42 protein-coding genes (2 of these 42 running past the window's edge) are annotated in these 57,671 nt (G+C 66.8%); 12 read left to right on the forward strand and 30 right to left on the reverse strand.

What is annotated here, in order from left to right; genetic code table 11:
- From gspD to AB6730_RS11880, 14 genes are all read right to left on the reverse strand, one after another.
- Positions 1–984, reverse strand: the beginning of a protein-coding gene (gene gspD / locus AB6730_RS11815; protein ID WP_371023805.1) for a type II secretion system secretin GspD. The gene continues 1,212 nt to the left of window position 1, outside the view; 984 of the gene's 2,196 nt are visible here — the first part of the coding sequence; the start codon lies at positions 982–984; its stop codon lies off the left edge, out of view.
- Between the two features lie 40 nt (positions 985–1,024).
- The gene (locus AB6730_RS11820) at positions 1,025–1,813 is read right to left on the reverse strand and encodes a hypothetical protein (protein WP_371023806.1); all 789 of its coding nucleotides are present in this window, start codon (positions 1,811–1,813) and stop codon (positions 1,025–1,027) included.
- The gene (gspM, locus tag AB6730_RS11825; protein ID WP_371023807.1) at positions 1,810–2,412 is read right to left on the reverse strand and encodes a type II secretion system protein GspM; all 603 of its coding nucleotides are present in this window, start codon (positions 2,410–2,412) and stop codon (positions 1,810–1,812) included. Before gspM ends, AB6730_RS11820 begins: the two co-directional genes overlap by 4 nt.
- Entirely contained in the window at positions 2,393–3,667 is a 1,275-nt protein-coding gene (locus AB6730_RS11830; protein WP_371023808.1) for a PilN domain-containing protein, read from the reverse strand. The genes gspM and AB6730_RS11830 overlap by 20 nt, the downstream gene beginning before the upstream one ends.
- Positions 3,667–4,521, reverse strand: coding sequence for a general secretion pathway protein GspK (locus tag AB6730_RS11835; protein ID WP_371023809.1), 855 nt, complete (start codon positions 4,519–4,521; stop codon positions 3,667–3,669). The genes AB6730_RS11830 and AB6730_RS11835 overlap by 1 nt, the downstream gene beginning before the upstream one ends.
- Positions 4,518–5,183 carry a prepilin-type N-terminal cleavage/methylation domain-containing protein gene (locus AB6730_RS11840; protein ID WP_371023810.1) on the reverse strand — a complete coding sequence of 222 codons (666 nt, stop codon included), beginning with the start codon at positions 5,181–5,183 and terminating at the stop codon, positions 4,518–4,520. Before AB6730_RS11840 ends, AB6730_RS11835 begins: the two co-directional genes overlap by 4 nt.
- Positions 5,180–5,599, reverse strand: coding sequence for a prepilin-type N-terminal cleavage/methylation domain-containing protein (locus AB6730_RS11845; RefSeq protein WP_371023811.1), 420 nt, complete (start codon positions 5,597–5,599; stop codon positions 5,180–5,182). Before AB6730_RS11845 ends, AB6730_RS11840 begins: the two co-directional genes overlap by 4 nt.
- A complete protein-coding gene (locus tag AB6730_RS11850) occupies positions 5,596–6,036 on the reverse strand; it encodes a GspH/FimT family pseudopilin (RefSeq protein WP_371023812.1) in 441 nt (146 codons plus the stop codon). Before AB6730_RS11850 ends, AB6730_RS11845 begins: the two co-directional genes overlap by 4 nt.
- A gap of 27 nt (positions 6,037–6,063) precedes the next feature.
- Positions 6,064–6,489 carry a type II secretion system major pseudopilin GspG gene (gene gspG, locus AB6730_RS11855; RefSeq protein WP_306851228.1) on the reverse strand — a complete coding sequence of 142 codons (426 nt, stop codon included), beginning with the start codon at positions 6,487–6,489 and terminating at the stop codon, positions 6,064–6,066.
- A 25-nt stretch (positions 6,490–6,514) separates the two neighbouring features.
- Complete coding sequence (gene gspF, locus AB6730_RS11860; RefSeq protein ID WP_371023813.1) at positions 6,515–7,732, reverse strand: type II secretion system inner membrane protein GspF; 1,218 nt, start codon at positions 7,730–7,732, stop codon at positions 6,515–6,517.
- A gap of 8 nt (positions 7,733–7,740) precedes the next feature.
- Positions 7,741–9,456, reverse strand: coding sequence for a type II secretion system ATPase GspE (gene gspE / locus AB6730_RS11865; protein ID WP_371023870.1), 1,716 nt, complete (start codon positions 9,454–9,456; stop codon positions 7,741–7,743).
- Between the two features lie 207 nt (positions 9,457–9,663).
- Entirely contained in the window at positions 9,664–16,527 is a 6,864-nt protein-coding gene (locus AB6730_RS11870) for an ESPR-type extended signal peptide-containing protein (protein ID WP_371023814.1), read from the reverse strand.
- Positions 16,528–16,747: 220 nt separating this feature from the next.
- The gene (locus AB6730_RS11875; RefSeq protein ID WP_371023815.1) at positions 16,748–18,727 is read right to left on the reverse strand and encodes a PA domain-containing protein; all 1,980 of its coding nucleotides are present in this window, start codon (positions 18,725–18,727) and stop codon (positions 16,748–16,750) included.
- Positions 18,724–19,167, reverse strand: a complete 444-nt coding sequence (locus AB6730_RS11880; protein WP_371023816.1) for a post-PEP-CTERM-1 domain-containing protein — start codon at positions 19,165–19,167, stop codon at positions 18,724–18,726. Before AB6730_RS11880 ends, AB6730_RS11875 begins: the two co-directional genes overlap by 4 nt.
- 526 nt (positions 19,168–19,693) lie before the next feature.
- Here AB6730_RS11880 and AB6730_RS11885 point away from each other — a divergent pair.
- Positions 19,694–20,515: a TatD family hydrolase gene (locus tag AB6730_RS11885; RefSeq protein ID WP_371023871.1), complete on the forward strand. Its 822-nt coding sequence runs from the start codon at positions 19,694–19,696 to the stop codon at positions 20,513–20,515.
- Between the two features lie 187 nt (positions 20,516–20,702).
- Here AB6730_RS11885 and AB6730_RS11890 read toward each other — a convergent pair whose 3' ends face one another.
- Positions 20,703–22,361 (reverse strand): Na+/H+ antiporter, encoded by a 1,659-nt coding sequence (locus AB6730_RS11890; protein ID WP_371023817.1) that lies wholly within the window; start codon positions 22,359–22,361, stop codon positions 20,703–20,705.
- A gap of 456 nt (positions 22,362–22,817) precedes the next feature.
- Here AB6730_RS11890 and AB6730_RS11895 point away from each other — a divergent pair, with 456 nt between their 5' ends.
- Both AB6730_RS11895 and AB6730_RS11900 read left to right on the forward strand, forming a co-directional pair.
- A complete protein-coding gene (locus AB6730_RS11895) occupies positions 22,818–25,868 on the forward strand; it encodes a carboxypeptidase regulatory-like domain-containing protein (protein ID WP_371023818.1) in 3,051 nt (1,016 codons plus the stop codon).
- 474 nt (positions 25,869–26,342) lie between these two features.
- Entirely contained in the window at positions 26,343–29,465 is a 3,123-nt protein-coding gene (locus AB6730_RS11900; protein ID WP_371023819.1) for a carboxypeptidase regulatory-like domain-containing protein, read from the forward strand.
- 274 nt (positions 29,466–29,739) lie between these two features.
- Here AB6730_RS11900 and AB6730_RS11905 read toward each other — a convergent pair whose 3' ends face one another.
- Positions 29,740–30,624, reverse strand: a complete 885-nt coding sequence (locus AB6730_RS11905; protein WP_371023820.1) for an EamA family transporter — start codon at positions 30,622–30,624, stop codon at positions 29,740–29,742.
- Positions 30,621–31,409 carry an AMP nucleosidase gene (locus tag AB6730_RS11910; RefSeq protein WP_371023821.1) on the reverse strand — a complete coding sequence of 263 codons (789 nt, stop codon included), beginning with the start codon at positions 31,407–31,409 and terminating at the stop codon, positions 30,621–30,623. The genes AB6730_RS11905 and AB6730_RS11910 overlap by 4 nt, the downstream gene beginning before the upstream one ends.
- A gap of 195 nt (positions 31,410–31,604) precedes the next feature.
- On the opposite strand from AB6730_RS11910, the gene AB6730_RS11915 reads away from it, so the two are divergent.
- Together AB6730_RS11915 and AB6730_RS11920 are read left to right on the forward strand one after the other, a co-directional pair.
- The gene (locus tag AB6730_RS11915) at positions 31,605–32,549 is read left to right on the forward strand and encodes a DegV family protein (RefSeq protein WP_371023822.1); all 945 of its coding nucleotides are present in this window, start codon (positions 31,605–31,607) and stop codon (positions 32,547–32,549) included.
- Between the two features lie 2 nt (positions 32,550–32,551).
- Positions 32,552–33,196 (forward strand): DUF4124 domain-containing protein, encoded by a 645-nt coding sequence (locus tag AB6730_RS11920; RefSeq protein ID WP_371023823.1) that lies wholly within the window; start codon positions 32,552–32,554, stop codon positions 33,194–33,196.
- A gap of 279 nt (positions 33,197–33,475) precedes the next feature.
- Here the strand turns inward: AB6730_RS11920 and AB6730_RS11925 are convergent, their stop codons facing one another.
- Both AB6730_RS11925 and AB6730_RS11930 read right to left on the reverse strand, forming a co-directional pair.
- A complete protein-coding gene (locus tag AB6730_RS11925) occupies positions 33,476–34,861 on the reverse strand; it encodes an Hsp70 family protein (protein WP_371023824.1) in 1,386 nt (461 codons plus the stop codon).
- An 81-nt stretch (positions 34,862–34,942) separates the two neighbouring features.
- Positions 34,943–35,725, reverse strand: coding sequence for an SDR family oxidoreductase (locus tag AB6730_RS11930; RefSeq protein WP_371023825.1), 783 nt, complete (start codon positions 35,723–35,725; stop codon positions 34,943–34,945).
- A 69-nt stretch (positions 35,726–35,794) separates the two neighbouring features.
- Here AB6730_RS11930 and AB6730_RS11935 point away from each other — a divergent pair, with 69 nt between their 5' ends.
- Together AB6730_RS11935 and AB6730_RS11940 are read left to right on the forward strand one after the other, a co-directional pair.
- Positions 35,795–36,595, forward strand: coding sequence for an ABC transporter ATP-binding protein (locus tag AB6730_RS11935; protein ID WP_371023826.1), 801 nt, complete (start codon positions 35,795–35,797; stop codon positions 36,593–36,595).
- Positions 36,596–36,640: 45 nt separating this feature from the next.
- Complete coding sequence (locus AB6730_RS11940; RefSeq protein WP_371023827.1) at positions 36,641–36,853, forward strand: hypothetical protein; 213 nt, start codon at positions 36,641–36,643, stop codon at positions 36,851–36,853.
- A gap of 61 nt (positions 36,854–36,914) precedes the next feature.
- Here AB6730_RS11940 and sppA read toward each other — a convergent pair whose 3' ends face one another.
- Both sppA and AB6730_RS11950 read right to left on the reverse strand, forming a co-directional pair.
- Entirely contained in the window at positions 36,915–38,834 is a 1,920-nt protein-coding gene (gene sppA / locus AB6730_RS11945) for a signal peptide peptidase SppA (RefSeq protein WP_371023828.1), read from the reverse strand.
- Between the two features lie 53 nt (positions 38,835–38,887).
- On the reverse strand, positions 38,888–40,276 hold the full coding sequence (locus AB6730_RS11950; protein ID WP_371023829.1) for an MATE family efflux transporter: 1,389 nt from the start codon (positions 40,274–40,276) through the stop codon (positions 38,888–38,890).
- A gap of 87 nt (positions 40,277–40,363) precedes the next feature.
- Here AB6730_RS11950 and AB6730_RS11955 point away from each other — a divergent pair, with 87 nt between their 5' ends.
- The 3 genes from AB6730_RS11955 to tal all read left to right on the forward strand — a co-directional run bounded on the left by AB6730_RS11955 (position 40,364) and on the right by tal (position 45,176).
- Positions 40,364–41,527 carry a DUF3667 domain-containing protein gene (locus AB6730_RS11955; RefSeq protein ID WP_371023830.1) on the forward strand — a complete coding sequence of 388 codons (1,164 nt, stop codon included), beginning with the start codon at positions 40,364–40,366 and terminating at the stop codon, positions 41,525–41,527.
- A 371-nt stretch (positions 41,528–41,898) separates the two neighbouring features.
- Positions 41,899–44,073 carry a primosomal protein N' gene (locus AB6730_RS11960; RefSeq protein WP_371023831.1) on the forward strand — a complete coding sequence of 725 codons (2,175 nt, stop codon included), beginning with the start codon at positions 41,899–41,901 and terminating at the stop codon, positions 44,071–44,073.
- A 149-nt stretch (positions 44,074–44,222) separates the two neighbouring features.
- On the forward strand, positions 44,223–45,176 hold the full coding sequence (gene tal, locus AB6730_RS11965; RefSeq protein WP_371023832.1) for a transaldolase: 954 nt from the start codon (positions 44,223–44,225) through the stop codon (positions 45,174–45,176).
- A gap of 283 nt (positions 45,177–45,459) precedes the next feature.
- On the opposite strand, the gene AB6730_RS11970 is transcribed toward tal, so the two are convergent.
- The 6 genes from AB6730_RS11970 to rpoH form a co-directional block, all read right to left on the reverse strand.
- Positions 45,460–46,944: an efflux transporter outer membrane subunit gene (locus tag AB6730_RS11970; protein ID WP_371023872.1), complete on the reverse strand. Its 1,485-nt coding sequence runs from the start codon at positions 46,942–46,944 to the stop codon at positions 45,460–45,462.
- Positions 46,945–46,990: 46 nt separating this feature from the next.
- A complete protein-coding gene (locus tag AB6730_RS11975; RefSeq protein WP_371023833.1) occupies positions 46,991–48,190 on the reverse strand; it encodes an efflux RND transporter periplasmic adaptor subunit in 1,200 nt (399 codons plus the stop codon).
- The gene (locus AB6730_RS11980; RefSeq protein WP_371023834.1) at positions 48,180–51,383 is read right to left on the reverse strand and encodes an efflux RND transporter permease subunit; all 3,204 of its coding nucleotides are present in this window, start codon (positions 51,381–51,383) and stop codon (positions 48,180–48,182) included. Before AB6730_RS11980 ends, AB6730_RS11975 begins: the two co-directional genes overlap by 11 nt.
- 80 nt (positions 51,384–51,463) lie before the next feature.
- Positions 51,464–52,834, reverse strand: coding sequence for an ATP-binding protein (locus AB6730_RS11985; protein ID WP_371023835.1), 1,371 nt, complete (start codon positions 52,832–52,834; stop codon positions 51,464–51,466).
- The gene (locus tag AB6730_RS11990) at positions 52,812–53,492 is read right to left on the reverse strand and encodes a response regulator transcription factor (RefSeq protein WP_371023836.1); all 681 of its coding nucleotides are present in this window, start codon (positions 53,490–53,492) and stop codon (positions 52,812–52,814) included. The genes AB6730_RS11985 and AB6730_RS11990 overlap by 23 nt, the downstream gene beginning before the upstream one ends.
- Positions 53,493–53,574: 82 nt before the next feature.
- Positions 53,575–54,435, reverse strand: a complete 861-nt coding sequence (rpoH, locus tag AB6730_RS11995; RefSeq protein ID WP_371023837.1) for an RNA polymerase sigma factor RpoH — start codon at positions 54,433–54,435, stop codon at positions 53,575–53,577.
- A gap of 450 nt (positions 54,436–54,885) precedes the next feature.
- On the opposite strand from rpoH, the gene AB6730_RS12000 reads away from it, so the two are divergent.
- On the forward strand, positions 54,886–55,458 hold the full coding sequence (locus AB6730_RS12000) for an antitoxin Xre/MbcA/ParS toxin-binding domain-containing protein (protein WP_371023838.1): 573 nt from the start codon (positions 54,886–54,888) through the stop codon (positions 55,456–55,458).
- A complete protein-coding gene (locus AB6730_RS12005) occupies positions 55,455–55,946 on the forward strand; it encodes an RES family NAD+ phosphorylase (RefSeq protein ID WP_371023839.1) in 492 nt (163 codons plus the stop codon). Before AB6730_RS12000 ends, AB6730_RS12005 begins: the two co-directional genes overlap by 4 nt.
- Positions 55,947–55,955: 9 nt before the next feature.
- On the opposite strand, the gene ung is transcribed toward AB6730_RS12005, so the two are convergent.
- The 3 genes in view from ung to ftsX are tightly spaced (at most 60 nt apart) and all read right to left on the reverse strand, a layout consistent with a single transcriptional unit that may run on beyond the window.
- Entirely contained in the window at positions 55,956–56,657 is a 702-nt protein-coding gene (ung, locus tag AB6730_RS12010) for a uracil-DNA glycosylase (RefSeq protein ID WP_371023840.1), read from the reverse strand.
- Positions 56,654–57,448 carry a response regulator gene (locus AB6730_RS12015; protein ID WP_371023873.1) on the reverse strand — a complete coding sequence of 265 codons (795 nt, stop codon included), beginning with the start codon at positions 57,446–57,448 and terminating at the stop codon, positions 56,654–56,656. Before AB6730_RS12015 ends, ung begins: the two co-directional genes overlap by 4 nt.
- A gap of 60 nt (positions 57,449–57,508) precedes the next feature.
- Positions 57,509–57,671: the final stretch of a permease-like cell division protein FtsX gene (ftsX, locus tag AB6730_RS12020; protein ID WP_371023841.1), read on the reverse strand. 818 nt of this gene lie beyond the right edge of the window; the window shows 163 of its 981 coding nt (coding positions 819–981); its start codon lies beyond the right edge, outside the window — the gene reads right to left on this strand; it ends in the stop codon at positions 57,509–57,511.

Raw genomic sequence — 57,671 nt, forward strand, 5'->3', positions numbered from 1 at the left:
ACCGCCACGATCGATGCGGGCGATCCATTCGCCCACCTGGTCGAGGTGCGCCGCTTGCGTGGCGATCACGACGAGCGCATTGGTTCGCTCGATGGGCATGAACCGGATCAACCCGGCCACGGGCGCACCGCTTTTTTCGCCGAACACCGAATCGAGCGCCGGCAGCAGTTCGCCCACCGACGCGTGTTCCAGGCCGAACACGCCGACCGACATGCCGGCGACCCAGTCGACGTCGAAGGTGTCGATCGTTTCGCCGTAGTTGGCCAGTTCGTCGCGGGTGCCGGCGACGACGAGTACATTGCGTGCGGCGTCGGCGAGGAGGATGGCGTCTGCGGTCGCAAACGGCGCGAGCAGCTTGGCCATGGCCGGGGCCGCCACATGGTGAAGGGGAAAGAGTCGCGCGCTCAGGCCAGCTCCCGGCTTGGCCGCCTTGAGGCTCGGCACCAGGCGCCCGGCTACCGCCTGGTGCGCTGGCAGGACACTGTAGCGACCATGCTCACGCACCAGTGCGTTACCCGTCCACGCAAGCAAGGTTTCCAGGATAGGCAATGCATCGTCCCGCGCGACGGGGCGCGAGGTGGAGAAGGAAATGGTTCCCTGCACACCAGGAGCCAACGAATAATTCTCGGCGAGCAAGTCGCCGAGTATGGCCTTCACCACCGCTTCGACGGGCTGGTCCTCGAAATTCAGCGTTACCGCGCCCTTGCCACTCACCACAGGATGGGGCGCATCGGCTGCGCGGGGGCGAATGAAGCGACCGGTTCCATGTTCGATTTCACGGGCGGCGGACGTCTTCCTCGTGCGGGGAAGATCGGATACCTCGCCACCCTCCGGAGCCAGTGGAAGAGATGAAGGAACAGGCCGGTCCACTCCTTCCAGCGCGGCCCGTTCGATGGTTCCGGAACCTTGTCGGGGTTTATGCGGGGCGCAAGCCGCCGTCAGCAAGGCCGAAAGCACGGCCAAGCCGATAATGCTGCGTTTCATGGTGTTGCTCCTCCTTCCCTGGGGGCGCGTCGAGCGCCCGCTACTGCGAATCCACTGATTGCTGGCGTTGTTGCTGCTGTTCCATGCGACGTTTCTGCACCGCTTGCTTCAAGGCCTCGATACGCGCCCGCTGGAGGGCGTCGTCGTCTTGCCGGGGGGGCGTCTCGCGAGCCGACGACGATGCCGCCGGACGGGGAAGCGCGGGGCCGGTCATGCCCTGTGAAGGCAGTTGCTCCACGTGAACGCCGTTACCCGATGGCGCGGGCTGTGCACGAGGTGGTTGTGGTGGCTGGCCCGGCTGACCGGGGGGCATGCCGGGAGGCCGTTGACCGTTCTTCGTGAGAGGTTCCGGAGCGGCTACTTTCAGCGTCAGCTCGCGGTGTTCACCACCGTTGTCGAACACCGCGCTGCGCGGCGTGAGCGATGCGAGTGTCCAGTGGCCATCGGCGAGCGCGGTGCCTTCCTTCACTCGCACGGTGGAGTCCTTGCCACGATCGCGAAGCAAGGCCATGCGCAGTTCGGGCGTCATGATGATGCCGGTCAACTCGAGATCGCCGATGTTGCTCGATGAATCGTCGGTATCGGCCACGGCGACCGGCTTGCGATCCGCCATGAACAAAGGCCGCTGCCAGACTTCGGAGAACCGTGCGAGCGGTGTCGGCGCAGGCATCTCCACCGGACGCGCGGCTGGCAGTGGTTCGGCGGCTACCGGATCGTCCCAATGGACTCCCCGCCCAACACCGAATACAAGGGAAGCGAACACCGCGGCGAGCACCACCGTGGCGGTGGTGAGGACAGGCGTCAGCCTGCGTTGTCCTGCGGCGTTCACGATGCCGCCTTCGCCGCGCGCGCGGCATGGATGTAACCGGACACGGTGAACTGCACTTCCATCGGCGCGGCCGCGCCGGAGCGCGCAGCCACCGGGTTGCGGTAGATGCTGAAGTCCTCGATGAAAAGATACGGTGTCTCTTCCTCGATGTCGTGCAAGACCGCCGTCATCGGTTGCACCTGGCAACGAAGGCTGATGTTCACCGTCACCTTCCGGTAGGGATCGCCGGCCTTCTCCTGACTGGGCACGGGCATCTTCTGGACGACATCGCACGCGCCGTCCTCACGATGCGCGGCGGCGACATCGACGATGCGTTGCATCAGGCCGGCGGCGGCGGCGTTGGTATCGTCACCGGGCAGGAAGGCATCGCTATGGGTCTGTCCCTGCTCCAGCGATGCCAGCCGTTTTTCGAGTTGGGGCCGTTCCGCGATAGCCGCCGCGTAGCGGCGCTGGGTATCGCGCAGGTCGTCCATTTCATCGGCCACGGTCAACTGCGGCGCGACGAACCACCAGTGCACGAAGGCGAAATAGCCGATCGCCACAGCCACCACGAGCAACAGGATGGCGGCGATGCGGGACTCAGCGGGCTTCATGCGCATCGGCGGTCTCCTTGCCCTGGACAGGTGCCGGTTTCGCCGGCGTCGTGGATGCGTTCGCGGGCTTGGGGGCCGACGCGCTGGCGGCCGGTACGGCCGCGGCGGTCTTGGCCGGCGCGACCCTGGCCGGCGCGGCGTCCGGCTTCGGCACCAGCGCCTTGGCCTGCATGTAGAAACGTTCCTTGCCGGAGGTCGGGTCCGCCTGGATGGTGCCCTGGAAACTCGGATCGCCGATCGTGCGGGCAGCTTTCAAGGCGTCGATCAGTCGCGCCGCCTGGGGACTCTGGCCCTGGAAACCCAATTGGCCGCTGGCGTTGAGGGTGAAACGCTCCAGCCAGGTGTCATCCGGCAGGCGGTGTGTCAGTTCTTCCAGTACGGGAAGGACGGCGGCGGTCTCCATTTTCTTGCGTGCAAGGAAACCGGAGGCGCCCGCACTCTCCGTGAGCCGTTGGCGCAATGCCTTGACCCGCTGCGCGTCGCCCTGCATGGCCTCGACATCGGCGCGCATGGTTTCGAGCGCCGCGTTCCTGTTGTGCAACCAGGCGGCCATGACGGCGAACAGCAGCAGCCCGATGACCGCGAACAAGCCGGCGTTGAGTCGTCGACGGCGGTCGATGCGGCGCGGTGCGCGTATCGGCGGCAGCAGGTCGACGCCCGCGAGGGCATGACCCTGCGCGACGTCGACCCGATCGGGGGCGACGCCCAGCGACGCGAGTTCGTCGAGCAACGGATCGAGCATCGCTCGTGGCGTGGCGGCGAGTTCGGCGACGAAACGCCCTTCCGGACCGCCCTCGCCGAGTTCACGTACACCGTAATGGATGTCTTCCGCGCGGAAGGGTGTCTGCCTGTCGAGATCGTAGCCCACGACCTGACGCAGGTTGTCGCGCGCCGCGACAGGCAGGACAAGGCGGCGGCGCAGTACCTGCGTGGCGGGCAGCACCAGGGCGATCCGGCGGTCGGCCGGGTCGGCCTCCGACAGGGCGCGCGCCAGCACGGCCACCCAGTGTTCCGCACCGTCGATATCCGCGACTTCCGCCAGGACGGCCGATTCCCCCGACCGGCGCAGCCGCCATCCATCGGTTTGTCGCTCGACCACGTACCAGCGCTCGCCACCGGCGAACGCCGCGCGCCAGCGCACCGGTACCAGGGCGGCGAGCTCACCGCCCCACCAGCGCAGGAAGCCCGGCAGCGCGCTGCCTCGCCAGGCGCGGCGCAGGCGGTCGAGCTGGACCTGGGAGGCTTCCTGCAATGTGCTCATTATTCAACATCTCCTTCGCGCCAACGCAAAATAGCGTAGGGCTGGTTTCCGGATCTTATCCCACGCAAACGGATCGTCGATGTAAGGGAACTCCTGGTTCCGTCGTCAAGGATCGCCTCCGCACGTATCGTGTGCGTGACACCGTTGCCTCCCGCGACGGCCGCACCGTTGCTCTGTCCACGGCTCGCGAGGATGGCATCGGCGCCCGCGCTGCCCAACCCGGGAATGGACGCCAGCGCCAATGGCTGCGCGTGTTCGGTATTGGGCCGTTCGCGCCCGGACCAGATCGTGAGCACGGGCGCCACCGTCGTCCACAGGCGCGCATCCATGCCCAGCACCATGCGAGCCTCTTCCACCGTGGCGAATGGTCCATTGCGCGGTCCGTAGGCGAGGCCCGCCGCTTCGTACTGCGGCTTCTTGGCACCGTTGGGCGACGCGGCATCGCCGGGGCGGCGCCAGTCCTGGATGGCGGCGGACAGGCTGCCGGCCTTGTCGTCGGTCGCGCCGGCGGCCTTGAACAGGCCGGTGAGGACGTCGCCGGATGCGGCGTTGAGGTCGACCTTGCCATCTTCGTCGACGATCGTGATGTTCACGTTCGCGTCGTCGAACGCGAACACGTAAGGCCGGCCGTCGGCCACCCATCGAGACGCCGCATCGGGCGTCTGCAAGCCCTCGATCGCGCGCATGACACCAGCCTCCGCGGCGTAGTGCGCGCGCGTCTGCGCGAACTGGTAGCGCGCCTGCAAACCCTCGGTACGGGCGAGCGCGGCGAAGCCACCGAGCATGATCGCCAGCAGCGTGCAGCCCCACAGGACGATGAGCAAGGCCACGCCACGGTCGCGACGCACGATCACCGCAGCACCGTTCCGCGGTTGCCGCGCATCATGCCGAACCCATTGCGCGAAGCGGACGGATCGATCCGGATCGGAGCGACGAGTGTCGGGAAGGCCACGTTGCCACCGGCCTCGAGCGCTATGCGAACCAGTGAGGGCATCCGTCGTCCGTCGGTCCAGCTGTCCTGCCAATCCCCGGGCCGGTTCTGGTCATCCATGCCGCGATAGGAGATCGCGCCCTTGCGAATGCCACGCAGGAGCACCTCGGGTTCACCGAGCGGTTGCGGGTCGCCGCCATCGGGTGGCAACAAGGCGAGCGTCACCTCCAGCCGATAACTCGAATGGCCGTCTTCCACCAGCGACACCGTCTGCAACTGCGGGCCCAGCTTCGACAGGTAGCCCGGCATGGGGGCCACGAAACGCAACGAATGATCGTCGCCGGCGAAGACGACCGGATCGCCGTCGTCGGTCTGCCCGAAAGGGATCACCAGGGCCTGCGCCAGTTCACTACGCAGGAACGACTGCGCCGAGCGGATCTCGTCCATGCGTTCGATGGCGTCGCTACCGCTGCGCACGATACGCGTCGCCGTGCTGATCCCGGAGTACACGCCCAGCAACACGATCGTCAGCAAGGCCAGCGCCGCCAGCACCTCCATCAGGCTGAATCCGCGCGCGCGCCTCATTGTGGAGGCCCCCCGCCGCCCGAGCCAGCCAGGCGCAGCGTCGAGAAACGCGCATGCCGTTCGTCGCCGCCCTGCCCCCAGATCACGTCGAGGTCGAGCCGGTACATGCCTGCCGCCGCGAACCCGTCCGCCGCCGGCTTCTCGTCGGGCGGCTGGTAACGGCTGACATTCATGCGCCAGCGATAGGTATCGTCGAAGCGGCCTTCACTGCCACCTTCGCGCACGGGTTCCATCACGAAGGCGCCATCGAGCAGGCTGCGTGCGCGCAGCGCGGCCTGGGTGCGTTCGTTCGCACGCGCGGTAAGGCTGAGCGAACTGCCGGCGACCTGCATGAGCGCCGCGAAGGCGATGGCGAGTACCGCGATGGCGGCGATCACTTCGAGCAGGCTGAAGCCTTGCTGGCGGGTGCGGCTCATCGCGTGTCCACCACGCTGACTGCGCCGGTCAGCCAGCCGACATTGACGTGCCATTCGCGCTGGCCACGCTTGAGGGTGATGCGTCCACCCGTGGAACTGCCATCGGGAAAGAAACGGATGCGTCCGGTGGTCGCGTTGGCCTGGTCTTCCCGCGCGCTGGTGATCGACACGCGCATATCCTTGGGCAGGCGTACATCCGGCTTGCCGGGTGCCTTGTAGGTCGACGCGGAGGTATCGACTTCCAACGCGAGGCTCTGGCCACGCACGATCGATTGCGCGCGCGTCCAGCGCAATGCCGCCGCGAGCTCGCCGCTGGCGGCGTTGACCCGCGCGCTGGCCAGTCCCTGGGTCACCGGTATCGAGACCGCCGCCGCGGCGATCCCGATCAACAGGATCACGGCCAGCATCTCGAACAGCGTGAATCCGCGTGCGCGCATGGCCGAGGCCTGTATCCCTGCCGCCGGTTACTGCCAGTTGCCGACGTCGGCCGAATAGCCGTCGCCGCCCGCTTTCCCGTCCTGTCCGTAGAACACGAGATCGAAGCTGCCGTGCTCGCCCGGGTAGCGGTAGCCGAACGGATGGCCCCAGGGGTCCTTGAGATCGGACGCCTTCGCGTACGGACCCTGCCAGCTGCTCGCGTCGGCGGGCTTGGTGGTGAGGTCGTCGAGCGAATGCGGTGGCGTGCCGTTGTCGAGCGCGTAGTTCTCGATCTTCTGGCTCAGCGTGGTGAGCTGGGCCTTGCCCGCGCCGTATTTGCCCTTGTCGACGTTCTTGCCGACCTGGGTGACCACGATGGCGCCGATGATGCCGATCAGGACGATCACGGCGAGCATTTCCAGCAGCGTGAAGCCGCGGGCGTGGCGGTGTCGGAGGGTACGGTTCGCGCGCATGGGAAAACTCCTTGGAACGGTTTGATCAGTTGATGTTGCTGGTAAGACTGAGCAGGGGCAGCAGGATCGCCGCCATGATGAAGGCGACCATGACGGTCATCACGATGGTAAGCGTCGGCACGAGCGCGGCGAGCAAGCGGTCGATGGCGCGCTTGGCCTCCACGTCGAACGTGTCGGCGACCTTGAGCAACATGGTGTCCAGCGCGCCGGCTTCCTCGCCGACCTGGATCATCTGCAGGGCGAGGCGAGGGAAACGTTCGGTCTGGCTCAATGCGCTGCCAAGGCCGGAACCTCCTTTCACACGCTCCGCGGCCTGTTCGAGGGCGAGGTCGAGCGCACGGTTGGAGGTGACCTGGCGTGCGATCGCGAGGGATGAAAGCAGTGGTACGCCGTTTTTCAGCAGCGTGCCCAGCGTGCGGGCGATGCGCGCGGTCTCGACCTTGAGCAGCAAGGGCCCCGCGACCCGCATCGTCAGCAGGCGGCCGTGGAACGCCAGCTTCGTCTCCGCATCGCGCAGGCGCAGGCGCAGGAACATGGCGAGCACCACGAGGAACACGCCGATCGCCCACCACCAGTCGCTGATCACCGTGCCGATCGCCAGCACCACCTTGGTGATGAGCGGGATCGGCACCTGCATGTCGGCGAAGATCGGCACGAACTGTGGCACCACGTAGGCCAGCAACAGCACGAGCGAGCCGAGCACGCCGACCATCAGGAAGGCCGGATAGATCAACGCGTTGATGATGCTGCCGCGCAGGGCCTGCGACCGCTCCAGGTAATCGGCGAGACGGCGCAGCGTTTCGTCCAGCGAGCCGCCGGCCTCGCCGGCGCGCACCAGGCTCACGTACAGCCGGGGGAACACGCCGTTCTCCTCGTCGAGCGCCGTTGAAAGGGTGGTGCCACCGCGCACGCGGTCACGGATGCGCTCCACCATGTTCTTCGCGCGCTCGCCCTCGGGCAGGTCGAGCAGGATGCCGAGCGCACGATCCAGCGGTTGTCCCGCGCCGAGCAGCGTGGCGAGCTGATGGGTGAACTGTGCGAGCTGGTCGCCGGTGAACGCACCCTTGCGGAACATCGCGGCGATTCCGCCGCCCGACGATTCGCCATCGGCCGGCGCGGCTTCGAGCGGCGTATGTCCCTGGTCTTGCAAGCGGGCGACCACGTCCTCGACGGACGAGGCTTCCATGCGGCCCGTCAGGGCCTCGCCGGCGGCGCTGATGGCTCGATAGCGGAACTGGCTCATGCGAAGGCCTACGATTCCTGCGTGACGCGCAGGACTTCCTCGATCGTCGTGATGCCGGCCACCGCCTTGGCCAGCCCGTCCTCGTACATGGTGCGCATGCCCTCGGCACGCGCCTGGCGCTCGATCTCACCCGCGTCGGCGCGTTGCATCACGAGCCGGCGCAGGGGATCGCTCATCACGAGGAATTCCATGATGGCGCGCCGCCCCCGGTAGCCCGTGGGATTGGTCGCGCTCGTGCCGGGTTTCCACAGGCGGATGGGACGCTCGTCGGTGTACTTGTGCAGTTCGAACTGCTCGATCACCTCGGGCAAGGCCTCATAGGGAATCGCGGTCTCGGGGTCCAGGCGGCGCACCAGGCGCTGCGCGAGAATGCCGTTGACGGTCGAACCGAGCAGGTAATCCTCCACACCCATGTCGAGCAGTCGGGTGATGCCACCCGATGCGCTGTTCGTGTGCAGCGTGGAGAGCACCAGGTGACCGGTGAGCGCGGACTGGATCGCGATGCGGCAGGTTTCCAGGTCGCGCATTTCGCCGATCATGATGACGTCCGGGTCCTGGCGGACGATCGAGCGCAGGGCGCCCGTGAAGTCGAGTCCGATCTGTGGCTTGACCTGGATCTGGTTGATGCCCTCGATCTGGTATTCGACCGGGTCCTCGACCGTGATGATCTTCACGTCGGGCGTGTTGATCTGCGACAGGGCCGTGTACAACGTGGTCGTCTTGCCCGAGCCGGTGGGGCCGGTGACCAGCAGGATGCCGTGTGGCCGGTCGAGCACTTCGACGAAGCGGCCACGGAAGTGGTCGGTGAAGCCGAGCGAGGCGAAGTCGAACACCACCGATTCGCGGTCGAGGATACGCATCACCACCGATTCGCCAAAGCTGGTCGGCACGGTGGAGACGCGGAGGTCGAGCTCCTTGCCCTGCACGCGCAACTGGATGCGTCCGTCCTGCGGCAGGCGCCGCTCGGCGATGTTGAGGCGCGCCATGATCTTCACGCGCGAGATCACCGCCGCCGTGGAACTCGAAGGCGGCGCCTCCACCTCGTGCAGGACGCCATCGATGCGGTAGCGCACCTTGAGCCGGTTCTCAAATGGTTCGATGTGCACGTCCGACGCGCGCTGTTCCACCGCGCGTTGCAGGATCAGGTTGACCAGCCGGATCACCGGCGCCTCGGAAGCGAGGTCGCGCAGGTGCTCCACGTCGTCTTCCACGGCGGCGTTGCCGTCCAGGCTTTCGACGATGCTGCCCATCGCGGAACGGCCCTGGCCGTAATAACGTTCGATGAGGTCGTCGATCTCGGAGCGCAGGCCGACGCGCAGCGGGATGTCGCGCCCGGTCGCCAACCGCACGGCTTGCAGGGGATACGGATCGGCGGGATCGGCGACGAGCAGGACGACGCCGTCCTCGCCGTCGCGGACGGGAACCACGTGGTATTGCTTGAGGAAACGGAGCGAGAGCTCCGTATCGGCCGGGGGCAGTTCCGGCGCGTCCTTCGCCGCGAGCAAGGGCAGGCCCAGCAGGTCGGTCCACGCGTCGGCGAGATCGCGCTCGGAAACCAGGCCGAGCCGCGCCATCAGCGCCGTGAGCGTGCCCTCCGGCGTTTCGTCGTGCAGGCGGCGGGCCCGCGCAAGGTCGGTATCCTTGAGCCGGCCATGCGCGACGAGGTGCGCGCACACCTGGGCTTCTCCCGGTTCCCCGGTAAGCATGTCCCTATGCTCGGTCATCGCAGACATGCCATCTCCATCACGGTCCGTTGATTGCGTCGTCCGGCCGATCGTTCCTGACCGCACGGGCCGCTATTGGTAGCACATACCGTGCGTCGGCGGCGACCGCGACCGCCGCGTTTCGCGACGCGGCGCAACAAGAAAAAGCCGGCGTTTCCGCCGGCTTCAAGGACTTGGCGGCGCCTTGTGGGCGCCGCCCGGGTTGTTTTACCAGCCCACGCCCACACCGACACCGCCGGAAGTCTCACCGCCGCTCACGGCGGCACCGAAGGTGAGACTGGCGTTGGACGAGAGGCTGCGCGAGTAGCCGACCGACAGGGCGCCCTGACCCTTGTATCCGCCCACGCCCACGCCGAGCCGGTTGTCGCCGTTGACGCCCTGGGTGCTGAAGGCCATCTGCGACATCGCCGCTCCCATCGCGCCCACCTTGTTGAGGCGGTCGTTGAGGTTGCTGAAGCGGCGATCCACCGTGCGCTTGTACTCGTCGAACGCCCCGCCACTGACCACGTCGCCGAACTTCTGGTCGGTATAGGCCTTGGCGCTGCTCAGGGTCGCGGCATCACCCTGGTCCGAATAGGACTTCGCGGTGGCGACGGCCTGGTCGACCTGGCTCACGTTGGCCGCGTCGGTCGGAGCCGTACCGGCGGCGACGTTGGTCACCCGCCGCTCCGCCCCCGCGCTTCCCACGGAGACGGTGTTGGGCTGGTCGGCCACGGAATTGGCGCCGAGCGCGACGCTGTTGGTCGCCGCCGCCGTGACCGTGGCACCCGTCCCCACGGCGGTGCCATTGTCGGCGCCCACGCTGGCGTTGGTGCCGACGGCCAGGTCGGTGGGGTCCTTCGCGTAGCTGCCGGCGCCGATGGCGGTGCCGTTACCCGTTCCGTCGACGACGGCGGCGGTGACCGGCACGGCCGCCGCTTGCACCGGAGCGGCCGCATCCTGCGCGGCCATCGGGGCCGCGACACCGGCACGGGCGACCGACGCCGACATGACATTGTTGCGCCGCACGGGCGCCGTTCCCGGAACGGTGCTCCCGCCGGAACCGGACTCCAGCTGGTTCACCCGGGTATCCAGGGAGGACAACGCGCCGTCGAGGGCCCCCACCGCATCGCCGACCGTGCTGTAGGAGCCGCCCTGCACGCGATACACCGGCCCGACGAACCCGGTGGCACCCATCGTCGCACCGCCACCCAGGGCCATCGCCACCGCATTGCCGGTGACACTGGAGGTGCCGGCAAAGGCGCCGGACAGCGCCGTGTTCAACTGGCTCAGGTTCACCGCGTCGGTAGCCTGCGTACCGGCCGCCACGTTGGTGATCTGCCGGTTGCTTCCCGCGCTGCCGACCGACACCGTGTTCGCCCGTGTCGCCAGCGACCCGCTGCCCAGGGCCACCGAATTCGCCGCCAGCGCACGCGCGCTGTCGCCGATCGCGGTGGCGCCGGCCGCGCCGGCATTGGCGAAGGCGCCGACAGCCGTGGCGGATTCCTTGCTCGCCGTGGCGAAGGCGCCGCTGGCGGAGGAGAGATCGCCCGTGGCGCTGCTCCCCGCGCCGGTGGCCGTGGCGAGCGAGCCCGTCGCGCTCGCATCGTCGGAACCGTCGCCCGCTCCCGTGGCCGAGACGTAATGACGGGCACTGGCGACACTGTCGGACAACTGCGTCAGCTGGTCGACATTGACGGCGTCCGTACCCTGCTCGCCCGCGGCCACGTTGGTGATCTGGCGCTCGCCACCGCGTACGCCCACCGACACCGTACCCGCGCGGTCGGCGAGGGCGTTGGAGCCGATGGCCACGCTATCCGCCGCGGTGGCCGTCGCGTTGGCGCCGAGGGCGACGCTGGCGGCGCCACGCGCGGTGGAGAAATCGCCCACCGCGACACTGCTCGCGCCGGAAGCCCAGCTGTTGATGCCCAGCGCCGTGGCATTGGCACCCGGCGCATAGGCGAAGTAACCCAGCGCCGTACTGCCCACGCCCTCGGCTCCCGCGATGGCACCCAGTGCCGTGGCGAAGTCGGCCGTCGCCTGCGCGCCGGCACCGAACGCCGCCGCGCTGTCGCCGGTCGCGCCGGTATAGATGAGTCCGACACCGGCCAGGTTGCTCGGTCCACCGACGGCGACCGATCCGGCACCCGAGGCCGTGGTGGAGGTACCCACCGCGGTCGCATAGTCACCGGTCGCATTGGCCACCGCGCCAAGTGCCGTGGATTGAGCGCCGCTGGCGTAAGCGCCGACACCCGCGGAGGTGGAAGCGAAACCGGCGGCCTGCGCACTGGCGCCGACCGCCGTACCGCCTACGCCGGCACTGGTCGCGCCGGTGTCGACCGGGTTGCCGTTGCCATCGGCGATCAGCGGGTTGCCATCCTCGTCCACGGCGTTACCACCTACCGCGACACTGCCCGCGCCTGTCGCCTGCGCGCCCGCACCGAAGGCGGCCGCGTTCTGGCCGCTGGCCGTGCTGCCGTAGCCGGTCGCGGTCGCGAACTGGTTCGCGGCCACCGCACCGGAACCGGTAGCCGTGGCGCCGGCGCCGGCCGCGAGGGCGCCCGAACCGGAAGCGGTGGCGTAGTCACCGCTCGCCTGCGCGTCGTCGCTGCCGTCACCCAGGCCGTTCGCCTTGAAGTAATGACTTGCGTCGCCGACGCTGGTGGCCAGCGAATCCAGCTGCCCCTTGTTCACCGCGTCGGTGGCCTCGGTACCGGCCGCGACGTTGGTGACCTGCCGCTCGCTGCCGACATCGCCCACCGAAACGGTATTCGCCCGATCGTTGAAGGAGCTCGCTCCAAGGGCCACGGAGTTCGCCGCCGCGGCGATCGCCGATTCGCCCACCGCCGTGCTGCTCACGCCGTCCGCGTAGCTGTTCCAACCCAGCGCGGTCGCATAATCCGCCGTGGCCCACGCGCCCGTGCCGAAGGCGGACGAGGCATAACCCGAGGCTTGTGCCGGTATCAGCCCGAAGAATGTGCTGCCACCGACGGCGACGCTTTCGTCGCCCGTCGCTTGCGCGCTTTCACCCACGGCCACGCTGCTCGCGCCGGTCGCGGCACTCTGCGTGCCGATCGCCGTCGACAGATCGCCGATCGCGTTGGCGACCGCGCCCACCGCCGTCGCCTGCGCGCCACTGGCGTACGCACCCACACCGAAGGACGACGCGGCGAAACCACTCGCCTGGGAACTCGCGCCGACCGCCGTGCCGCCGACACCCGCGCTCGTCGCGCCGGTATCGACCGGCACGCCACCGTTGGTGATCAGCGGATTGCCGTCTTCGTCCACGGCGACGCCGCCCACCGCGACGCTGCCCGGGCCGTTGGCCTGCGCACCGGCGCCGTACGACGCGCTGTTCTGTCCGGAAGCGACGCTGCCATATCCGGTGGCCGTCGCGTTGACACCCGTGGCGACCGCACCGCTGCCGTTGGCCGTGGCGCCCACGGCACCCGCGAGGGCGCCCGAACCGGAAGCGGTGGCGTAGTCGCCGATCGCCTGCGCGTCGTCGCTGCCGTCACCCAGGCCGTTCGCCTTGAAGTAATGACTTGCGTCGCCGACGCTGGTGGCGAGTGAATCCAGCTGCCCCTTGTTCACCGCGTCGGTGGCTTCCGTACCCGCCGCCACGTTGGTGACCTGACGCTCGCTACCGACGTCGCCAACCGACACCGTGTTGTCGCGATCCGCGTACGAACCCTGGCCCAGCGCCACCGAGTTCTCGCCGATCGCCCAGGCGTTCGCGCCCAGCGCCGTACCGCCGTTGCCCAGCGCCCAGCTGCCCGCACCGATCGCCACCGCGTTCGCGCTTTCGATGCCGAACAGGCCGAAACCGGTCTCGGCGTAGTTGCCGATCGCCACGCTGCCTTCGCCCGCCGCGCTCGCACCACCGCCGATCGCCGTCGAGCCGCTGCTATAGGCAGACGAACCGTAGCCCGTGGCCACCGACAGGTCGCCATCGGCGAAGGCCTGCGCACCGTTGGCCACCGCGCCCGCACCGGAGGCCTGCGCGAGGAAACCGCTCGCCGTCGACTGCTCGCCCTGCGCGAACGCCGCCGTGCCCAAGGCCGTGGCGAACTGGCCTTCCGCCTGCGCGCTCGCGCCCACCGCCGTCGCGGCCAGGCCCGAGGCCGTCGCCGGACCGACCGCTTCACCGGTCGCCGTGTACGTGATCAATGGATTGCCATCTTCATCCAGCGCCTGTCCGCCGATCGCCGTCGCCCCGTTGGCCGAGGCTTGCGCTCCGGAACCATAGGCCGAGCTGTTCTGACCGGATGCCACCGAGCCATAGCCGGTGGCCGTGGCGAAGTCGGCGTTCGTGCTCGCACCACTACCGATAGCGGAAGAACCGGTGCCTTGCGCAATCGCGCCCTGGCCCACCGCCGTCGTGTAATCGCCGCTGGCGAAGCTACCCGCACCGAAACCCGATGCCCCATAACCGCTGGCGATGGCGCCATGGCCGTTCGCCGTCGCCTCGTCACCGATGGCGGTGCTGCTTTCGCCGGTCACCGTGGAGCCGCTACCCGTGACCGACGTGTTCGCGCCCACCGCCGTGCTGTTTTCGCCATCGATGACGGAACTGGCGCCCAGGCCCGTCGCGTTGTTGCCGCTGATGGAGGTGTTGCTGCCGTAGGCCGAGGCGTTGTCGCCCCAGACGAAGGAGTTGGTACCGACCGTCGTCGTCTGCACGCCGATGGCGCGGCTCAGGAAACCGACCGCGACCGCGCCCACATCGAGCGCACCGGCGTTCGCGCCGACCGCCGTGGCATTGAGATGATCGGCCGTGGCCGACCAGCCGATCGCCGTGCTGTAATCGGCCGTGCCCCATGCGCCTGCGCCGAAAGCCGACGAACCGATACCGCTCGCGATCGTGGGAATGAAGCCGCCGTAGGCCGTGCCGCCCACCGCCACGCTTTCCTCGCCCGTCGCCTGCGACGATTCACCGACGGCGACACTGCTCGCACCGGTCGCCGCGCTCTGCGTACCCACGGCCGTCGAGTAATCGCCGATCGCGTTGGCGACCGCACCGACCGCCGTCCCCTGTGCACCGCTGGCGTACGCACCCACGCCGATCGCCGAGGAAGCGAAACCACCGGCCTGCGCGCTCGCACCGACGGCCGTGCCACCGACCGCGGCCGTCGTCGCCGCCGTATCTACCGGAACACCTTGATGGGTCACCAGCGGATCGCCGTCCTCGTTCACGGCGACACCACCGACCGCGACGCTAGCCGGACCGCTCGCCTGCGCACCGGCACCGTAGGCCGCGCTGTTCTGTCCCGTGGCGACACTCCCGCTGCCGGTCGCCGTCGCATTCGACCCCGTGGCGACCGCGCCGCTGCCGAACGCACTCGCGCCGTCGGCACCCGCATAGGCACCGGAACCCGAGGCCGTCGCATACTGGCCGGTGGCCTGCGCATCGTCGGAACCGTCGCCGTTGCCCGTGGCCTTGAAGTAGCGCGTCGCATCGCTCACCGACGAGTCGAGCTGCGCCTTGTTCACCGCGTCGGTGTCTTCGGTTCCCGCCGCCACGTTGGTGACCTGCCGCTCGCTACCGACGTCGCCGACCGACACCGTGTTGTCGCGATCCGCGTACGAACCCTGGCCCAACGCCACCGAGTTCTCGCCGATCGCCCAGGCGTTCGCACCCAGCGCCGTGCCGCCGTTGCCCAGCGCCCAGCTGCCCGCGCCGATCGCCACCGCGTTCGCGCTTTCGATGCCGAACAGGCCGAAGCCGGTCTCGGCGTAGTTGCCGATCGCCACGCTGCCTTCGCCCGCCGCGCTTGCGCCACCGCCGATCGCCGTCGAGCCACTGCTGTAGGCAGACGAGCCGTAGCCCGTGGCCACCGACAGGTCGCCATCGGCGAAGGCTTGCGCACCGTTGGCCACCGCGCCCGCACCGGAGGCCTGCGCGAGGAAACCGCTCGCCGTCGATTGCTCGCCCTGCGCGAACGCCGCCGTGCCCAAGGCCGTGGCGAACTGGCCCTCCGCCTGCGCGCTCGCGCCCACCGCCGTCGCGGCTAGGCCCGAGGCCGTCGCCGGACCGACCGCTTCACCGGTCGCCGTGTATGTGATCAATGGATTGCCATCTTCATCCAGCGCCTGTCCGCCGATCGCCGTCGCCCCGTTGGCCGAGGCTTGCGCTCCGGAACCATAGGCCGAGCTGTTCTGTCCCGATGCGACGGCGCCATAGCCCGTCGCCGTGGCGAACTGCTTCGTCGCCACCGCGCCGGAACCGAACGCGCTCGCGCCCGTCGCACCGGCGTAAGCACCCGAACCGGAGGCCGTCGCGAAATCGCCCGTGGCCTGCGCATCGTCGCTTCCATCGCCGGCGCCTTTCGCCTTGAAGTAATGCGTGGCATCGCTGACATCGTCGGCAAGCTGGTTCACCTGCGTCGACACGCCATCGACGCGGGTGGACAACGTGTCCACGCGGGCCGATACACCGCCGACCGACGACGAGACCTTGTCCAGTTGCCGCTTGTTGACCGCATCGGTCGCCTGCGTGCCATCGGCGACGTTCACCAGCTGGCGCTCTTCGTTGATCTTGCCGATCGATACGGAGTTCGCGCGATCCGCGATCGATCCGTCACCGAGCGCGACGGAATTCTTCGCCGTGGCGCGCGAATCCGTGCCGAATGCCGAACTGGCCGATCCGCTCGCATAGGAAGACTCGCCGACCGCGACACTGTCCGTACCGACGGCGCGGGCGTTCTGTCCCAGCGCCGTCGCATAGATGCCGGCGGATTGCGCGTTCTGTCCCAGGGCGACGCTGTACGCGCCGCTGCTGTTCGCCGCCGTGCCCACCGCCGTGCTGTAGTCGCCCGCGGCCTTGCTGGCGGTGCCGCAGGCGAACGCGTCGTCACCCTTGGCGACCGGCGCCTTGCCCTGGATGCCGAACAGGTAGCCGCCGCATACGTTGCCCGCGTGCGCCGGGGCGCTGCCCAGCGCCAGCATCGCGCCGGCAGCCAGTGGCAACGCCGCCAATGCGGCACGCACGCGTCGTGACGCACCACCCTTGCCGCTGGCCCGGGCCAGCTCCGAAGCCACGACCAGAATCCCGAGCGTCTTGTTCCAGACCTTGCTGTAGATGGTGTTCACGTCAGCCTTCCTCCCAGATGTCCGCATGTGAGCGATCGATGCGCGGGCGCGCGGCGCGCTGCCCTCCGCCAGTCCGTCGCGACCGCGGCGGACGATGTATCCCCATGACCGGCACAGGCGCCGGCCGCTCGAACGTGTTCGGTGTGTATGTCCCCCGCCCGCATGACGGGCGCATCACGGTCGAGGCCCCGGCGAACCGGGGCCTCTTCCATGTCGTGCGTCAGAGCGTGTACGCACCCAGGACGCTTACGCCCGAGTACGCCTTCACTCCCTTCACGGTCAGCGTCCACGTACCAGCCGCCGGCTTCCCGGCGGTGAACGGTTCACTGTTGCCGGGACGGTTCGGCTGGTCCTTCACCTTGCCGCTGGGATCGGTCACCGAGATCGACACGTCACCCGAGCCACCGAAGGTGCGCAGGGTCAGCGTCTTCGCGTTGGCCGGCACCGTCAGCAGGTAGACGGTGCTCGCACCGGCCGCACCCTTCTGGTTGCCCAGCGCCGTGTTGTTGCTCAGCACGATGCCCGGAGGCGCCGGCGGCGGACCCCATGCGTCGTACTGCGACTGCGTCTCCGCATCGGACAGGCACGCGTTGAGGCTGGTGGCCTGGCCGGCCGTGATGAGGCCGTCGGTGGCGAGCTGGCCGGCATAGGCATGCACGGCGGTGCGGTAGTCACCGACACTCGCGGCGGCACCGGCGAGGATCTGTGCATTGGCGATCACGTTGGCGCCGATGATCACGCCGCCCGGCACGAGGGTCGGGATGCCGGTATCGCAGGTGAGCAGCTTCTGCGACGTGCGGTTGAGGCCCCAGCCGATGTCCTGGAACAGCGCGGGCGTCAGGTCGACGTCGATCTGGCCGACGAGATCCTGGCTGATCGCGTATTCCATGATCGCGTTCGGTGTCAGGCGCGTGTCGTAGTGCGAGAACGACGAGCCCTGGGCGAGCACGGTCGGCGCATACAACTGGACGTTGCCCTGCGCGTCGGTGCCGGCGAGGCCGGTGCCCGTACCCACGGCGCCGGTCAGGCCGGCGAGGTTCGCCTTCAGCTTGTTGCCGTCGACCTGGCTCACCGCGATCACCGGGATGTTCACCGGCGAGGCGGGCGTGCCTCCCGGCGTGATCGCGCCGGCCTGGTTGTTGGCGATGAGCACGGCGGAAGCGCCGGCCGCCTGCGCGTTGAGCGTCTTCACGGTGAAGTCGCACGTACCGCGATCGATCAGCGCGATCTTGCCCGCGATCGCCGAGCCATTGGTGATCGCCGCACAGCCATCGGCGGGCGAGGCCTGCGCCACGCTGCCGGTGAAGTTGGACGAAGTCGCCGTCGGTCCGAACGCGGCCTGCGAATAACCGTAGTCGCCGGCCGCGGCGGCCGGTGCCGTCACTCGGAAGACGTTCGGCGTGCCGAGGGCCAGCGGTGCTTCCGCTTTCACGGTGGCGCCGGTGAACACCAGCTTGCCGTCGTCCAGCGCCGCCGTGACACGCTGCGCCGGGGTGAGGTCGTACCACTTCTTCATCTGCGTATCGTTGAAGACGAAGGTGGAATAGATGTCCGGACGCGCCACGCCGTCGTCGCCGACATACGGCGAACCGGTGGTCAGGCTGTTGAAGCCGGAGAAGCCCAGGCCATGGGCCATTTCGTGGAGCACGACGTTGAGGAAGTTGATCGAGCCCGCCGGCGTCTTGCCGTCCAGGCCGAAGTACCAGCGCGAACCCTCCAGGCAACCCGGCGTACCCAGTGCGCCGTTGAACTGGCTCTGGATGTCGGCTTCGCCCGGCACGCCGTCCTCGTGGGTCAGGGCATCGAACAGCGCGGAGTGGTACCAGGTGTTGCGCACCGCACCCGGCGGCAACGTGCTGGCGTCGTCGAAATAGAAGATGTACGTGGTGCCGGAGGAACCGAGCACGCCCGAGGTGGCATCGCACGACAGCGGCTCGAAGGTCGCGTTATTCACGATCGTGACGTCGCTCTGCAACACGGCGCCCCAGATATCGGCGGCGAACTGGTAGACGTTCAACGCCTGCTTGCCGACGGTGGTGCCGGGATTGCCGCCGACCGGCGTGGCTGGCGTCTGGTCGTCGAGACCCTGGCCGGTGCCGACGTCCTGGTTGACGATCTTGATCTCGGCGGCCTGGGCACCGACCGTGGCGAACAGGCCGGCGGCGGCGAGCGCGGTAAAGAGAAGGCTGCGGCGGATCATCGGGTCACCTCCGGCGCCTTCGGCGCGGCCTGCACGCCGTGGTCATCGTGATGCACGCTCAACGTACCGTCGGGCGCGCGCTCGGCGACGACGCTGCTCATCAGTTCCTGCGGCACGCGCACGGCCTTGGCACGGACGCCGTTGCCGAGGCTCACCGTGCGGAAGGTGGATTTCGCATCGGCCGCCGTACGTGGTTGTGCCGAAAGCAAGGAAGCCCGGCTGGAACGGACCTGGAAGGCCTTCGAAAGCGCCGCCCGTTCGGCCGCCGTCGGCTCGCGGAGGCGGCCGGTCGAAGGATCGATGGCGACCTGGACGCCCTGGACCATGACGGTCTGCGGCTGGGTCGCGTGCGGCGTGTCGGCGGCGTGTGCCGCTCCCGCCACCGTGAAGATGCCCGTCAGCACGAGACCCAGGGCCTGTGCCAGTGATCGTGAAGTCATTACCCATACCTCCCTAGTGCGGCGCCGGGACCCCTCCCTGCACGCCCACCGGCGAAGACCCCCTCGCCGGCGTAAACACTCGAGGATTCGACGTTCCCCTCAACGCCAATCCCTGCCCGCCGGCGCGCGAGCGCCAGCGGTGACGATTCATGACGTGGTGGTGCCCCAGTGCACGGCCTTGCCGCGGCGACATGGTGCGATCGAACGATTTACCATCTGCACTACCCCTTACCCGTGGTACTGCTGGCGGACGGCCGATTGCCGGTCGTCTTCCCTTTTGATGTCCTGGCGGACGTCCCCTGCGAAAAGGTCGAATCGAGATCCTTCCTGCCGCCCTCCTGCGCGTCGTCTTATTGACGGCGGTCGTTGGAACGTAGCAGCAGGAAAATGCGAACGTCAATCGTTTGACGCAAATTTTCGTGTCGTCCAAACGTGAGTGCGGGAAACCCCGTGCAAACGATGATCGGACGTCCGGATAAGGTTTCAATTCATAGCCTTGCGCGACAATAACGTCCTGTTACATCTCTTGTACAACGAGCCCAAAGCGAAAAAAATCATGGACTTGATCGATATTGGCGCCAACCTCACCCACGATTCCTTTCGTCAAGATCTTGACGATGTACTGACCCGGGCGACGGCCCACGGCGTGGGAAAGATGATCGTCACCGGCGCTTCACGTGAAGGCAGCACGCACGCCCTCGAACTCGCCCGCGCCCATCCCGGACGCCTCTACGCGACGGCCGGCGTGCATCCCCACCACGCGATCGACTACGACGACGAAACCCATGCGCTGTTGCGCCGGCTCGCGAAAGAGCCGGAAGTTCGTGCGGTTGGTGAAACCGGGTTGGACTACAACCGCAATTACTCGCCGAGGGACGTCCAGCGGGAGGTGTTCGAACGTCAACTGGAGATTGCCGTCGAGGTGGGGAAGCCGTTGTTTCTCCACCAGCGCGACGCCCACCACGACTTCCTCGCCATCCTGAAGCGGTATCGCGATCGCGTCCCGGCGGCCGTCGTGCATTGCTTCACCGATACCGGCGAAGCATTGCGCGACTACCTCGACCTGGACTGCCATATCGGCATCACCGGCTGGATCTGCGACGAACGCCGGGGCGCGCACCTGCGCGAGCTGGTGAAAATGATTCCAGCGAACCGGCTGATGCTGGAAACCGACGCGCCCTACCTGCTCCCACGCACGATCCGGCCCATGCCGAAGGATCGACGCAACGAACCGATGTACCTGGCGCACATCCGCGACGAGGTGGCGAAGGACCGTGGCGAGACGCGTGAAGCATTGACCGAAGCAAGCGTGCGCACGACGGAAGCCTTCTTCCACCTCGCCACCTGACCATTCGCGCCTTCGGTGACAATCGCCCCTGGTGAAAGCCCGCTCTGGTGAAAACCGGCTCTGGTGGGAGCGGACCTTGTCGGCGATCCCGCGGCAGCGGGGCAGGTTAGGGCAAGCACCCATCGCCGCTGAAGCGGCTCCCACAGAACCCACCGCTCGATGAAAATGAGGTGCCTCGACGATCTCGTCAGCCCGAGTGCAGTCCCGTCAACGCCGCCTCGGCGAGATCCACCTCGCGCAACAACGTCTGCAAGGTTTCATCGTTGATCTCGTGGCTGCGGCGTAACGCATACAGCTCGCGACGCTCCGCACGAAGCGCGGCCAACCTCATCACGCGTTCCGTGCCCGCCTCGGCGCGCGCCTTCTCCGGCACGTCGCCTTCCTCGCCCGCGGCCTCGAGCCGCTGCTGGTAATCCGCCATGACGCGCGCGGCGACGCGCGAGGCCAGCGCCACGGCGTTCTCGTCGCCACCGGCCTCCACGCGTTGCTGCTCGCCGGCGATACCTCGCAGCGCGGCTTCGGCGGCCAGCGCGCGTGCCTTGCGCTCTTCACGCACACGCGGATCTTCGCCGGGAATCTTCAAACCCTTCACGGACAGCGGCAGGCCGATCGCACCGAACAGCAGCGTGCAAAGGATGACGCCGGTGGCGAGGAGGATCATCAAGTCACGCACGGGAAACGGCACGCTGTCGCTTTTCATCAGCGGCAACGAAAGCACGCCCGCCATGGTGATGGCCCCCCGCACACCCGCCAAGGCCGTGGTCCAGACCAGTCTCGTACCCACCTTCGGACGCTTCTCGCCCCGATGCAGCGCACGCATGAACATGAAGCGCAGCGACACCCACACCCAGATGAAACGCAAGACGACGAGCGCCAGGGTAATGGCGACCACGTACGCAGGCAGGTGCCACATCGGCCCGCCACCCGCCTGGACCAGGTCGTTCTTCGCGCCGTCGACGATGCCGGGCAACTGCAGGCCGAGCAGGAGGAAGATCAGGCCGTTGAAAGTGAATTCGACCATCGACCACACCGCGCCGTTCTGCATGCGCGTCGCGACATAGCCGCCCTTCAGCACATCGGTGTAGTTCATGGTCATGCCCGCGGCGACGGCGGCAAGGATTCCCGACACGCCGAAATGTTCCGCCAGCAAATAAGCGGCGAAGGGAAGCAAGAGCAACAAGGCCACCTGGCTCGCCGGGTCGACCTCGTCGCTCCATCGCACGAGTCGGCGGCGGAAGATACCGAATACATAGCCGACGAAGGCCCCGGCTGCCACGCCACCCAATGCCATCACGGCGAAATCGCCTGCCGCCGTCGCGAGCGAGAACTGGCCCGTGAGCTCCGCCGCTATCGCGAATTGCAACACCACGAGACCGGAAGCATCGTTGAGCAAGGCTTCGCCGGAGAGGATGTGCATCAAGCGTGGCGGTATCGTCGAACCGCCGGTGATCGATGTCACCGCCACCGCGTCCGTCGGTGACAAGACCGCCGCCAGGGCGAATGCCACGGCGAGCGGCACGGTGGGAATCATCCAGTGCACAAAATAGCCAATGCCGAGGATGGTGAAAAACACCAGCCCGATGGCGAGCGCGAGGATCGGACCGCGCAACAGGAACAGTTCACGCTTCGGGATTCGCCACCCGTCGGCGAAAAGCAACGGCGGAATGAAGAGCAGGAAAAACAGCTCGTGGTCGAACTCCACGTGCATGCCGAATGGCCGCGCCAGCAGGGCCCCCAGGGCGATTTGCAGCAATGGCAATGGCAACTTCACCGGCAGGACACGAACGACCGCCCCCGAAAGGGCCACGACCAGGAGAAGCACGAGGATGGTGATGACGAGATCCATCGCGCGACGCTAGCCGGGGCGGCGAGGACAGGCAACCGGCGGCCTGTCGAAAGCTCGACGAAAGGGCATGAACTTACGAACGAATTCGTAATTACCTGCTTAGGATTTATTCCTATTGTTGCCTAGCGTGACAGGGGTTTACGTTGTTTTCACGCACCGCCGCGATGCGGTCGCCACTTTTGCGCCATGGACGACGTCCTTGCTTGCACGAGTTCCAGGGGAGATTCCGATGCCTTATCCGTTCAGGACAGTACCCCCTTCAGGAGGTGGCGGACGCCTGCGTTCGCCATGAGGCCGCGCGACCGGTCGCCGCGTTAAGCGAGCGGAAGGTCATGCGGAACGCCATAACGAGATAGCCGCTTCCCGCCGACGTATCGGCGAAACGTTCGCGTGCCGCGCGGACGCGGGGCTGTCTTGGCCGTCATTTCGTCACGCGTTACTTCAGGAGGGTAGTCCATGCAGCACGTAAACCCATCATCGACCGCGTCCCGTCGGAAGCTCGCCCTTGCCGTGGCTTTCGCCATCGCCGCCGGCAGCACGGGCGGCGCGTTCGCGCAGAGCAACGCCACCGGCTCGATCTTCGGTTCGGCGGCGCCAGGTGACACGATACATATCGAGAACACGGCCACGGGTCTCCGCCGCGACATCACCGTGGACGCGAGCGGCCGCTATCGCGCCAATTCATTGCCCATCGGCACGTACGACGTCACCCTGATGCACAACGGTGCCGCCATCGACACCCACAAGGGCGTCCAGACCCAGATCAGCCAGAGCACCGACGTCTCCTTCGCGGCGACCAATGCCGATGCGACGACGCTGGGCAACGTGCAGGTCACCGCCAACAGCCTTCCGAGCATCGACGTCAGTTCCGTCGATTCGCGCACCGTGCTCAGCGCCGATCAGCTCGCCAAGCTGCCCATCGCGCGCACGTCGATCAGTTCGATCGCCCTGCTCGCCCCCGGCACGACATCGGCCGCGCGTGGCTACGGCAACGCTCTCTCGTTCGGCGGTTCGTCGGCTTCGGAGAATGCTTACTACATCAACGGATTCCAGGTCACCAATCCGCTGACCGGCGTCAGCTCGCGCCAGCTTCCCTATGACGCGATCGACCAGGAGCAGGTGCTGATCGGCGGTTACGGCGCCGAGTATGGCCGTTCCACCGGCGGCGTCATCAACGTCGTGACCAAGCGTGGCTCGAACGAGTGGAAAGGCGACGTGCAGGTGCTCTGGTCGCCGGAAGCGCTCGCACAGGAACCACGCAACGTCTATCTCCGCAACGGCACGCTCTACCAACGCGGCAATGCCTACGCCCAACGTGATTCGGAAAACCTGCAGTACTCCGGCTCGCTGGGTGGCGCCCTGGTGAAGGACAAGCTGTTCATCTTCGCCGCCGCGGACTGGATCCGCCAGACCGGCAACTACACCGGCCCCAACTCGGTCAGCGACGATGAGAAGGACACAGCGAAGACGAAGCGCTGGCTCGGCAAGATCGACTGGAACATCACCGACAACAACATCCTCGAACTGACCGGCATCGGCGATACCGAAACCACCGACGCCTCCATCTTCGCGTACAACTACAACACCGGGCGCGGCGATTACCTCGGCCACCAGTACACCAAGAACTACAACGGCACGCAGACGAACGGCACGCCCGGCGGCGAAACCTATATCGCCCACTACACCGGCTACATCACCGACGACCTGACCATCAATGCGATGTACGGCCGCGCGCATTCCGACCACGAACAGAACGTGGACGGTGCGTCCGGCGTGGCATGTCCGTCGATCACCGACGCCCGCGTCGAATTCAACAACAACAAGCAGACCGGTTGTACGGTCGGCGCCACGTCCACCCTCCTTCCCGGGTCGAAGGACAGTACGAAGGGATGGAGCGCCAACATCGAATACCGGATCGGTGACCACGATCTCCGTGCCGGCGTCGACAACTACGTGCTCCGCGCCACCTGGGGTTCCATTCCCGTGGGCGGCACGTCGTACACGTACAACGATGTAGGCGACGGCAGCGTCATCCAGCAGCGCCTGATCAACCTCGGCCTCGATCCCGGCCTGTACAACCCGGCCGACTTTCCCAACGGCTATTACGTGGAGTCCACCGCGCTGACCACCGGCACGTCCGCGCGGACCAACCAGCGCTCGCAGTTCGTCGAGGACAACTGGCAGATCACCGATCGCTGGCATGGATACGTCGGGTTGCGCAACGAGCAATTCTCCAACTACAACGGCGTCGGCGAAGCCTATGCGCGCGCACGTCATCAGCTCGATCCCCGCCTCGGCGTCTCCTGGGATGTCTATGGCGACAGCTCGCTGAAGGTCTATGCCAACGCCGGACGCTATCACCTCGGCCTGCCGACGTCGGTGGCCGTACGTGGTGCCGGACCGTCGACGTATCCTTCGCAATACTTCAGCTTCACCGGCATCGATCCCGCCACCGGCATCCCGACGGGGCTGGGCCAGGGTGCGTACTCGAACACCTATTTCCTCAATGGCGCCAATGGCACCCCGCCGGATGCGAAGACCGTTTCGGCCCGCGACCTGCATTCGTACTACCAGGATGAATACATCCTGGGCTTCGACAAGCAGCTCGCCGACAACTGGGTCGTCGGCGCCAAGGCCATGTACCGCCGGCTGCGCAGCCTGATCGACGACACCTGCGATTCCGCGCCGCTCCAGGCGTGGGGCGACCGCAACGGCCTCAGTGCGGAGGTTGCCGCTGGCATCGCCAGCAGTACCGGTTGCTGGCTGTACAACCCTGGCCGAGCCAACACCTTCGTCGTATCGCCGTCCGCCGGACAGTACCTGGAAATCCCGCTGTCGGCCAAGGACATCGGCGAACCCAAGCCCAAGCGCTCGTACTACATGCTCGACCTGTATGCCGAACACCAGTTCAGCGACAAGTGGTACGGCAAGTTCGACTACACCTATTCGCGTAGCTACGGCAACTCCGAAGGCCAGTTGGACTCGAATATCGTCCAGGCGGACGTCTCCACCACCGAGAGCTGGGACTTCCCCCAGATCATGGAGAACACCAATGGCGATCTCCCGAACGACCACAAGCACCAGCTGCGCGTCTACGGCACTTATGTACCGACCGAAGAATGGCAATTCTCCACGGTGAGCCGTGTCACCTCGGGCGCACCCGTCAGCTGCCTGGGCATCCGTCCGCTCTCAGCCGGCGGCGACCCCTATGGCTACGGCGCCAACTACTTCTGGTGCAACGGGGAACCCTCGCCCCGCGGGTCACGCGGACGCACGCCTTGGACGTACACCATGGATGTGAGCGCGGCATGGAAGCCGGCTTTCGCCGATCACAAGCTCACGTTCTCGGCGGACATCTTCAATCTTCTGGGCAAGCAGCAGGTGACCCAGTACTTCGAGACGGGCGAGACATCGAACGGCCTGGCCAATCCGAACTACAAGCGCGCCCGGTCGTTCCAGGATCCACGCTACGTCCGCCTCGGCGCGCGTTACGACTTCACGCTCTGACCTAGAAGAAGAAAAGCGACACTCCCCAGATTGGCCGCTCCGCCTGGAGCGGCCTTTTTTTCGTTCCATGACTATTTCGTGTCTTCGGAAGGCAGTGAAAATTTTCCGTTCATCATGAAAACTTTTTCATCTTCGCCTTAACGCGCCGCGCATCTTCCTGCGCCATCCATGCGGACAACCGCATTCCTTCGCCACCTCGCCTTGCGGCCCGTACATCAGGCCCTTGCGCCCCGCCTGTGCACAAGAGGGACAAGAAATTTCGTTCATGCAACTCGCATTGAGTGTCGATGTCGGCCGGGCGTAGTTTGCGTCCGCTTGTTGCAGTTTCGTTAACCGCGGCACGCGGCGCATCGATGCGGAGGAGATCGACGCCATAAGGGGGCCCGGACGGCCATCACGTGAACCACTCCGTTCCGTTCGTCGAGGGATGACGGGACGACTTGAAGCATTTGGCCAATGGCCGGGGAGATCACCATGGATTCGCGTTACTCAATGGAGCGCACCAGGCGGCGCTCGTTATCGTTCGCCATCGCGCTCGGCCTCGGCCTGGTCGCCACGGGCGCCTTTGCGCAGAGCACGGTCGGCGCCGTCTACGGCACGGCCGACGCGGGGGCGCAGGTCACCGCGACCAATACCGGAAACGGATTGAGCCGATCCGCCACCGTCGGCAACGACGGCCGGTTCAACATCTCGTCGTTGCCACCCGGCGACTACAAGATCACCTCGACCAAGGGTGGGCAGAGCTCCACGCGTGACATCCAGATCGTCGCCGGCCAGGGCTTCAACCTGAACCTCGCCGGCGGCAACGCGGCTGGCGCGGCCAATGCGAGTGCCCAGGACCTGACGACCGTGTCGGTGACGGCGAACGCGCTGCCGCCGATCGACATCACCTCGAGCCAGACCAATACGGTCATGACCTCGGAGCAGATCAAGCAGCTGCCGCTGGCGCGCAACCAGACCGCCGTGGCCCTGCTCGCGCCCGGCGCCACCAAGGGCGACAGCGCCTTCGGCAACCTTGCCTCCTTCGGCGGCGCGTCCGTCGCCGAGAACAGCTACTACGTGAACGGCTTCAACGTCACCAACTTCTTCCAGAGCCTCACCTACTCACAGGTTCCGTTCGAAGCCATCGACCAGGAAGAGATCCAGGACGGCGGTTACGGTGCCGAGTACGGCAATTCGACCGGCGGCGTGATCTCGGTGAATACCAAGCGCGGCACGAACGAGTGGAAGGGCGGCGTCGACTTCACCTGGGACCCTTACCAGTTCCAGGCCAAACAGCCGAACATCTACCTGCAGAACGGCAGCCTGCTGCAGAACAACCGGCACAACAGCAACTACGTGGTCGGCAACAACAACACCGGCAACGCCACCGACTTCGGCCAGCGCTGGAACGCGTGGCTGGGCGGTCCGCTGATCAAGGACAAGCTGTTCATGTTCGCCCTCGTCGGCGGCACACGCACGGCCGACGAACACTACGGGGACTCCTCCGGTAGCGGCAACTTCAACAAGACCACGATCAAGGACCCGCGTTACCTGGTCAAGCTGGACTGGAACATCAACGAGAGCAACATCCTCGAATACACCGGCTTCAGCGACAGCAGCACGCAGCAGCAGAGCATCTACGGATACAACTACGACGCCGACGGCCAGCCGCACCGGGGTGACTACCTCGGCCAGGTCTACGACAAGACCGGCGGCATGAACAACATCCTGAAGTACACCAGCTACATCACCGACGACTTCACGATATCGGCGCAGTACGGCAAGAGCACCAACCGACGAGACGAACGCGCCACCACGGCCGATGGCACGCTGGAAGAATACGATGGCAACATCTTCAACGCGGCGAACTCGCCCGGTTGCCCGTTGATCGCCGATAACCGCATCCCGGTGAACAACGGCGGTACCGCCGCGCCGCATTGCTCGTTCACCAGCGGCTTCCTCAATACGCCCGACGGCGAAGACAAGCGCAACGCCGGCCGCATCGACTTCGAGTACCACCTCGGCGACCACGAGCTGAAGGCCGGTTGGGCACGCGACCACTTCACCACCGACACCGGCACCGCCTACGAGGGCGGCAATCGCTGGACGTACATTTCGCAGCCGGAGGCCGTCCTCGGCCACGCTCCGGGTCTCGATCCGGCGGACAGCGTCGTCGAGCAGACCGTGTTCGCCACGGGCGCGAAGGTCGGCATCACGCAGAAGTCGTACTACCTGCAGGACAACTGGCACATCACCGACAACTTCGTCGCCCGCATCGGCGTGCGCAATGATGGCTTCGAGAACACCAACAGCCTTGGCCAGACGTATGTGAAGCAGGTGCACAGCTGGCAGCCGCGCCTGGGCTTCTCGTGGGACGTGCATGGCGATTCGACGTTGAAGGTTTATGGCAGCGCCGGCGATTATTCGCTGCCGCTGGACGGCAACGTGGCCCTGCGCGGGTCCTCGGCTTCGCTGTACCAGAACCAGTACTTCAGCTACACGGGCATCGACCCGGTGACCGGCGCACCCACCGGCCTCGGCGCCTTGCCGGCGGCCTATGCGGCGGCCTTCCCGTCGCGCACCGGCGTCATCTACTCGAACGGCGAAGCCGGCGTGGTCCCGAATCCGGGTGCCGTCGCCACGAAGGACCTGAAGCCGTTCAAGCAGCGTGAATTCATCCTGGGCGCGCAGCAGCAGATCGCCGACTGGACCTTCGGTGCCAAGGCCATCTATCGGAAGGTGCTGACCGGCATCGACGACTCCTGCGACTTCCGTCCGATCGCCAAGGCGGCCAACGCGCAGTACGGGCTCAACCTCGACACCACGAGCCTGACCCCTGCCGATGCCAACGTCCCCGGTTGCTACATCTTCAATCCGGGCAGCTCGGTGACGTTGCGTACACCGGTGGATGCCACCGGAACGCTCTACGACATCCACTTGCCGGGCGTGGACGTGGGGGAGCCGAAATACAAGCGCTCCTACCTCGCGCTGCAATTGACCGCCGAGCGCAACTTCGACAACACCTGGTACCTGAAGACGTCGTATGTCTTCTCGCATACGCGGGGCAATGCCGAAGGTGGCGTCGATTCCAGCAATGGCCAGGCCGACACCGGCACGACCGAGTTGTTCGACTATCCGGAGATCATGGCCGGTTCGAACGGCTACCTGCCGAACGATCGCAAGCACACGTTCAAGGTCTACGGCGCGTGGCAGATCAACGACCAGTGGCTGGTCGGTGCGAACGGCGTGTTCCAGACCGGCCGTCCGGAGAACTGCTATGGCCTGAACCCGATCGACTCGCAGGTGGTCGGCGGCTACGGCTCGGGCGCCTACCTCTACTGCGATGGCATGGTGGTCCAGCGCGGCTCGGTCGGCCGTACGCCGAGCTACTGGAACATCGACCTGAACGCTTCGTACAAGCCGGTGTGGGCGAAGGGCGTCACCCTTTCGGCGAACGTCTTCAACGTCTTCAATAAGCAACACACGACGTCGATCAACGAAGTGGGCGAGGACGACAGCGGCAATTCGCTCTCCGGGAGCACGTACAAGATCCCGACCAGCTTCCAGCAGCCGCGCTATGTGCAGCTGTCCGCCGAGTACGACTTCTCGCTCTGACGCTCCACCACAAGAAGACAACGGCGCGCGCCCCCGGACGCGCGACCGATGCAACCTCCCCAGATCGCCGCCCGCTCCCACGGGCGGCCTTTTTTATGAAAAGCCCTGGCGGATGCCGACCCAGGTGGGAGCCGCTGCCCTTGTGGGAGCCGCTGCCCCTGTGGGAGCCGCTTCAGCGGCGATGGGTGCTTGCCTCAACCTGGCCCGCTGCCGCGGGATCGCCGACAAAGTCGGCTCCCACAACGATCTTCCCAGTCCGCAGCGTCCATCAACCTCAAGCGACTGCCGCGACACGACGCCGGAAGTAAGGCGCCAGGACGAAGCAAGCCACGCCCATCAGCATCACCACGATGCCACCCCACACGGCCGGCTCGAAACGCTCGTCGAACACGAGGTACGAGGTGAAGATGCCGGACACCGGCACGATCAACGACAACGGCGCCACCGACGTGGCGGGATATTTCTTCATGAGGTTGTTCCACACCATGTAACCGAACACGGTGGTCACATACGCCTGGAACAGCACCGACCCGGTCGCCCGCCAACTCACGCCATGACCGAGGGCCTGGAAGGGGGCCGATCCATGGACGGCGTAGGTGAGGATGAACAGCACCGGCGTGGAGAACATGCTCGACCATGCGACGAACGCGATCATGTCGGCTGGCTTGTGCCGCTTCACGATGAGGTTGCAGGCGCTCCAGCTGAGCGCCGCCAGCAAGACCAGCGCGATGCCTGTCGTGGTGGACGTGCCTTCGACATGGCTTATCACCAGAATCAATCCGCTCGCCGCCAGCAGCATGCCCACCCACTGGGGCAAGCGGATGCGCTCGCGGAAGACCGCCGCGCTCAACAGGACCGTGAAGAACGCGCTGAACTGCAACACCAGCGATGAGAGGCCGGGCGACATCCCCTTGGCCATGGCCAGGTTCACGACCCACCAGAGGCCGACGCCGAACAGCACGCCGTATCCCGCCAACGCAGCGACGGGCACGTCGCGCGGACGGCGCAGGAACAAGACCAGCGGAAACGCGGTGAAGGCGAAGCGCAACCCAGTGAGGAGGAACGGGTCGAGGTCGCGCAGGCCCACCTCGATCACCGAGAAGTTGCTTCCCCAGATCAGGGCGACGAGTACGCCAAGGATCAGATCGGCAAGCTTCACGGCTCGCCGTCGTCTTCGAAGCGCAGGTGCTTCACGCTGCGGCCGTGGCGGCGGACGAGTTTCAGGGCCTCGACGCCCACCTTGATGTGCCGTTCGACGAAGGTGGCCGTGACCGCAGCGTCGCTGGTTTCGGTCTTCACGCCTTCCGGGATCATCGGCTGGTCGGACACCAACAGGAGCGCGCCACAGGGAATGTGGTTGGCGAAGCCGGCGGCGAAGATGGTCGCGGTTTCCATGTCGATCGCCATACTGCGGGTACGCCGCAGGTATTCCTTGAAGCCATCGTCGTGCTCCCAGACCCGGCGGTTCGTCGTGTAGACGGTGCCGGTCCAGTAATCGTGGCCGAGGTCGCGGATCATGGTGGAGACCGCGCGCTGCAGCTGGAACGCCGGCAGGGCCGGCACCTCCGGCAGAAGGTAATCGTTCGAGGTGCCCTCGCCACGAATGGCCGCGATCGGCAGGACCAGGTCGCCGATGGCGTTCTTCTTCTTGAGGCCGCCGCACTTGCCCAGGAACAGCACGGCCTGGGGCTCGATCGCGCTGAGCAGGTCCATGACCGTCGCCGCGTTGGGGCTTCCCATGCCGAAGTTGATCAGCGTGATCCCGTCGGCCGTGGCGTTGGGCATGGGCCGGTCGCGCCCGTGCACCTCCACGCCGTGCTCCAGGGCGAAGCGCTCCACGTAGTGGCCGAAGTTGGTCAGCAGGATATGCCGGCCGAATCCCTCCACGGGCGTGCCCGTGTACCGGGGCAGCCAGTTGGAGACGATCTCGTTCTTGGTTTTCATGTCGAATCCGGGTGCGCATGCGCCGGCGGCGTTCGCCTTTGCTTGCCGACGGCGCGGTTACCGGCGACGCCACGCCGGCGGAGTGCCAAATTCATTCGCGCAAGTGTAGCATCCGGCCCAGCGGGGCAAGCCGGGACGCATCGGGTGTTTCGGGCGCCGCGGGGCCGTCAGGCCTACGACGGGGGGTGGTGCCCGATGCGAATCGGCATAGCGATCGACGCGGCCTGCGATCTGCCGCAGGATTTCCTGGAACGCAACGGCATCGCGGTGATGCCCATCGCCGTGAAGGTGGACCTGCAACGCTTCAAGGACGACCGCGATCCGGTCGAGATCCAGCGTTTCCGCAACCAGAAGCTCGGCAGCCGCAGCCACTCGGCCGAAACCGAGGCGAGCTCGGTGGAAGACGTGCAGAACCTCTTCCTCCAACGGATGGTGAAGGAATACGACTGCGTCGTCTGCCTCACCATCATGGCCACGCGCAGCCCGATCCACGACAACGTGATCAAGGCGAGCTTCGCGATCCTGAAGAACTACCGGCCGGTCCGCGAAGCCGCCGGCATCGGCGGCCCCTTCCTGATGCGCGTGGTCGACACCCGCAACATCTTCGCCGGCTCGGCACCGGTGGTGGTCGAGGCGGTGCGGACGATCCAGGCGGGCAAGTCCCCTGCCGAGGTCCGCGAACGCGCCGCCCACATCGCCGATTGTTCCTATGGTTACATGCTGCCGCGCGACCTCAACTATCTGCGCTCCCGCGCCCGCAGCAAGGGCGACCGCAGCGTGAGCTTCCTGAGTTCCATGCTCGGCACCGCGCTGGATATCAAGCCGATCCTCCGCGCGCACAAGGGTGAAACCGGGCCGGTGGGCAAGGTCCGGGGATTCGAGCACGGCGCGCAGACGCTGTTCGATTACGCCGCGAAGCGTGTGCAGGCCGGCTTGCTCGTGCCTTCGCTCTCGCTCAGCTACGGCGGCGATCTCGACGACATGCGCAACCTGCCCGGCTACCAGGCGCTCACGCGCGTCTGCGCCGAGGCCGGCGTGGAGATCCTGGAAAGCCCGATGGGCATCACCGGCATGGTCAACGTGGGCGAAGGCGCGATGACGCTGGGCCTCGCCTCCGAAGAACACGTGGCCGAGTTCTGAGCATGCGTCCCGCGCACGTCCTGCTCGCCGCCCTCGCCCTGGCGACGGGCGGCGACGTGGTGGCGGAAACCGTCTACAAGTGCCAGGCCGGCGGGCAGACGATCTACCAGCAGACACCCTGCGCGAAGAACCAGCGCCAGCAGGCGATCCAGCTGCAGGACTCCGCTCCGGCGGACGGGCGCGTGGCACCGATGCCCGGGCCGCCGCCATCGCGCGAGACGGTCGACGAGGTGCCTCCGCCACAGGCGCCCATGGCGCCGGCCCCCGTGCTCTACGGCTGCATCCGCGCCACCGATGGCAAGCCGTATACCAGCGACAACGGCCATCCCGAGCCGTATATGGCTCCGCTCGGCGTGCTCGGCGCCATCACTCCGTCGCTCGCCGATACCTATGGCAGCCGCGACGCGGCTGTCGCATCGGCGCCGGAGCTCAATCGCGGCAAGGGGAACGCGGCGGCGGTGGCGACCAGCAACTACGTGTGGGTGCAGGACCAGTGCCGCCGGCTCAGTCCCGCCGAGGCGTGCCAGGCCGTGCGCGGCGACGCCGAGGCGAATCAGCGGCTGCTCCGCAACGCGTTCAAGAGCGAGCGCGCTCCGCTGGAGGCGAAGGATGCCCGACTACAGGCGCAGTTGAAGGGCTGCGGATAACCACTCGAAGGTCCCGCTTAAGGACGGGAGCCGCCGCTCTTGTGGGAGCCGCTTCAGCGGCGATGGGTGCTCGCCTCACGCTGGCCCGCTGCCGCGGGATCGCCGACAAGGTCGGCTCCCACAGGTGTATTCCTAATCCCACAGGCTCGTTCCTACCCTGCCTAGTCGATGCTGTTGTGGGAGCCGCTTCAGCGGCGATGGGTGCTTGCCGCACCCTGGCCCGCTGCCGCGGGATCGCCGACAAGGTCGGCTCCCACAAGGGCTCCCACAAGGGCTCGATCAGACCGCCGCCACGGCGAGCCCGGAGACCACGCCCAGCGACGGGTCGCCTTCGACCAGGGGGATGCCCGGGAAACTGTCGCGTACGGCCGCCTTCACGACGGGCGAGCGCGAGGTGCCGCCGGTGAGGAACACGCTGGCGGGCACGCCGGGCCATTCCTCGCGGACCTCGGCGAGCAGGCGCTGCATGCGGTGAATGAACGGCTCCACCGCTTCGTCCATGTCGGTGCGAGCGATGCTCACGCCGAGGCCTGGTTCGAGAAAGCCGAGATCGGCGTGGGTACCGTCGACGGCGCTCAAGGTGATCTTGCTGCGTTCCGCGGTCTGGTTGAGGCGCGTCGTGGCGCCCGGTTGCTGCAACGCGCGCAAACGCGACTGCCAGGGTTCGTCGACCATGCGGTAGTCCTGGCGGCGGAATTCACGCTGCTTCGGCAGGTTGTGCACGCTGGCCGCTTCGACGAAATGATGCACCGGCACGCGGGTGACGTTGTTACCCAACTGGGGCATGAAGCTGTGCATGCTTAGGTTGATGTCGAGGTCGGTACCACCCTTGGCCAGGCCCCACGTGCGGACGATACGGGGCAGTTCGTCGCCGCCCAGTTCGGCGAACGCGACGTCGGTGGTACCGCCACCGATGTCGACGATCAGCGCGGCCTGCCGTGTCGTGAGCCGCTTGTGATAATGCATCGCCGCCGCCGCGGGCTCCTCGAGGAACGACACGGCATCGAAGCCTGCCACGGCGGCCGCTTCGCGCAGGATCTCCACCGCCTGTTCCGATCCCTTGTCACCCATGGAACTGCGGAAGTGCACGGGACGCCCGATCACCGCGGTGCGCACCGCCTCGCCGAGCTGGCGGCTGGCGGCGAGGCGGATGTGTTCGAGGATGTGCGTGGCGATATGCACGATCACCTTGCGCACTTGCGGATCGAGGCGGTATCCCAGCATCGATTTCGGCGATTCGATGAGGTTGCCGTCACCGTATTCGAGATAGGCCTCGACGGCGTCGTCGCCGAACAGCGCATGCTGGAAGCTTTCCACCGTGGCGGTGGGCGATTCGGCGGCGCGGCGCTCCATCCACTGGCGGCGCACCGTGCGCAACGCATCGCGACGCAATTCATTGTCGCTGCGCTCGACGAAGGCGCCACCGCGCTGCTGTGCTTCCGTCGCGAACTGACGCTGCTGGGCCCGGGCCGAGCGGATGTGGGCCTCGACCTGGGCGTCGAGTTCGGGCGTCAGCTGGAAGTCGTTCGGATCGGGCACCACCTCGGGAAAGAAGACGGCCGTGCGAAATTGCCTGGCCTCACCGAAATGGATCAGGGTCAGCTCGTCGCCGACGAAGGTCGCGGCGGCGGAATAGCTCGTACCGAAGTCGATACCGATGTTCATGGGGCTCTCGGGGGCAAGACAGGCGGGCGGCATGGCGCGGCGGCGCGCCGGCGGCCCCGGGGAACCGCCTATCTTAAGGCCTCAGAAGCCGTAGCGCAGGAACCCGCCATCCACGGCGACGATTTCGCCGGTGACGTAGCTCGATGCCGGCAGGCAGAGGAAGGCCACGGCCCCGGCCACTTCCTCGGGTTCGCCGATGCGGCCCATCGGCGTGCGATCGAGCACTTCCTCCAGGTATTCCGAATCCGCCAGCGCCGGCTCGCTGCGCTGGGTGCGGATGTACCACGGCGCCACCGCGTTGACGCGGATGCCGTCCTCCGCCCATTCGACCGCGAGGTTCCGGGTCATCTGGTGCAGGGCGGCCTTGGTCATCCCGTACGCGGACCCCGTGCGCACATGGGTGATGCCGGAGACGGACCCGATATTCACGATGGCGGCGTTGGCGTGCTGGACCAGGTGCGGGTAGGCCAGTCGGCTCATCTCGAAGGCGGAAAACACGTTGAGTTCGAACAGTGCGCGGTATTCGTCCTCCTCGTAGTCCAGCGTCGGACGCGGGGTGTTGCCGCCGACGTTGTTCACCAGGATGGAAAGGTTCATGCCGAGGTCGACGACCCAGTCGAACACGGCGAGACGGTCTTCATGGTCGGAGAGGTCGGCCGCCATGCCGAGCACTTCCACGTCGGGGCATTCCTCGGCCAGTTCGTCGCGCACTTCCTGCAGGACGAGTTCGTCGCGCGCCACGAGCAGCACGTCGGCGCCGAGGACGGCCAGTTCGCGCGCGCAGGCGTAGCCGATGCCCTTGCTCGCGCCCGTGACCAGGGCGGTGCGCCCGTCGAGGCGCCAACTGGAAAGTCGTGGATGCATGTCGGTCTCCTTTGCAACGATCGTACAAGGTATCGCCGCCGGGTCCGAGGGGCCGGTATGCTCGGGACCATGGATACTTCGACACCGCTGCTTTCCATCGACCGCGCCACCGTCCTTCGCGAAGGCCGCGCGTTGCTCGACAGGCTTTCGCTCACCATCGCCCAGGGCCAGCACACGGCCATCCTCGGACCCAACGGTTCGGGCAAGTCGACCCTGGTGAAACTGATCGAACGGCGGGTCTATCCGCTCGTCCACGACGACGGCTCCGCCGTGGTGCGCATCTTCGGGCGCGATCGCTGGAACGTGGCCGAGTTGCGTTCGCTGCTCGGCGTCGTCTCGTCGGACCTGCGCCGGGAGTTCGAGGCCAGTAACGAGGTCGCGTTGAACGCCGTGCTTTCCGGTTTTTTCGCCTCGATGACGCTGGGGCTCGACCACGCCGTCGACGATGGCATGCGCCTGCGTGCCGTGGAGGCACTGGAGCGGGTCGGCGCGTCGCACCTCGCGGAACGCGATGTCTCGACCTTGTCGACCGGCGAGGCGCGTCGCGTGCTGATTGCGCGGGCCCTGGTCCACCGCCCGCGCGCGCTGCTGCTGGACGAGCCCTGCGCCGGACTCGATCCCGGCACGCGCCGGCGCTTCCTCGACCTGCTGCGCGAGTTGGCGCGCGATGGCACCACCTTGCTGCTGGTCACCCACCACGTCGAGGAAATCGTGCCGGAAATCGGCCACGTGGTGATGCTGCGCGACGGTGCGTTGTTCGACCAGGGCACCAAGGACCGGCTGCTGGCGGACGAGCACCTGTCCGACCTGTTCGGTTGGCGCATGGAAGTGGAACGGACCGACGGTTTCTACGGTGCGCGATTGCGCTGACCCGGCAGCCGCGCGAGACTCGGGGCAGCCCCGGAGGACCGCGTCATGATCCGTATCGCACTGCCCGTCATGGTCGCACTCGCTTGCGCGGCCTGTTCGAAGCCGCCGCAACCGAACGAACCGCCGGCGCCGCAAGCGCGTGTCGAGACGCCGTGGGATTCGTTGGAGGCGCAGAAGAAGAAAGCGCAGGACGTGCAGAAGGTCGTCGACGACCAGGCCAAGGCACAGGCCAAGGCGGTCGAGGCGCAGGCGCAGTAGACGGGCGCGCGATAGCTGGGGTATCGCGGCCCATCGCCGACAGGGTCGGCGATGCTCTCGATCAGCGCGGCGAGCAGAAGCAGTAAGCGTAAACCTGCGGCTTACCGGCTTCCGCGGTGCGGAACAACGCCCATTCCGGCGCCAGGCGGGGCAGCTGGGCGACCCACGACGGCAGGCGCAGGCCCCACGACATCGCCACGCGCGCCTCGGAACTGTCACCGATGCTGGTCAGGAAACGCTCGAACGCACCCATCGGCTTCTCGGCGTAGCGAACCTTGAAATCCTTGCCGAGGTTGGCCTGCTGCGCGGCATCGCGGACGGCATCGTCGAGGCTGCCCATGCGGTCGACGAGACCGCGCTCGAGCGCCTGCTGGCCCGTCCATACGCGGCCCTGCGCGATCGCGTCGATGGCGGCGAAATCCTTGCCGCGCGCCTTGGCCACGTTGCCGACGAAATCGCGATAACCCTTGTCGATGATGCTCTGGATGAGCACGCCGACGCTGGGGTCGAGCGGGCGGGTCATGTCGAACGCGCCGGCGAGGGGGCCGGTGGCGACGCCGTCGCTCTTCACGCCGATCTTGGCCAACGTGTCCGGCACGGTGAAGAACATGCCGAAGATGCCGATGGAACCGGTGATGGTGTTCGGCTCGGCATAGATCCGGTTCGCGTTCATCGAGATCCAGTAGCCGCCGCTGGCCGCGACGTCGCCCATCGAGACCACGACCGGAATGCCGGCCTCGCGGGTGAGTTCGACCTCGCGGCGGATCTGCTCCGCCGCATACACCTCGCCACCCGGCGAGTTCACCCGCAGCACGAGCGCGCGCGTGCGGCGGTCGTTGCGCACCGCGCGGATCAACGCCGCCGTGGAATCGCCGCCGATCGTGCCCTGCGCCTGTTTGCCGCCGGTGATCTCGCCCTCGGCGACGACCACCGCCACGCCCGGACCGGTTTGCAGCATGTCGACGCTGGACAGCCCGCGATCGGCGAGATAGCCGCCGAGGTCGACCTGGCGGAAACCCTGGTCTTTCTTGCCGGCAGGCACGCCTTCCTTGCGCAGCATCTGCACGAACTGTTGCTCGGTGGCGATGCCGTCCGCCAATTTTTCCTCCACCGCCAGTTCGGCCAGGCTGCCCTTCGCGTCGCGCACGCGCTCGGCGAGGCCGTCGACGTCGGCGCGCAGCGCGGCGGGATCGAGGTGGCGCATTTTCGCCACTTCGTCGATCCAGGTGGTCCAGAGGCCGCCGAGCCAGAACGCGTCGGCTTCCTTCGATTCGGGTGACGCATGGTCGAGGATGAAGGGCTCCGCCGCGCTCTTGAACTGACCCACGCGGAACAGGTGCACCTGCACGCCGAGGCGGTCGAGCATGTCCTTGTAGAACAGGCGGTAGTTGGCGAGGCCGGTAGCCATCACCCCGCCCTGCGGGTCGAGGTAGACCTTGTCGGCATGCGCGGCCAGGTAATACTGGCCCTGGTCGAGGCTGGCCGCCCAGGTGAGCACCGGCTTGCCCGCGGCGCGGAAGCGGTCGAGCGCGGCGCCCACTTCGCGCAAGGCGGCGAAACCGCCGGCCTGCAACTTGTCGGGCCGGAGCACGATACGGCTGACGCGATCGTCCTTGGCGGCGGAATCGATGGCGCGCACGAGGTCGCGCACCTGCACCTGCTTCACGCCGTCGCCGGACATCCGGCCCACGGCGCGCGAGAACGCATCGGCGCTGTACTGCTCGACCAACGCCCCTTCGGGCGCCAGCACCAGCACGGTCTTGTCGTCCACCTGGTTCGCCCGCCCGCCGACGAATACCAGCAGGAGGAACACCGCCAGCAGGCCGAAGAAGATCACGTTGATGATCACCAGCCGGGTGAGGTTGATGCCACGGCCGAGGCCACGCATGAATCGGCCGAATCCTCCACCGCGGCGCGGCGGCGGGACCGGCTGGGGGCGGCCCGGCAGGGGCGGCGGCACGGTGTCGTAACGATCCGGCATCTAAGCGGCTTCCTCGATGATTGTGCGCAGCGTAGCGCGTCGGTGCGTTGGCATCACGTGTGGAATGGCATGGGCTTCGCGGTGTCGGGATCGTCGCGCCAGCGGCCCTTCGCGCTGCTCCGCCAGAACCGCGCGAAAAGCAGGATGGCCGCCATGCTGAGACCGGCGATCAGGCCCATCCACATGCCACGCGCGCCCAAGCCATGGCCGAAGGTCAGCCACCATCCGATCGGCATGCCGACGATCCAGTAGGCGAACAGGGTGATCGCCATGGGCACGCGGGTGTCCTTCAGGCCACGCAGCGCACCGTTCGAGGCCACCTGGATGCCATCGGAAAACTGGAAGAACCCGGCGAGTATGAGCAGCTGCGATGCCGTCGCGATCACCGCCGCATCGTGCGTGTACAGGCTGGCGATCGCCGCCGGGAAGAGCAGCATGATGCCGGAAGAGACGAACTGGGTGACCAGGACCAGCGCGATGCCGGAAAGCCCGGCATAACGCACGCCGGCCACGTCGCGGCGCCCGGCCGCGTTGCCGACGCGGACGGTGATCGCCATGGACAGGCCGAGCGGGATCATGAACGCCACCGAGGCCACATTGAGCGCCACGTGGTGGCTCGCCGTGACCGTCTCGCCCAGGCGCCCGATCAGCAGTGCCACCGCGACGAACAGTCCCGCTTCCATCAGCAGGGTCACCGCCATCGGCAGGCCGATATGCAGGAGTTGGGCGATCTGCCGGCGGTCCGGCCTCGCCATGCGCCCGCGCAGGTTGAGGTCGCGGTAGTTGCGGTGTTTCAGCACGTAGATGGCGAAGCCGAGCATCTCCAGCCAGAGCACGATGGCCGTGGCGATGCCGCTGCCGCGCGCGCCCATCACGGGAAAGCCGAGCTTGCCGTACATCAGCACGTAGCCCAGCGGTGCCAGCACCACGAGACCACCGAAACTGAAATACATCGATGGCCGCGGCATTGAGAGGCCTTCGGAAAGGCCGCGCAACGCGAAGTAGGTGGTCAGCGCCGGCGCGGCGAAGCAGATGGCGTGGAGGAAGGCCTCGACATCGGCACGCATGGATTCGACGACGCCGAACAGGACCATCAGCGGCGAAGCGTGCCAGACAGCGATACCCAGCAGCAGGCCCAGGCCCCAGGCGATGTACAGGGCCTGGTGGAACACCGGCCCCACCTCGCCACGCCGGCCCGCGCCATCGAGCTGCGCGACGGTGGGTGGCACCGCCATCATCGTGCCGATGCCGGTGACGATGGCCAGCACCCAGATGTTCGCACCGGTCACCACCGAGGCCTGTGTGTGCGCGCTCTGGTGGCCCGCGAGCACGGCATCGACCACATTGGTGCCGATGGCGGAGAGTTGGGCGACGATCATCGGCAAGGCCAGCCGGGTGGTGGCGCCGATCTCACGCCGCGCGCGGGCGCGGTCGATGGACATGGGAAAAGTGACGATGGGTGGCCGCCCATTGTAGCGGTTGCCGTGCCATCATCCGAATTCGCAAGGGGAAAACTCGGGGACCTGGGAATGAACGAACTGAAGCCGTCGCTCGGCCTGATGTGCGCCAATTGCGGCGCTGAGCTGAAAGGCGAGTTCTGTCACGAATGCGGCCAGTCCATCAAGAGCGTCATCAAGCCCGTCTCGCACATGCTCGAAGACGCGGGCGACCTCTTTTTCCACCTCGACGAGCGCATCGTCCACACGCTGCCGCCCCTGTACACGAAGCCGGGCTTCCTCACCCTGGAATACTTCGCCGGGCGCCGCGTCCGCTATATCGCGCCGTTCCGCCTGATGTTCGTGTTCTGCCTGCTGGCCTTCTTCTTCGTCCACCTGGCGATCAGTGACCGGCATATCGGCGGGTCGGACGGCAAACCGGCCGCCAGCGACGACATCGCCGCGATCCGGCAGGCGACCACGCCGGAGCAGGTCCGTGAACTCTATGAGGAACAGCGCCGGGATCTGACGGAGGCGATGGAGGCGCCGGGCGTACCCTCCGCGGCAAAGCCGGGTCTCGACGCCGCCCGTGACCTGGTCCGGGAATCGGCCAACCGTCGGCTGGCGGAACTGAAGGCCGAGCCGATCGCCGCGGACCCCGCGGAAGACTCCGGCACGGGAAAAACGCGGCGGCACAACAGCTGGTTCAGCCAGCCCACGGTCGTCGACATCGCCTGGCTACCGGATGCCGTGACGCGCCGCCTCGCCGTGGGCATCGCGCACATGAAAGCGAACATCGTGCAGATCCAGGCGGGCGGGCCGCAGAAGGAAGAGGCCCTGCGCCGGGTGATCGAGGGCTTCTTCTCGGTGATCCCGCAGACCCTGCTCGTGATGATCCCGGTGTTCGCCCTGATCCTGAAGCTGTTCTACGCGTTCCGCCGCCGGCTCTACATGGAACACATCATCGTGGCCCTGCACAGCCACGCCTTCCTGTTCATCTCCCTGCTCGGCCTGATGATCCTGGGCTTCGCCAAGGAGGCCATCCGCCCGCACGCGCCCTTTGCCGGATCGGTCATTTCCCTCGTCCAGGCGGCGATGTGGGTGTGGATGCCGATCTACCTCCTGCTGATGCAGAAGCGGGTGTACCGGCAGGGTTGGCCGATGACCCTCGTGAAGTACTGGCTGATAGGCAGCGTCTATTTCTGGCTCGTCCTTTTCGCCCTTTCCGTGGCCGGTCTCATCGCTGCGGCGCACTAGGATTTCTTCCTAGGAGCGGGTGGTTGTGCACAGGGCCGGAGAGGCCTTCGCGTTTGTCAAGGCTCAATGGACAAGTAGTGAAGCCGCACCGGGACCCTATTCGTAAGTCAATGAATTAGAAATATATTTCAGCTTGGTTAAAATGTACCCAAGCTAACCCCAATGGCTCAACCATGCGCCTTGGATGGCCTCCATCCGAAGCTCATCCACAGAGTTATCCACAGGACTTGTGGATAAGATGGAAAGCGTTCTCGGGGCAGGCACTTAGCTCCTGTTCCTCTTTCGGGGGATGCCATTCGCGGGCAAACCCATGTGTGGATGGTCAATCATTGACCAGCAGAATCGGCATATGCCGTTAAACTAGGCCTCGCATGACCGCCGTCCTCCGCGTCGCCCTTCCCGTCCCCCTGCTGACCCTGTTCGACTACCTGCCCCCCGCGGCGGGTGAAGCGAAGGCCGGTTCGCGCGTGCGCGTGCCTTTCGGGCGCGGCGAGATGGTCGGCGTGGTGGTCGATCCGGCCGCCGAGGCCACGGTGGGCACCAAGCGCCTGAAGCGGGCCACCGAGGTGCTCGACCCCTACCCGTTGCTCGATACCGAGCTGCTCGCGACGCTGGCCTGGGCGGCCGACTATTGGGCGGGTGCTCCGGGCGAAGCCTTCGCCAACGCCTTGCCCCTGGCCTTGCGTGAACCACGGCCGCTACCGGCCACAGGACGCGAGGTCTGGGCCTTGACCATGCATGGCCGCAGCGCGCGCGACGCGAAGAGCCGCAAGGGTGGTTCGGCCAGCTTGCTGGAGGCGCTCCACGACGGGCCGCGCGCCGCCGACGAGCTCGCTTTCGCCCTGCCGGGGTGGCGCGCCGCCGCGAGGCGTCTGGTCGAGGCCGGGCTCATCGAGAAGTTCGAACTCGAGGAAACCTCGCTTCCCGCCCGCCCGGCCCCCGGCCCGGCGCTGAGCGAGGAACAGGCCGCCGCCGTCGCCGCCATCGGCGAGGGCTTCGGCGGCTTCCAGCCCTACCTGCTCGATGGTGTCACTGGCAGCGGCAAGACCGAGGTGTATCTCGCCCTCATCGAGCGCGCCCTGGCCGACGGCAAGCAGACGCTGCTGCTGGTGCCCGAGATCGGGCTGGCGCCGCAAACCGTGCGCCGCCTGCGCGAACGCCTGGGCGTGGCGGTGGAGGTGCTGCATTCGAACCTGGCGGAAGGCGAGCGCGCCCGGGCGTGGCTGCGCGCCCGCGATGGCACGGCGCGGGTCGTGCTCGGAACCCGCTCGGCGGTGTTCACGCCGCTTCCGAACGCTGGCCTGATCATCGTCGACGAGGAACACGACGCCTCCTATAAACAACAGGAAGGTTTCCGCTACCACGCCCGCGATCTCGCGCTGGTGCGCGCGCGGGCACTCGGTGTGCCGGTGGTGTTGGGTTCGGCCACGCCCTCGTTGGAAAGCCTCGGCAACGTGGAAGCGGGGCGCTATCGCCGCCTCGTCTTGAGGGTGCGTCCAGGCGCTTCGCAGCCGACTCGCGTGCAGATCGTGGACATGCGCGCGCAGCGGCTGGACCACGGCCTGTCGCCGACGCTCGTGCATGCCGTGGCCGAAACGGTCGGTCGCGGCGAGCAAGCCCTGGTGTTCCGCAACCGCCGCGGCTACGCACCGGTGCTGCTCTGCCACGATTGCGGATGGCATGCCGACTGCCCCCGTTGCGAACGGCCGATGACCCTGCACGCGGGGCGCCGCCGCCTGGTCTGCCACCATTGCGACAACACCATGCCGGTGCCCGCCGCCTGCCCCGCCTGCGGTTCGGCCAACCTCAGTCCGCAAGGGCAAGGCACCGAGCGGCTCGAAGAGGCGCTCGCGGAACGCTTCCCGGACATTCCGGTGGTGCGCATCGACCGCGAGACCACGCGCCGGCGCGAAGCCTTCGGCGACATCCTCGATGGCCTGCGCGAGGACAAGCCGGCGATCCTGGTCGGCACCCAGATGCTGGCCAAGGGCCACGACCTGCCCAACCTCACGCTCGTGGCCATCGTCGGCGTCGACGAAGGCCTGCACAGCGTCGATTTCCGCGCCGGGGAGCGGCTGGCCCAGCTCGTCGTCCAGGTGGCCGGCCGCGCAGGACGGGCCAGCAAGCCCGGCAGCGTCCTCCTGCAGACCCACCATCCCGACCACGCCATGCTTCACGGCCTGCTCCGTGGCGGGTACCCCACCGTGGCCGCCACCCTGCTCGAGGAACGCCGGTTGCTCGAACTGCCGCCTTACGCGCACCAGGTGCTGCTGCGTGCCGACGCCCTGGGTCGCGCCGAGGTCGACGATTTCCTTGCCCAGGCCCATGCGGCCATCGGCGACCCCGGCGACCTGCGCATCGCGGGCCCCATGCCCGCGCCCATGCCGCTACGAGCGGGGCGTCATCGCGGACAGGTGCTGGTGGAGGCCGGGTCCCGGGCGCGCCTCCACGGCTTCCTGCGGCCTTGGCAGCATGCCCTCGCCGGTTTGCCGGCGGCGCGCAAGGTGCGTTGGTCGCTGGACGTGGACCCGATCGATCTCTATTAGCCGGTATCGGTGGCCCTTCACCGCTTGATTCGCACCGGACGTGCTCACACATCGTGTGGATATCGCTGAACCGATACCTTCGGATGCCTACATTTGCGAAGCGATCGGCGCGACAATGAAAGTCTTAACCAGGTAACGGGACCCCGAACGTGACCACTCAGCTCGAGCAACTCCGCAAGATCACCACCGTCGTGGCCGACACCGGCGACATCACCGCGATCGCCAAGTACAAGCCGGAAGACGCGACCACCAATCCGTCGTTGCTGCTGAAGGCCGCCGGCATTCCCACGTATTCCGGCTACATCGACGAAGCCGTGCAGTGGGCCAAGGGCCAGAGCGACAGCCGCGACCAGCAGCTGGTCGACGCCAGCGACCGTCTCGCCGTGCTGGTGGGCCGCGAGATCCTCAAGATCGTCCCGGGCCGCGTGTCCACCGAGGTCGACGCACGCCTCTCCTTCGATACGAAGGCCTCGATCGACAAGGCCAGGCGCCTGATCGGCTTCTACGAAGAAATCGGCATCGACAAGAAGCGCATCCTGATCAAGCTCGCCTCCACGTGGGAAGGCATCCGCGCCGCGGAGCAGCTTCAGAAGGAAGGCATCGACTGCAACCTGACCTTGCTTTTCAGCTTCGAACAGGCCGTGGCCTGCGCCGAGGCGGGCGTGTTCCTGATCTCGCCCTTCGTGGGCCGCATCTTCGACTGGTACGTGGCCAACACCGACAAGAAGACTTATGCGCCGGCGGAAGATCCGGGCGTGCAGTCGGTCCGCCGCATCTACGACTGGTACAAGCTGCACGGCTACGAGACCGTGGTGATGGGCGCCAGCTTCCGCAACATCGGCCAGATCCAGGCGCTCGCCGGTTGCGACCGCCTGACCATCGCGCCGGAGTTGCTCAAGGAACTGGACGAGAACACCGGCGACCTGCCGGTGGCGCTGAAGGACAGCGGCCGCCGCGAGGATCGCCCCGCGAAGATCGACGAGGCCAAGTTCCGCTGGGGCCACAACGAGAACGCGATGGCCACCGACAAGCTCGCCGAAGGCATCCGCAAGTTCGCCGCCGACCAGCGCAAGCTGGAAGAGCTGCTGGGCGCGAAGCTCTAAGCGACGCGACAGCCGGTACACGCGACAGCCGCTACACGAAAAGGGGCCGCAAGGCCCCTTTTTCTTGCGGTATTTCCGAACCTGTGGAGAGCGCTTTTGTGGGAGCCGACTTGTCGGCGATGGGTGCTCGCCTCGCCCTGGCCCGCTGCCGCGGGATCGCCGCTGAAGCGGCTCCCACAAGAGCAGGCAGTCTCTGGGCCCTGTCCCACAAGAGCAGGCAGCCTGCTCCTGTGGGAGCCGCTTCAGCGGCGATAGCGCGACAGGTATCGGCCCCGGTGAGTGACTAGCTATTGCTCCAGCCGCCGCCGAGGGCGCGGATCAGTTGCACGCTGGCGCGCAGCTGACGTGTTTCCAGGTCGATCACGCTGCGCCGCGCGTCGAGCGCATCGGTCTGGGCCTGGACGACATCGAGGTAACCCACCGCACCTTCGCGATAGCGGTTGAGCGACAGGTCGACCGACCGCTGTGCCGCGTCGGCTGCCGCGCGCTGATCGGTAAGGGCCGCACCCAGGTCGCGCAGCAGGGTGAGGTTGTCCTCGACCTGGGCGAAGGCGTTGAGCACCACGCCGCGGTATTGCGCACCGGCTTCCTCGGTCGCCGCCTTGGCCGCGTCGACACCGGCCTTGCGGCGGCCACCGTCGAATACGCTGAGGAACAAGGTCGGGCCGATCGACCAGAATCGGTTCGGCGCGGTGGCGATGCTGCCCCACGCGCTGCTCTGCCAGCCACCCTGCGCGTCGAGCGTCAGCTGCGGGAAGAACGCGGAACGAGCGATGCCCACGCGCGCGTTCGCGGCGGCCGTGCGCCGCTCGGCCGCCGCGATGTCCGGGCGCCGCTGCAGGATCAGCGAAGGCACTTCGAGAGGTATCGTGGGAACGCGCACGGCGTCGTCATCCGCCGCCAGCGTGAACGTCGACGCGGAATCGCCGACCAGTACCGCGATCGCGTGCTGCACCAGCCCGCGTTGCGCCTGTGCCTGCGTCAACTGCGATTTCGCGTTCGACAACTGGGTCTGCGCTCGTGCCACGTCCAGGCCTGACGCGATGCCGCCATCGTGGCGTGACTGGGTCAATTCGAGTGCGTGGGTGAAGGCATCGATGCTTTCGCTGAGGACCTTGATCTGGCGATCGAAGCCGTTGAGCTGGAGATAGCTGTCGGCCAATTGCGCCTGGAGGCTCAACCGCACCGAGGCCAGGTCGGCCGCCGATGCCGCCTGTTCGGCGGTGCCGGCGGCAACGCTGTCGCGTACCCGTCCCCACAGGTCCACCTCGTAATCGAGTTGGGCACCGATCGTGTAGGAGTTGTAATAGGCAGGCGACGTGGCGCCGCGCAACGGCCGCGTGTCGGACTCGCGGTTACGCGTGGCGTTGCCGTTCAACCCGATCTGCGGGAAAAGGCCCGCGCGCACTTGGCGGGTGAACGCTTCCGATTGCTCGTAATGCGCAAGCGCCGCCGCCAACGTCGCATTGTTCGCGACCAGCTTCGCCTGTAGCTCGTCGAGACGAGGATCGCCGTAGAGTTTCCACCAGCCATTCCGGTCGATGTGATCGGCAGGCTTCGCCTCGGTCCATGGCGTGGCCGCGTTCGCGTACCGCTCCGCCACCGGCACATCGGGTGTCTTGTAGGCAGGTGCGAGCGAGCACGCCGACAGGCCGAGCGACATCAGGGCGGCCGCGACGCTGGCACCTGCCCAGCTCCGGTGGGAGCCGACCCTGTCGGCGATGGCAGGTTGCCGCAAGGTCGAATCGCCGACAGGGTCGGCTCCCACCAAGGGACTGGTCCCCACCAAGGGAGCGGCTCCCATCGGGACGATGTCAGGCCTTGGCATGGTCACCTTCCGCCTTCTTCGCTTGCTCGCCTTCCGCCTTCTTCGGTGGATTGATGCGCACGGTGTCGCCATCGGCGAGGCCGTCCGGCGGGCTCTCTATCAGTCGTTCGCCCGCAGCCAGGCCGGAGCCGAGCTGCACGGTCTTTCCGAAGTCGCGGGCGATGGTCACTTCCTTGAACTTCACCTTGTCCTGTCCGTCGACCACGGCGACACGCAGCCCCGAGTTGTCGAAGACCAGGGCGCTCGCCGGCACGCGTAGCAAGGCCGCGTTCGATGGAAGATCGAAGGTGACGCTCGCATAGCCGCCGGGCAGCAGCTTGCCGTCGGCGTTATCGACCGACACCTGGACCAGCGTGGTACCGGATGCCGCGTTGATCGCCGACGACGACGATTCGACGGTACCCGTGAAGGTCTGACCCGGATATTCCGGCACCGCGAGTTTCACGGTGGCCCCCTGCTTTATGGATGGCGCGTAGTTCTGCGGCACGTTGACGTACATCCGCAGCTTGCGCACGTCGGACACCACGAACAATTCCTGGCCGCCACCCCCGGCATTGATCAAGGCACCGACATCCGTCTCGCGCGCGGTGACCACGCCATCGAACGGCGCGACGAGCTTGGCGAAACCCTTCAGTGCCTCGATACGTTCCAGGTTGGCCTGCGCGGCCTGGGCGAGCGCGTGCTTGGCATCGTAGTCGCCGACCTTCTCGTCCACTTCCTGCTTGGATACGGAGTCGGAATCGCGCATGGCCTGCCAGCGTGCGGCCGTGGTCTTCGCCAATGCCTCGTTGGCACGCGCGCTGGCGAGATCCGCTTTCGCCTGCAGCAGCTGCTGGTCGAGGTCGGGCGTTTCGATCTCGGCAAGCAGCTCGCCGGCCTTCACCTTCTGTCCGATATCCGCCTTCCAGTATTTGAGGTAGCCACTAGTGCGCGCGAAGATCGGCGCACGGGCGTATGCCTGGAGACGGCCCGGCAGATTGAGTTCGCCACCGCCCTGGCCACCCTCGGGAGTGACCACGTTCACCGTCGGCACGGACTGCGATTCCGTCCATTCGCGCAGCTTCCGCGAATCGTTGGCGCGCGTCGCCACGCCGGCGACGACGACGGCCAGGACGACGATCGCGGCGATGATGGCGGCCAGCCGGAGCCGGCGCGGCGGAGGGGTTTGCAAGGTATCAGGCGACATGGACAGGCTCTCCGGAGGTGTTCGCCGGTGTGGGTGACGGATGACCACGACGCGCGTGGATGATGCTGAAGACGACGGGGACGAAGAACAGCGTGGCGGCCGTGGCGAAGACCAGGCCGCCGATCACGGCGCGGCCCAGCGGCGCGTTCTGCTCGCCACCTTCGCCCAGGCCCAGGGCCATGGGGGCCATGCCGATGATCATCGCCAACGCGGTCATCAGCACCGGGCGGAAGCGCACGAATCCACCTTCGAGGGCGGCGGCCGTCGCGTCCCCGAGTTCGGCCAGCCGTTCGCGGCAGAAGCTGACGACCAGGATCGAATTGGCGGTGGCCACGCCCATGCACATGATGGCGCCGGTGAGCGCGGGCACCGACAAGGTGGTGTGCGTGGCGAACAGTATCCAGATGATTCCCGCGATCGCCGCGGGCAGCGCGGTGACGATCACGAACGGATCGCTCCACGACTGGAAGTTCACCACGATCAGCAGGTAGATCAGCACGATCGCGCCGAGCAGGCCCAGGATCAACCCGGAGAACGCGTTGTTCATGGTCTGCACCTGCCCGAGCAAGGCGGTGGTCGATGCCTTGGGCAGGAATTTCTTGTTCGCCTCGATGATCTTCTGGATGTCGGCGGCGACGGCGCCGAGGTCGCGGTCCTGCGTCGTCGCGTAAATCTCGACCATCGACTGGATGTTGTACTGGCTCACCACCGCGTTGGTGGCCGCGCGCGACACCGTGGCGAGGCCTCCGAGGATCTGCGAGCCGGCCGCGCCCGTGCTCGGGCTGATCGGCACGTTCTCCAGGTCGGGCAGGCTGTCGAGGCTGTACTGCGGCGTCTGCATCACGATCGGATAGGACACGCCGTTCTGCGGGTTGAGCCAGAAGGTCGGTGCGATCTGGCTGGAACCGGCGAGGTTCACGCCAAGGCTGTTGGTGACGTCGCGCTCGGTGATGCCCACCTGCTGCGCACGGCTGCGGTCGACGTCCACGTTGAGCGTCGGGTTGGCACGCGACTGCTGGATACGCGCGTCGGCCACGCCCGGCACGCGGCGGATCTCGCGCAGCAGGCGGCTCGCATAGTCGAAGTTCGCCGCGAGATTCGGGCCGCGGATCTGCAGGTCGATCGGCGCGGGCGAACCGAAGTTCAGGATCTGGCTGATGATGTCCGCCGGCGGGAACGAGAACGTCGTGCCCGGAAATTCACGTGGCAGCTGCTCGCGCAACCGGCGCACGTAGTCGGCCGTCGGCGCATGTCCTTCGTTCAGCGCGATCTGGATGTCGCCATCCTGCGAGCCGATGGTGCCGGTGTTGTTATAGGTATTGTTGATACCGGACGAGGACAGGCCGATGTTGTCGACCACCGTCCCGAGCTCCTCCTTCGGGATGACCCGCCGTACGGCATCGGTCACCTCGGCGAAGAGGCGCGCGCTTTCCTCCACGCGCGTTCCGACCGGAGCGCGCACGTGCATGAGGATCTGGCCCGAGTCCACCGACGGGAAGAAGTTGCGGCCGAGCATCGGCACCAGGGCGAAGGAGAGCACCACGAAGGCCATGAAGCCGATGGTGAATACCTTCCGGTGAGCCAGGGCGAGCGCGAGCAACCCGTGGTAGCTCGTGCGGATCTTTTCGAAGCGGGCCTCGAAACGGCGCTGGAAACGGACCAGGGGATTGCGCGACGGCTTCCTTCCCTCGCCGTGCGGATCGTCGTGCGAGTGCGGATGCAGCAGGTACTTCGCCATCGTCGGCACGAGCGTGCGCGAGAGGATGAAGGACGCGATCATCGCGAACATGACCGCCTCGGCCATGGGCACGAAGAGGAAGCGCGCCACGCCCTGGAGGAAGAACATCGGCACGAACACGATGCAGATGCACAGCAACGAGACGAAGGCCGGCGTCACGATCTGCGCCGCGCCATCGAGGATCGCCGTCTCGACGTCCTTGCCGTGTTCCAGGTGCCAGTTGATGTTCTCGATGGTCACCGTGGCATCGTCCACGAGGATGCCCACGGCCAGCGCGAGGCCACCCAGCGTCATGATGTTCATGGTCTCGCCCATCGCCGACAAGGCCGCGATGGAACCGAGGATGGCCAGCGGGATGGACGTGGCGATGATCACCGTCGAACGCCAGCTGCCGAGGAACAGGAGGATCATCAGGCTGGTGAGCGCCGCGGCGATGATGCCTTCGCGGGCCACGCCTTCGATCGCCGCGCTCACGAAGAGGGACTGGTCGCCGATGGGCGCGATCTTGAGGTTGGGCGGGAGTGCGTCCTTCATCGCGGCGACGCGCTCCTTGATGCCGGCGATGATCGCCAGCGTGGATGCCGAGCCGTTCTTCAGCACGGTCATCAGCACCGAGCGGTCGCCGTTCACGTGCACGATGTTGGTCTGCGGTGGCGAGCCGTCGCGCACGTGCGCGATGTCGCGGATGAAGACGGTGGCACCGTTGACCGTCTTCACCGGCAGGTTGCCCAACTCGTCCACGTTCGACGGCGAGTTGTTGAGCTGCACCGTGTATTCGTATTCGCCGATCTTCTGCGTGCCCACCGGCGTGATCAGGTTCTGCGCGGCCAGTGCGTTGGCCACGTCCTGCGCGGACAGGCCGCGTGCCTGCAGGGCCGGCGGATCGATGTCGATCTGCACCTGGCGCGTCTTGCCGCCGAACGGGAACGGAATGGCCGCACCGGCCACGGAGGTCAGTTGTGGACGGATGATGTTGAGGCCGAGGTCGCCCAGGTTCTGCTCGGTGAGGCCTTCGCCGGACAGCGCCAACTGGATGATCGGCACCGTCGACGCGTTGTAGTTCAGGATCAGCGGCGGCGTGGTGCCCTGCGGCAGCTGGCGCAAGAGGGTCTGCGCGACGGCCGTGACCTGGGCATTGGCGGTGCGGATGTCGACGGTCGGCTGGAAGAAGATCTTGATGATGCCGAAGCCCTGGATCGAGCTGGCCTCGATGTGCTCCACGTCGTTCACCGTCGTGGTCAGCACGCGCTCGAACGGCGACGAGACACGTCCGACCATCTGGTCCGGCGGCAGGCCGTTGTACTGCCACACCACCGCGATCACCGGAATCTTGATGTCGGGAAAGATGTCCGTCGGCGTGCGCAGCGCGGCAAGCGGGCCGATGATGAGGATCAGCAGGGCGAGGACGACGAAGGTATACGGCCGCGTGAGTGCGATCCGGACGATGCCAATCATGGGAAGACGGATTCCGAGCGCGATGTTGCGTCGCAGCGGATTTTGCGCCCGGCGGAATCCGCCGCGTAGTTAAGATTTATTTAGGCGGCTGGACACGTCACGGAAAACACCGCGCCCTTCTCGTTGCCACCCACCGACAACGAGAACCCGTGCAGGCGGACGATGGCGCTCACGATGGCGAGGCCCAGGCCGCAACCCGGCTTGGTGCGGGTCTCGTCGCCCCGGTAGAACCGACGGAATACCGCCTCGCGCTCGTTCGGTGGAATGCCGGGGCCTGTGTCGGCGATGTCCACGCGCGCGTCGCCCGTGGGATCGGTGAGCGCCACGAGGCGTACGGCGCCACCGTTCGGGGTGAACTTGATCGCGTTGCCGACGAGGTTGGCGAACGCCTCGAACATGAGCTGCGGATCGCCGCGAAGCGGCGGCAAACGCCCTACGTCGATCTCGAATAGCTGCCCGCGATCCTCGGCCAACGGTGCGTAGAATTCGTGCACGTTGCGCAGCACGGCGCCCAGGTCCATGTTCTCGAAGCAGGCGCTGCGCTGGCGGTCCTCCAGTTCGGATACCCGCAAGAGGGCACGGAACCGGCTGAGGACGGTATCGATCTCGGCGACGCAAGCGTCCAGCTGTTCCGCTTCGGGATTTCCCTCGAACTGCTGCTGCAGGCGATACAGGCGCGTGCGCATCCGCGTGAGCGGCGTGCGCAAGTCGTGGGCGATGTTGTCGGTCACGCCTTTCACCTCGCCGAGCAGGCGCTCGATCTCGGTCAGCGTGGTATTCACCGTCGCAGCAAGCAGGTCCACTTCGTCGCCGCCGCGCGTGACGGGCAGGCGCACGCTGAGGTCGCCTTCACGGATCGGCTCCATCGCCCGCTGGATCGCCCGGATACGCCGTGCGGGCCCGCGCGCGATCAGGACGCCGCCGAGCAGGCCGGGAATGAGCGTCAGCGACAGGCCCCACAGCAAGCCGCGGCGGATGATCGCGCCGATGCCATCGATGGTCGTGCTCTCCTTCGCGACGACCAGGCGGTCGCCATTGGGCAGCACCCGGGTGATGCCACGTGCGCGCATGGTGGCATTGCGGGTCGGGCCGGCAAGGCTGGCGTTGACCGAGCGCACGACGCCCTCGTCGGTCAGTTCCTCGGGCACCTTGCTGATATTGCCCGCGATGCGCGCGCCCTTCGCGTCGAACAAGCCGATCCACATGAAGCCCTGGACGTCGATGGCGCTGGCCGCCTCGACGGTCGCCGGCAGGCGCTGCTGGTCCGTGTTCTCCAGGTAATGGATGCGCGCGGCGAGCATCTGGTCGACCACGCCCGACAGATAACGCGAGGACTCCCATTGCACGACACCCAGCAGCACGACGGACCAGATCGCGAACAGGGCGCCGTAGATGATGATCAGGCGCGAGGTGGCGGAACGCCAGGCGTCAGTCAGCGGGCGCAAGGACATACCCCGAGCCGCGTACGGTGCGGATGAGTGGCGCCTGGCCGGCGCCGTCGATCTTGCGCCGCAGGCGGCCGATATGGACGTCGATCACGTTGGTGCCGGGATCGAAGTGGAAGCCCCACACGTGCTCGAAGATCATCTGCCGCGTCACCACCTGGCCCGCGTTGCGCATCAGGAATTCGAGCAGGCGGAACTCGGTGGGCAGCAAGGTGAGCGCTTCGCCGTTGCGTTGGGCGTTATGGCGGACCAGATCCAGTTCGAGGTCCGCGACGCGCAGCCGCGTATCGTTCGCGCTCGGCCGGCGCCGACGCAGCAACACCTCCGCACGCGCGGCCAGTTCGTCGGGGGCGAAGGGCTTGGTGAGGTAGTCGTCGCCGCCCGCGCGCAGGCCACGTACGCGATCGTCCACATCGGACAGGGCGCTGATCATCAGGACCGGCGTATCGACGTTGCGTTTGCGCAAGGCGGAGACCACGTCGATGCCGTCCATGCCCGGCAGCATGCGATCGAGGGTGATGATGTCGTAGCCGTCTTCCAGCGCGCGCTCGAGGCCGTCACGGCCGTTGGCCACCCAATCAGCGGCAAGGCCGTGCGCACCCAACTCCGCGACGATGTCGCGGGCGGTCACTTCATCGTCTTCGATGACCAGGGCCCTGGGCATCAGGGTTCACTCCGCATGGGCTGAAGGCAACGGAAAACGGCCCCTCGCGGGGCCGTTCCGGATCTTACGCCAGTTCAGAGGATCAGGCCGCGATGGCGACGCGCATCTTCTTCATGGCATTCGCCTCGATCTGGCGGATGCGTTCGGCGGAAACGCCGTACTCGTCCGCAAGATCCTGCAACGTGGCCTTGTTGTCCTCGGCCAGCCAGCGGCGCTGGATGATGTCGCGCGAGCGATCGTCCAGGTTGCCCAGGGCGGAGGACAGCGCACCCATCTGGTTGTTGCTGGCATCTTCCTCGGCGAGGTTGTCGTACGGATCGGCGCCCTCGTCGACGAGGAAGGCGGCCGGTGCCGGCTTGTCGTCGTCATCCGCGTCGGCCGGGGCCTCGAAGCCCACGTCGCGACCCGAAAGCCGCGATTCCATCTCGCGGACGGTGGCTTCCGGCACGCCCAGGTCCTGCGCGACGACGCGCACTTCCTCGGCATTCATCCAACCCAGGCGCTTCTTGCTCTTGCGCAGGTTGAAGAACAGCTTGCGCTGCGCCTTGGTGGTCGCGACCTTCACGATGCGCCAGTTGCGCAGGATGAATTCGTGCATCTCGGCGCGGATCCAGTGCACCGCGAAGCTGACCAGGCGAACGCCCTGGTCCGGGTCGAAGCGCTTCACCGCCTTCATCAGGCCGATGTTGCCTTCCTGGATGAGGTCGGACAGCTGCAAGCCATAGCCGTTGTAGCCGCGGGCCACATGGACCACGAAACGCAGGTGGGACATCACGAGCTGCTTGGCGGCGTCGAGATCGGCGTCGTCGTGGAAGCGGCGCGCCAGCGACTGCTCCTCGTCAAGGCTGAGCACCGGGATGCGATGGACCGCCGAGATATAGGAATCCAGACTGCCAACGACGCTCGGTAGCCCGTAGTTACGGGTGGCGAGGGCTTGGGACATGTGTGGAACCTCCTGAAAGTCTGTATGCAGATTAGCAGTCCCGAAGTGAGAGTGCTAAGTCAGCCCGAAGTTCATATCGGTTAACTGTACGCAATGGTACAGAAATACCCTCCGGCTGTCCAGAGGACCCGGGGGAAGGTATTCAGGAGGCAGACGGCAGGCCGTCAGCAGTTGGCCGCCAGCTGGCGCTAGCCGACCGTGGTGGGAGCCGACCCTGTCGGCGATCCCGCGGCAGCGGGCCGGGTTACGGCAAGCACCCATCGCCGACAGGGTCGGCTCCCACCGGGCTGGGTAAGCATGCGTCGTCGCGAGAGCTATGCCGCTGTTGCGCCTACTTATATTTAGGCAGAAATCCGACTTTAAAGACCCCGGCGCAGCGCTACCTTGATCTCCCCCTCCCCACGAAAGTCCCATGTGAGATACTTGAGCCTCCCAAAGGAGATCACCCTCATGACGGCACGGCGGTCGGATAAGCCGGTGAAACCCCTGGCGCAGCCTTCGGGGCCCTCCGCGGCCAGAGCACCCGCCATGGAAGGAACGGTGTCGCCGGTGAGGGTATGGACGCTGAAGCGAACCAGCCACTCGCGGACGTCCTTCCCCGGTTATGCGCACCTGCTCGTCGGCTCGATGGACGAGCGCGTCAGCGCGGTGCGCGCGGGCTTGCCATCCGACCAGGTGAAGGACCTGGCCAACGCGCTCCGTATCGGTGAAGACAACTTCATGGGTTACCTGGGCCTCAAGCGCTCCACCACGCGCCGGAAGATCACCCAGAGGCGTTCACTGGCGACCGACGAATCCGAGAAGCTTCTCGACGTGGGCCTGCTGATCGCACAGGTGGAACAGATGGTCGGCGAGAGCGGCGACCCGGAAGGCTTCGATGCCGCGGCCTGGGTGGGGCAATGGCTGCAACGCCCCTTGCCCGCCCTAGGAAATCGCAGGCCCATCGAACTCTTGGACGTTTCGGAGGGGCGCGCGACGATCTCCAACCTGTTGCGTCAGGCGCAGACCGGAACCTTCGCTTGAACGGCGAGGATACCGCCACCGTCGTCTGGCGCATCGCCACCGAGGCACCGAACTATGGTGCCGACGATCTCGGTGGCGCCGGTGCCGCCGTCTCCGGTGGTCGCTGGAACCGGCCCGGCACGCCGATGGTCTACTGCGCGTCCTCGATCTCGCTGGCGACCCTGGAAACGATCGTGCACCTGGGCGTCGGCGACCTGCCGTTGAATCGTTACCTGATCCGCGTGGACTTGCCGGCGGACCTCGTCGCCGAGGCTCAATCCGTCCGTGCGGAGGACGTCGCGGGCTGGGATGCGCATCCACCGGGGAAAAGTTCGCTCGATGCCGGGGAACGCTGGGTACGCGGCCGCCGCTCCGCGTTATTGATCGTGCCTTCCGTGATCGTGCCGGAAGAAACGAACGTGCTGATCAACCCCGTCCATCCGGACTCGAAGCACATCAGGGCGACCCGGATGAGACGCTACACCTACGACGCCCGCGTTCACGCGTAGCGGCGAGTCCTAGGCGACGAGTTCCGCCCTCGGCGGCAGCGACCAGTCGATCGGCGGCTCGCCACGCGATTCGAGATAAGCGTTCGCCTGCGCGAAGTGGCCGCAGCCCATGAAGCCGCGATGCGCGGACAGGGGCGATGGGTGCACGCTGCGCAGGATCTTGTGGCGCCTGCCGTCGATCAGCTGGCCCTTCTTCTGCGCGTGGCTGCCCCAGAGCATGAAGACGAGGCCTTCGCGTTCGCGGTTGAGGGCATCGATGGCGGCGTCGGTGAAGCCCTCCCAGCCCTTGCCCTGGTGCGAACCCGCCTGTCCCGCCCCCACCGTGAGCACCGCGTTGAGCAGCAGCACGCCACGGTCGGCCCATGGCGTGAGGCAGCCGTGGTCGGGACGCGGGATGCCGAGGCAGTCCTCGATTTCCTTGAACATGTTCTGCAGCGAGGGCGGCACGCGCACGCCGGGCCGCACGGAAAAACTGAGGCCATGCGCCTGGCCGGGGCCATGGTAGGGGTCCTGGCCGAGGACGACGACGCGCACCTTGTCGAACGGCGTGTGCGCGAACGCATTGAAGATGTCCGGCCCAGGTGGGTAGATCGTCTTGCCCCGCGCCTTCTCCTCGCGAAGAAAAACCGAGAGCGCCCGCATCTCCGGACGATCGAGGTAGTCGCCGATCCTTTCCTTCCAGGACGGCTCGAGCTTCACGCGATCGTTCAACTTTCCGCCCTGTCGCGAAGGTGCAAGGCCACCCGGAGTTGGAACAGCAGCTTGGTGATGAGCAGCTTTTCCTCGACGGGTTTCTCGACGAGGTCGTTGGCGCCGGCGCGCAGGAGCGCCGCCTGGTTCGCGGGATTCTCGTCACCGGTCATGATCAATGTGGGCAGTTGCCCCTTGCCGTAGCCGAACTCGTTGCGGATGCGCTCGACGAGGTCGCCACCGGTGAGCTCCCCCTTGAGGCTGACATCGGTAAGGACCACGTCGGCGCCGATCTCGCCACGCGCCCTGGCTTCGCGCAGGTGCGTGAGCGCGTCCTCCGCGCTGATGACATGGCGCACGGTAAGACCGTACTTCTCCATCATGCGTCGGGTGGCGAGCGCCACCACGCGGCTGTCCTCGACATAGAGCACCTCGCCTTCCGCGCCGCCCTCGGGACGCACGTAGCCGCGGATGAATTCGGCCAGGGCACCGAAACCCAGGGACTTGTCGAAGTAGTCGGTGACGAACTCGCCCAGCTCGCGCCGGTGCAGGCGCGCTTCGACATCGCCCGAGACCACGACGATCGGCATGTAGATCTGCGGCGCGGACTCGCGCACGAAACGCGCCACGTCCAGTCCGTCCATGTCGGGCAGGCGCAGGGCCACGGTGACGAAGTCGAAGACGCCACGCTGCAACTCGGCTTGCGCCTCGGCACCGGTGGACGCGCCCACGATCTCCACCCCCGGTACCTCCGCGTTGACCACGCGCGCGATCAACTGGCGAACGACCTTCGAGCCGTCCACCACGAGCATGCGAGGCGTCGCGCCCGCGACACCCGAACCGATGTGAGATCCCACCCCGCCCTCCCCCTGTCAGGCCGCCGCGGCGCGGCGAATCTGCCGTGCGCTGACGAGCCGTGCACCGAGCCACCCCAGCACGGCAGAAGCGAAGGGTACCGAAAGCAGGAGCCAGGCGGGGAGTCCGCCGAAGCTCACGCTGCCGTCGTATGCCGCGGCAAGGCGGCCGACGGGCCCG

The organism is Luteibacter sp. RCC_6_2 (assembly GCF_041360655.1).
In the GTDB taxonomy this organism is placed as follows: domain Bacteria; phylum Pseudomonadota; class Gammaproteobacteria; order Xanthomonadales; family Rhodanobacteraceae; genus Luteibacter.

What these genes read in the sequence shown, in the direction of transcription:
- gspM (WP_371023807.1), bottom strand. Translation starts at nt 2,412, where the DNA reads ATGCGCATGAAGCCCGCTGAGTCCCGCATCGCCGCCATCCTGTTGCTC.
- AB6730_RS11830 (WP_371023808.1), bottom strand. Translation starts at nt 3,667, where the DNA reads ATGAGCACATTGCAGGAAGCCTCCCAGGTCCAGCTCGACCGCCTGCGC.
- AB6730_RS11840 (WP_371023810.1), bottom strand. Translation starts at nt 5,183, where the DNA reads ATGAGGCGCGCGCGCGGATTCAGCCTGATGGAGGTGCTGGCGGCGCTG.
- AB6730_RS11845 (WP_371023811.1), bottom strand. Translation starts at nt 5,599, where the DNA reads ATGAGCCGCACCCGCCAGCAAGGCTTCAGCCTGCTCGAAGTGATCGCC.
- AB6730_RS11850 (WP_371023812.1), bottom strand. Translation starts at nt 6,036, where the DNA reads ATGCGCGCACGCGGATTCACGCTGTTCGAGATGCTGGCCGTGATCCTG.
- gspG (WP_306851228.1), bottom strand. Translation starts at nt 6,489, where the DNA reads ATGCGCGCGAACCGTACCCTCCGACACCGCCACGCCCGCGGCTTCACG.
- gspF (WP_371023813.1), bottom strand. Translation starts at nt 7,732, where the DNA reads ATGAGCCAGTTCCGCTATCGAGCCATCAGCGCCGCCGGCGAGGCCCTG.
- gspE (WP_371023870.1), bottom strand. Translation starts at nt 9,456, where the DNA reads ATGACCGAGCATAGGGACATGCTTACCGGGGAACCGGGAGAAGCCCAG.
- AB6730_RS11875 (WP_371023815.1), bottom strand. Translation starts at nt 18,727, where the DNA reads ATGATCCGCCGCAGCCTTCTCTTTACCGCGCTCGCCGCCGCCGGCCTG.
- AB6730_RS11880 (WP_371023816.1), bottom strand. Translation starts at nt 19,167, where the DNA reads ATGACTTCACGATCACTGGCACAGGCCCTGGGTCTCGTGCTGACGGGC.
- AB6730_RS11890 (WP_371023817.1), bottom strand. Translation starts at nt 22,361, where the DNA reads ATGGATCTCGTCATCACCATCCTCGTGCTTCTCCTGGTCGTGGCCCTT.
- AB6730_RS11895 (WP_371023818.1), top strand. Translation starts at nt 22,818, where the DNA reads ATGCAGCACGTAAACCCATCATCGACCGCGTCCCGTCGGAAGCTCGCC.
- AB6730_RS11900 (WP_371023819.1), top strand. Translation starts at nt 26,343, where the DNA reads ATGGATTCGCGTTACTCAATGGAGCGCACCAGGCGGCGCTCGTTATCG.
- AB6730_RS11910 (WP_371023821.1), bottom strand. Translation starts at nt 31,409, where the DNA reads ATGAAAACCAAGAACGAGATCGTCTCCAACTGGCTGCCCCGGTACACG.
- AB6730_RS11915 (WP_371023822.1), top strand. Translation starts at nt 31,605, where the DNA reads ATGCGAATCGGCATAGCGATCGACGCGGCCTGCGATCTGCCGCAGGAT.
- AB6730_RS11920 (WP_371023823.1), top strand. Translation starts at nt 32,552, where the DNA reads ATGCGTCCCGCGCACGTCCTGCTCGCCGCCCTCGCCCTGGCGACGGGC.
- AB6730_RS11925 (WP_371023824.1), bottom strand. Translation starts at nt 34,861, where the DNA reads ATGAACATCGGTATCGACTTCGGTACGAGCTATTCCGCCGCCGCGACC.
- AB6730_RS11930 (WP_371023825.1), bottom strand. Translation starts at nt 35,725, where the DNA reads ATGCATCCACGACTTTCCAGTTGGCGCCTCGACGGGCGCACCGCCCTG.
- AB6730_RS11935 (WP_371023826.1), top strand. Translation starts at nt 35,795, where the DNA reads ATGGATACTTCGACACCGCTGCTTTCCATCGACCGCGCCACCGTCCTT.
- AB6730_RS11940 (WP_371023827.1), top strand. Translation starts at nt 36,641, where the DNA reads ATGATCCGTATCGCACTGCCCGTCATGGTCGCACTCGCTTGCGCGGCC.
- sppA (WP_371023828.1), bottom strand. Translation starts at nt 38,834, where the DNA reads ATGCCGGATCGTTACGACACCGTGCCGCCGCCCCTGCCGGGCCGCCCC.
- AB6730_RS11950 (WP_371023829.1), bottom strand. Translation starts at nt 40,276, where the DNA reads ATGTCCATCGACCGCGCCCGCGCGCGGCGTGAGATCGGCGCCACCACC.
- AB6730_RS11955 (WP_371023830.1), top strand. Translation starts at nt 40,364, where the DNA reads ATGAACGAACTGAAGCCGTCGCTCGGCCTGATGTGCGCCAATTGCGGC.
- AB6730_RS11960 (WP_371023831.1), top strand. Translation starts at nt 41,899, where the DNA reads ATGACCGCCGTCCTCCGCGTCGCCCTTCCCGTCCCCCTGCTGACCCTG.
- AB6730_RS11975 (WP_371023833.1), bottom strand. Translation starts at nt 48,190, where the DNA reads ATGTCGCCTGATACCTTGCAAACCCCTCCGCCGCGCCGGCTCCGGCTG.
- AB6730_RS11980 (WP_371023834.1), bottom strand. Translation starts at nt 51,383, where the DNA reads ATGATTGGCATCGTCCGGATCGCACTCACGCGGCCGTATACCTTCGTC.
- AB6730_RS11985 (WP_371023835.1), bottom strand. Translation starts at nt 52,834, where the DNA reads ATGTCCTTGCGCCCGCTGACTGACGCCTGGCGTTCCGCCACCTCGCGC.
- AB6730_RS11990 (WP_371023836.1), bottom strand. Translation starts at nt 53,492, where the DNA reads ATGCCCAGGGCCCTGGTCATCGAAGACGATGAAGTGACCGCCCGCGAC.
- rpoH (WP_371023837.1), bottom strand. Translation starts at nt 54,435, where the DNA reads ATGTCCCAAGCCCTCGCCACCCGTAACTACGGGCTACCGAGCGTCGTT.
- AB6730_RS12000 (WP_371023838.1), top strand. Translation starts at nt 54,886, where the DNA reads ATGACGGCACGGCGGTCGGATAAGCCGGTGAAACCCCTGGCGCAGCCT.
- AB6730_RS12015 (WP_371023873.1), bottom strand. Translation starts at nt 57,448, where the DNA reads ATGCTCGTGGTGGACGGCTCGAAGGTCGTTCGCCAGTTGATCGCGCGC.